Source organism: Bacteroides sp. AF39-16AC (assembly GCF_003602735.1).
Taxonomy (GTDB): domain Bacteria; phylum Bacteroidota; class Bacteroidia; order Bacteroidales; family Bacteroidaceae; genus Bacteroides; species Bacteroides uniformis.
In genome coordinates this window covers 115,344-173,014 of the sequence record NZ_QTLN01000003.1, presented here as the reverse complement: position 1 = coordinate 173,014, position 57,671 = coordinate 115,344, and the positions used below count along the sequence as shown (strand labels likewise).

Genomic DNA, 57,671 nt, shown 5'->3' with positions numbered 1-57,671 from the left:
CGAAGCTGCTATGACAGCCTCGAACTTGCCCGGCTCGGCCACCCAAGCGTGCTGGGTGTCATCGAAGAAGCTAAGAGCCTCCTTATCAATGGTAAATGTGACTTCCTTTGTTTCGCCCGGAGCCAGTTTCACCTTTTGGAAACCTTTCAGTTCCTTGACGGGACGAGGCAGAGAGGACTTCTTGTCACTGATGTACAGTTGGACAACTTCCTGCCCTTCGCGCGCTCCGGTATTCTTTACAGAAACCTTCACGGTCAGCGTACCGTCGGCCTGCATGGTCTTGCTGTCGGCCGTCGGCTTGCCATATTCGAAAGTGGTATAGCTCAAACCGTGGCCGAAGGGGAACAACGGTTTCACCTTCTTCTGCTTATCGGCCCAACGGTAGCCCACGAAGATGCTTTCATTATACTTGATGTCGATGATGTCCTTGCTCCGTTTGCCGGTATATTCGCCCAGGCTGTGAGCCGGACAGTCCTCCAGCTTCACGGGGAAGGTGAAGGGAAGCTTGCCGCTGGGATTGACATCGCCCATGAGGATGGCGGCAAGGGAGCTGCCGGCTTCGGAACCCAGATACCAGTCCTGCACGATGGCAGGCACCTCGTTCACCCACGGCATGGCAATGGCGTTGCCGGAGATGTTGACGACAATCAGATTCTTGTTCGCCCCGGCCAGTGCGGAGATAACGGCATCCTGACCGTAGGACAAGCCCAGACCCTCACGGTCGGAGTCCTCGCAGTCCTGGCCGTTACTCTTGTTCAGGCCACCGATGAAGATGACATAATCGGCATCCCGGGCCTCTTTCACGGCTTCGGCTATCAGCTCTTCGGGAGTACGGTCATCCTTCAGATTCTGTCCGGTCACCACCCCGTTGTATTCACCGCTTGCATCGCCCACGTAGCCACGGGCATAGACCACCTCGGCCTTGCCGGCCACACGCTGCTTGATGCCGTCCAACGGAGAGAGTTCGCGCTGTACCTTCAGGGAAGAACTACCACCGCCTACGGTCATCATCTTGATGGCATTCTCGCCCACTACAAGAATCTTTTTAGCCCGGTTCAAGTCTATCGGGAGCACATTGCCCTTGTTCTGCAACAGTACGATGCCCTCCTCACCGATGCGGCGGGCAGCCTCGTAATGTTCCGGAGAGAGCATGCTTCCCCACGGACGGTCGGGGTTCATCACCGTACGGAAGATAAGGCGCAGAATGCGGCGTACCTTGTCGTCCAGTTCCGTGGTACCTACCTTACCTTCGCGGATGAGGTTCAGATAGGGATTTGCCAGATAATAGTTATCGTATGCGTTGCTGGCACCGTTCGAGAGCCCGTTGGTCCAACTGCCGAATTCCATATCCAGCCCGTTGGTGATGGCTTGCCGGGTATCGTGCGTGCCGCCCCAGTCGGAAATGACTACGCCGTCGAATCCCCATTCGCCCTTCAATATATCGTTCAATGTGTATTGGTTGTGACAAAGATGTTGGCCTTTGTATAGGTTGTAGGCACCCATGATGCTCCACGCTCCGCCTTCCTGCACGGCCATCTTGAAAGCAGGCAGATAGATTTCATAAAGAGCACGGTCGTCCACGATGACGTTGGTGGTGTGGCGGTTCACTTCGTGGTTGTTCAAGGCGAAGTGTTTCACGCAGGCAGCCACGCCGTTCTGCTGCACGCCCCGGATATAGGGCGACACCATCTTTCCGGCCAGATAAGGGTCCTCACCCATATACTCGAAGTTGCGTCCGTTGAGCGGTGTGCGGTAGATATTGACACCAGGGCCCAGCAGGACGGACTTGTTGCGGTAGCGTGCCTCTTCACCGATGCTCTGTCCGTAAAGGAGAGACATTTCGGGGTTCCAGGTTGCCGCCAGACAGGTCAGGGCAGGGAAAGCCACGCAGGAGTCGTTGGTGCATCCGGCTTGTTCCCACTCGTCCCACAACACATCGGGACGTATGCCGTGGGGGCCGTCGTCCGTCCATACATCGGGAATGCCCAGACGGGGCACACCCGCACTGCTGAACTTGCTTTGCGCATGAGTCAACTTCACTTTCTCTTCCAGGGTCAGACGGCTCAAGGCGTCTTCCACTCTTTCTTCAATAGGTTTGCTTGCGTCCAGATAGACGGGCTTCTGCTGGGCCGAAAGAGGCAGCGCGACAGCAGCCAGAACCAAACCGAATAATACTTTTTTCATTGTTGTATAATTAAGTTGTTATATAAGTAAGCAATCATAATCAGTCCGTACCATTGATAATCCCCAACATATAAGGGAATATGACTTAGCCCTACCTACATAGGAACTGAAGTCCTTACACCCGTATAGTGAGTATCCATAACATGGGGATGTTGTTGTCCAAAACATCCCCATGTTTTACCCCAAAACACCCGGATGTTTTATCCCAATACATCCCCATGTTTTGCCCTAAAACATCCGGATGTTTTGGGTGCTCAGTCCTATGGTGTGTACAGCTCAGTCCCTACCTCTTTCATGCTAAGTCCCGGCATCTCATCCTCTGGGACTTGATACGTACTGTTTGCAGCGAGGCAGCACCCGCTACTTCATTCCCAATGACCGGATATAACCCTCCTGAACCACACAATTCTTCAGTTTGCATGCCTCGATAAAGTCCATCATCGCCTTGCGGGACATGGCCTGCGCGGGACGTGCCTCACGGATTTCCTTGTACGTGGCACGCGGTGCTTCGGAGAAATACACGATGTTTGCCCAGTTCTCCGGCGGAGTGATGCCGACGAAAGAAGAACCGTCCATCTTCTTGTAGGGCCAGAAGGTATAGCCGATGTTGTTCTCGCGCATCGTCTGGCAGAAAGCGGCCTGCCATTCGTCCGTATTGTGGCCTATCTCACCCATGTACATGGGCAGGTTCACACTGTCGCGGAAGTTGATAATCGTCTGGATGGCAGCTTGGGTAGGTTCGCCTCCGTAACGGTGGCAAGTGTACATTATCTTGTCGTCGAACTTGGAGTCCTTGAAAGGCTTGAAATTACCGTTCCATTGCGCACCGCCCAGCAGAATGATGTGGTTGCTGTCCACCTCGCGGATGGCGGCTACACCTTTCTTATATACATCTTCCAGCTTGCCGTTGAGTTCCTCCATGTTCTCGAAGTAAGGGGCAATGGGCTCGTTGAAGAGTTCGTAACCGAGGATGACCGGTTCGTTCTTGTAGCGGTCGGCTATCCGGCGCCAAATGTCACAGTAGAGTTGCTGGCTGACTTCGCTGTCGAACAGCCAGGGATAGCCGTAGCTGTCGTCGATATTGTCGCCCGTCTGTCCGCCGGGAGCGTCGTGCATGTCGAGGATGAGGTACAAGTCCGATTCGCGGCACCACTCTACCAGGCTGTCCACGCGGGCAAAGCCGTCTTGGTCGGCAGTCAGCCCCATATAGTCCTCGTCGGTAAACAGCTTGTAGTGGAAAGGCAGGCGGATGGTGTTGGCACCCTGCTCCTTGATGAAGCGGATGTCCTCGCGCGTTACATAATTGTCCTTGAATGCTTTCCAGAAGTCGGCCGTAAAGTCCGGTCCCACCAACTGGCAGAACATCTCATTGATGAAACGGCCGGAATTGGTCTTGTTGAACTTGAACATGTATCCTTCCGGATTCAGCCAGTTGCCCAGGTTGGTACCCATGATGAAGAGTTTGGTACCGTCGGGCTTTATCAAGTCCTGACCCTGAATGGTTACGAATGCATCCGAAGTTACTTCTTTTGTCGCTTGTTTCTCACCGCATCCCGCAAGGCCCAAAGACAGCAAGGCGATGGAAATGCTTGTCGCTAATAAATGTTTCATGGCAATAATTTTGGTTATAGTATTAGTTGCGATATTCGCTTTTGCTTCCCCAAAGTTAGGAAAGATAAGAACACCTCGTACCGGCGAATCGGGAATAGGTGGAAGGAGTGAAGAAGCATGAACAAACAAACAACTAATAATCAGAAATATAATCAGAAGAAGAGAAAGGCAGAAAGTGGATTCAAAAAGCCAGTTTGACGTATTGTCAGCGTATCTGCATCAGCCGCATCTCGAAGTCCTCGCGCGAAATGCGGGCCTTGTTCTTCACCTTGGCACGGTAATTATAGATGGTGTTTACGGAATAACGGAGGAATTCTGCAATCTGCGAACTGTCGTCGATGCCCAGACGAATCAGGGCGAAAATGCGGAGTTCCGTATTCAGCAACTCGCCTTTACGGAGCACGATGCGTTCTTCGGGCTGCAGCAAGTCATTGAATTCATCGACAAAATCGGGGAAAAGGTGCAGGAAGGCAGTATCAAAGTTATCATAGAGTTCCTTCAGTCCGGCGTCCAGCACCTCGCGGGAACGCACCATCTTCAGCAGCTCTTCCATCTGCCCGGCAGAGATTTTCTTGTTGACCATCCGCCGGTAGGTATCCAGCCGGTTGATATAAACGGAGCAGAGATTCATGAAACGGCCCACATACTCCTCCTTGATGTTGTTTGAGAGTTGCAGTTGCTCGTTGGCATGCTCCAGCTTGTTCCGTGCGGCAGAGAGTCGCTGCATCTGCCGGTAGATAAAGCCCACTGCCACCACCAACAGCACAATCAAAGCGCTGATGAGCCAGAGGTACAGCCGGAGCCGGTCATTCTGCTTCTCACGCATGGCCTGATAAGTGAGGTCTATCAGTGAAAGGATGCCGGCAGTCTGGAGGCTGCGGCTACGGGCGTTGTATCGGTTGGTTTCGTCCCACGAGAAACGGATGTAACGGTAGGCATGCTCCATATCCCCTTCCTCATAAAGAAGTTCCGCCAGGTTCCAGAGTGAGGCATGGTCTGTGATGCTCAGGCGAATATCGGTCAGTGCAGACAAAGCCAGATAGCGCTTCTCCTCCTCCCGGTTCCCGAGCCGGCGGTAGAGCAATGAGCGCTGATAGGTCACCAGCGCATATTCGGGAGTATTGGGCTTGGCATGTGCCAGACGCGTATCATTGATGCTCAAGGCTTCGTCCGGATGGCCTGCAGCGGCCTCCCGCGTCTCTCTTCGTTCCAGATAGAGGGGGGATGAAGGCAGAAGTACCTGCATCAAAGAATCGTCATAATGGGTAGCCAAAGCCTGATAATGCTTCTTGAAAGAATCGTCCAGCGTATAGAAACTCAGTTCTGTGTAAAGTTTATGACAGGCATTGTAATAGTCCGGCAGCAGATGGGAGGGAAGGGAGGCTTTGTCCGTCTGCCTCAAGAGTTCGGCGGCTTCCTCGTACATGCCTGCCGAAGCCATCAAGTGGGCAAGCTCCAGCCTTGTTTCGAGTGCTGCATCCTGCCGGCCATAGCGCTCTGCCCAATCCAGATTGACACGAAGATAATGGATGGCCGAATCGCAGATATATGCCTTATACTCCTTATAAATTTCCCCATTCCATCGAAAAAAAGAGATATTGGCGGTATCGGTATCCAACACTTGGCGCTTCAGCCGGGCAATGCGTCCTTCACGCACGGCGACATAGTGCCGGTGCGCCTCGATAGCCTCATCCAAAGAGGACGTCAGCGCAGTAAAAGAGGGCGTGCCGGCAGCCAAAGCCACACTTTGCCATACCACGACGGCAAGAAAACAAAAAATGAACAATCTCCTTTCCATGACCATAAAGTTCATGCAAATATAGCAAGAAATCCTGCAAAGCAGTAGCATCGGAAAGAATAGTTTCCTATATTTGCGTTCAAAACCCCCAAACAAATTATCTATCATGAAAAGCTTAACACTCCAACGGATTGCCGCGGTAGACGTATTCCGCGCACTCACCATGTTCCTCATGCTCTTTGTCAACGACATTCCCGGACTGAAAAACGTGCCCCACTGGCTGATGCATGCCAGGATGGACGAAGACATGATGGGATTCTCCGACACCATCTTCCCTGCTTTCCTTTTCTGCATGGGCATGTCCGTATCCTTTGCCATACAAAACCGGTACAAAAAGGGAGACAACACCCTGCAAGTCGTGGCCCATATCTTCTGGCGGACAGTGGCACTGATTGCCATGGGACTGTTTTCACTGAACAGCGGAGGCATCGAAGGCGGCCTCTCACATCAATGGTTTTCCATCTTGATGGTCATCGGCTTCTTCCTCACCTGGGGGGTATATCCCAAAGCGGAAGGAACGAAAAAGACCCTTTTCACCGCAATGAAAACAGCAGGCGTGCTGCTGCTCGCCTTCCTCGTCATCTACAAGGACATGAACGGGAAACCGTTCCAGATAAGCTGGTGGGGCATCCTCGGACTTATCGGCTGGACGTATGCGGTATGTGCAGGCATCTATCTGTTCACCCGGGAAAGCCTGCGGAAGAATGCCATTGCCTGGTTCGTGGTCGTATTGCTTGCCGTAATCAGCCATTCAGACCTGATACCGGGAGAGTACGGCAGCCGGATTATCCTGCTTCCCTTTATCCCGAGTGACTGGACACTGCATGCCTTCGGTATGTCCGGCGTATTGACCTCCCTGCTCATGCAGCGCTATGCCGACCGGGAACGGCCGGGACGATTCATCGGCATGCTTTGTGCCCTCGGCGTAGGAATGCTTGTCCTTGCCCTCGTCTCACACCCGTTCTGGATTATATCCAAAATACAAGCCACACCGACATGGCTGTTCTATTGCCTCGCCATGTTCTTCCCGCTGTTCGGTTTCTTCTACTGGCTGACGGACGTGAAAGGCAAAACCAACTGGTTCGATATCATCAAACCTGCAGGTACGGCAACGCTGACCTGCTATATTATCCCTTACATCTGGTATGCTGTCCAGCAACTGCTGCATCTGCACTATCCCGAGGCATTGGGAAGCGGTGTACCGGGGCTGCTCAAGTCCCTCATGTTCTCGCTTGTCATTGTGGGGCTGACCGGCCTGCTGGTGAAAGGCAAGATTAAACTGAAAGTATAATGTTGAAAGTTCAGACACCCAACGGTGAAGACAAGGTGCTGCTGCATTCGTGCTGCGCACCTTGCTCCTCTGCCATCATCGAGTGCATGCTGGAGAACGGCATACGCCCCACCGTATTCTACTGCAATCCCAACATCTATCCGCAGGCGGAATATGAGATAAGGAAAGAGGAGGCTATCCGCTTCGTAACCTCCAAAAACCTCGATTTCATCGACGCGGACTACGACTATGCACACTGGCTGCACACTATAAAAGGACTGGAAAACGAGCCGGAACGTGGCAGCCGATGCCTAAAGTGCTTCACACTGCGCCTGACAGAGACAGCCCGCTACGCCTCCGAGCATGGTTTCTCCGTATTCACCACTACCCTCGCCTCTTCGCGCTGGAAAAGCCTGGAGCAAATCAATGAAGCCGGACGCCGTGCCGCCGCGCTCTATCCGGATACCCTCTTCTGGGAACAGAATTGGCGGAAAGGCGGGCTCCAGGAGCGGCGCAACCAACTGCTGAAAGAGTATGACTTCTACAACCAGCAGTATTGCGGCTGTGAATTCAGCATGCAACGGTTGGAAAAGAACGAAACGATATAAAATCGGCCGGATTATGTACGATATCGTACTAAAACTAGGTACGTTTCCCGTAACTTTGTTTCATGTTAACAATAAGAACTAAAGAAAACATGAAGAAACTGACTTTTACATTATTCATCGCCCTAGCAGTGGCATGCCTCTTTTCAGTTCCCTGCAATGCCAAGGGAAAAGCAAAACACGTAGTTTTCATCGGTCTTGACGGCTGGGGTAGCTACAGTGTTCCCAAAGCAGACATCCCCCACATCAAGCAACTGATGGCAGACGGTTCTTATACATTAGAAAAACGGACTGTACTTCCCTCCTCCAGCGCCGTCAACTGGGCAAGCATGTTTATGGGGGCAGGTCCTGAATTGCACGGATATACGCAATGGGGCTCCAAGACTCCCGAGCTTCCGTCACGCGTACTGAACCAGCACGGCATATTTCCTACCATCTTCCAGCTGCTACGTGATGCCCGGCCGGAAGCGGAAATAGGCTGCCTGTATGAATGGGACGGTATCAAATACCTTGTAGACACTCTTGCCTTAAGCCACTATGCGCAAGCGCCCGACTACAACAAACATCCCGAAGCCTTATGCGGTATGGCAGAAAAGTATATCAAGGAGAAACAACCGACCCTTCTTGCCATTTGCTTTGACAACCCCGACCATGTAGGCCATCAAGCCGGACACAATACTCCTGAATATTACGCCAAACTGAAAGAACTCGACGGTTATGTGAGCCGCATCATCCAGGCCGTTACAGAGGCAGGCATGCTGAAAGAAACAATCTTCGTCGTTACTGCCGACCACGGAGGCATTGAAAAAGGACATGGCGGCAAGACCATGCAGGAAATGCAGACTCCCTTCATCATCTCCGGAAAGAACATTAAGAAAGAAGGCGAATTCCACGAAAGCATGATGCAGTATGACGTTGCCTCCACCATTGCCCACATCTTCGGGCTGAAACAGCCACAAGTATGGATAGGACGTCCTATGTTGCAGGTTTTCAAATAAAAAAAGCGGTCAGCGATAAATGAGCGTCGAAAGATAGTCCTCGGCAAACATCTCGTTCGCCACCTCTAACAGAGCTTCCGAAGTGAGCTGTTCAATGCGATGGAACACGGCTTCGGAAGTTTCGCATTTATTATAATGCAGGAAAGTCTTTCCCATACCCAGCGCATTGTTCTCATTATTATCCGAAGCTACACCGATTTGCCCGATAAGCTGCTTCTTGGCGGCCGCAAGCTGCGAGGAAGTCATCCGGACATCACGCAAGCGTTTCAATTCCTTATATACCAGGCGGGTGCAGTAGTCCAAATCTGCAGGGTCGCAACCGAAGTAGATGCAGAAAGTTCCCGTATCGGTATAGGAAGTCAAGTTGGATTCTACGTTATAGACCAGCCCACGACGTTCACGGAGAGAGACGTTCAGGCGGCTATTCATGCCCGGGCCACCCAAGACATTGTTCAGCAGGTAAAGTGCGGTGCGCTTGTCATCGTATGCATTATATCCCCGGCTGCCAATCATGACATGTGCCTGGTGAGTATCCTTATGCACTACAAGATGCTCGGGTACATAGAGGGGAGGCGGAGTACGACCATAATGCACCGGTGTTGCCGGTATATCCGCCAGAAGTTTTTTTGCCATAAGCACAACTTTCTTGAAACTCAGATTACCCAGAACAAAGAAAACCATATTGTTGGGATGGTAGAAGTGGGCAGTGAATGCGGCAGCATCCTCACTGCGAAACTGCTTTAACTGCTCGGGATTGCCAAGAATGTTGCGTCCCAGGGGATGCCCCCTGAATATCAAGTCCTCAAAATCATCGAAGATTAGCTCGGAAGGATTGTCTTCGTAGGACTGTATCTCGTCGATAATCACCTCTGTCTCCTTCTCTATCTCGCGTTGCGGAAAGGTGGAGTGGAATACAATATCCACCAGAAGTTCGAAGGCACGGCCGAAATGCTCGGTCAGGAAAGCAGAGTAAATCACCGTCTCTTCCTTGTTGGTGTAAGCGTTGAGGTCGCCGCCCACATTCTCCATGCGGTTCAGAATGTGCCATGCCTTGCGCTTGGCGGTACCTTTAAATATAAGGTGCTCCACAAAATGCGCCATACCCTGCTCGTTTTCAAGCTCGTCGCGCGTACCCGCATCTACGGCAAAACCACAATAAGCCACTTTGGAGGCTGAGGGTTCGTGAATGATGCGCATGCCATTGGGCAGGATATATTGATTGAAAGTTGGCAGTAAATTTTCTTTTAAGTTCTTCATTCTGACGTTTCAAACTATTTGAGGCGACAAAAATACAATAAAACTTATTGCCGTTTATAGAAAATTGCAGATATTTGCAATTGCTATAATTTTAAGCACATTAATCAAATTAGCACATTAAGTATGATTGCATCCATTCAAGAGCTTTTGCAGAAAGAGGCACAAGCCGTACTGAACATTCCAGTGACGGACGCTTATGAAAGAGCTGTAGAACTCATCGTAGAACAAGTGCACCGCAAAAAAGGGAAACTGGTAACTTCGGGTATGGGCAAGGCCGGACAAATAGCCATGAACATCGCTACTACCTTCTGCTCCACCGGCATTCCTTCCGTTTTTCTGCACCCCAGCGAAGCACAGCATGGTGACCTCGGCATTCTTCAGGAGAACGACTTGCTGCTACTTATCTCCAATTCGGGCAAAACTCGCGAAATCGTGGAGCTGACACAGCTGGCACATAACCTGAACCCGGAGCTGAAGTTTATCGTCATCACCGGAAACCCCGACAGCCCCCTGGCACACGAATCCAATGTATGCCTCAGCACCGGGAAACCGCAAGAAGTATGTGTACTGGGCATGACGCCTACGACTTCGACCACCGCCATGACTGTCATCGGCGACATCTTGGTGGTACAGACCATGAAAGAAACAGGATTCACTATTGAAGACTACTCCAAACGCCATCACGGCGGTTACCTCGGAGAAAAATCAAGATCGTTATGCGTAAAGTAATAGGTATAGGAGAAACCATACTGGACATCATATTCCGTGGCGGACAGCCCACAGCGGCCGTTCCGGGCGGTTCGGTATTCAACGGCATCGTTTCACTGGGACGTATCGGCGTTCCCATCTGCTTTATCAGTGAAACGGGCAACGACCACGTGGGCAATATCATCCTCAACTTCATGCGCGAGAACAATATTCCCACAGACCATGTCAATGTCTTCCCCGACGGGAAATCCCCCGTATCACTCGCTTTCCTGAACAACCGGAGCGATGCGGAATACATCTTCTACAAAGATTATCCCAAACAACGCCTGGACGTGGAATATCCGCAGATTCAAGAGGACGACATCGTTATAATAGGGTCTTATTATGCCTTAAACCCCGTATTGCGCGACAAGGTATTGGAACTGCTGGAACGCGCGCACGACATGCATGCCATCATCTATTACGACCCCAATTTCCGTTCGTCCCATAAAGAGGAGGCCATCAAGCTGGCTCCCACCATCATCGAGAATCTGGAATACGCCAACATTGTACGCGGCTCGCAGGAGGATTTCTTCTATATGTGGGGCTTGCAGGAGGCCGACAAGATATACAAGGACAAAGTGAAGTTCTACTGCCGCAACTTCCTCTGCACGGCCGGCGCGGAGCAGGTTTCATTGCGTACCGGCACAATTTCCAAAGAATACTCCATTCCTCCGTTGGAAGCGGTCAGCACCATCGGTGCGGGCGACAACTTCAATGCAGGCATCATCTTCGGGCTGCTGAAGTACAATGTACGCTACGAGGACCTCGATACCATGGACGAGGCCACTTGGGACAAAATCATCCAATGCGGCATTGAGTTTGCCGCCGAGGTATGCAAGAGTTTCAATAACTCCGTTTCAAAGGAATTTGCAGAAGCACGGAAATACCAACCATAGGCACCCTTACAAAAGGGTGTTCACCACAGATTACACGGCCTGAAAATCCATGCAATCTGTGGTAGGACAGCTTCCGGATTAACAAAATTCTCCTGTTTTTCCTTTCATTTCTGCTTTTTTTTTGCTTTATTTGTCTATTCTTTATACCTTAAGCATTCGCGCTATGAATAGAAAAGGAAACAGACAGCACTCTCCAACCCCTCCTAAGCAGAAATGGCAAAACATCTACCTTGCACTGTGCGTTCTTTTAGGAATGCACGCCTCTTGCGAAACAGAAGAATCTTTCTATCAACCCCGATTCCCGGCAAACAACATCCCGTTGACCCGGCAAGCGTTATTCAAGCCGGAAAACTTCTTTGCCTACACCGACTCTACCCTGAAAGCCGTGATTTCCGCATTACGCAGAGTAGAAGAAGAAAAGCATTTCACCGCTCCTTTCCTGTTGAAATACGGCATTCCTCTCTGGAACTTCACCTACCAATTGACCGAAGAAGAAGAGACCTGCATCTTCGTTCCCCTCTACCGCCTTGACAAGCCACACTGCATCGATGCCATCTGGCTGTTGCACATCAAAGACGGATGGATGAAATTCCTTCCATTGAAGCGTGATGACGAACTCATAAGAGAAAGCGACCAAGTGTTCATATTCGACTTGTTAAGCTATCTGGTATTTGGCGAAGAGAATGCGCAAGGACTCACATTCAAGCCTCATGCCCAGACCCGTTCGGTAATAACCGTCACCCAATGCTGGGATGTATATACCGGACCTAAAGACCAGCTGGAATACAGCTATACCAACTGCGTTAGTCATTCCTATTGGGTAGATGATGCCCTTATAAATAATAGCAACTGGAACAGTGAAGGAGGAGGAAGCGGCGATGTGTGGATTGGAGGAGGAAGTTCAGGAGGTTCCGGCTCTTCATCGGGCACTCCGGCAGGAAATATATTCAAGAAAGAGGCCGACCAAGACTCGCTTTTATGGGTAATCACCGAAAACATGACAGCCCGAATCATGGAAGACTGTTTGGGAGGAGACCTATACAGCCAACTGAAAGAGAAAGTCAAAAACAACAAAATCAATCTGGAATTCGATTTCGGCAAAGGGTATTCCTACAATTGGGAAGAGCATACCTTGCACATCGGATTGGAAGAATTGGAAGCAAACAACCTTCTGCATGAAATGTTCCATGTTTTCCAAACCACACAAGAGCCTATATCATCGTTCAAAAGTTCTATGATGAACAGAGAGATAGAAGCGCACTATGCGCAATACCTGTTCTTACAAAGGAGCGCGGAGTGGACGGACAAAAAACAAGATAAATATGCAAAAAGCCAACGCCTAAGAGCAACAACTTCATTGACTAAATATGTAAATCAGCAAGGTCATGTTACAACTTCATTCTTGGATATCTTTGAAACCTATATATCTAATAATGTCGTTAATGCTTTCCGTCAGGAAGGATACGACAATTATCCATTTAAAGAGTATTCGGATATCACCAATATTTTTCCCAACATAAAATTAACAACTAAAAATTGTGACGAATGAAAAGACTATTGCTTATTACACTGCTTATAGGATACATCTACCCTTGTGTAGCACAGGACAAACCTATCAGAACAGAAGAATCACTTGAAGGAACAGTCATTTATAAAAAGACCACCACTTTCGAGGTAGATGGTTATACGTACCAATGCGACGTAGATGACGGTAGCCAGTTTGTGACTCTTTATAACAAAGAAAACAAACTGACATACGAAAAGATTGTGTATAAAGACACGGGGAAGACATATATTGGCAGCTGGAGTAGCAATGTAATTGAATATGACAGATTCATGAGTCAGCAAGCAGATTTCATAGTAGACCAAGCATTCACCAAAGCCATGGCAGATGAAATTGGGAAAACGGAACTTATGATAACCATGTTGCTCAGTCCAAATACGGGAGAAGTAATGGAAGTGAATTTCAATTTTTTCACCTTTGAGCCATACGCCAAAGTGCCACTACATGTATATAGGGAAATCGAAGTAAAACTGAAAGAACAAATTCATTTTAAACCCATAGAGGAAGGAAAACAACTCAACTACATTATGCTGGCATGGATGCAAAAGCCCCAAGGGAAACTCCCCCCATTACCTCCTCCCGGTTCGCTAATGTAAGCAACATACAAAATTAACAACTAAAAATTGTGACGAATGAAAAGACTATTGCTTATTACACTGCTTATAGGATACATCTACCCTTGTGTAGCACAGGATAAACCTATCAGAACAGAAGAATCGCTTGAAGGAACAGTCATTTATAAAAAAACCACCACTTTCGAGGTAGATGGTTATACGTATCAATGTGACGTAGATGACGGTAGCCAGTTTGTGACTCTTTATAACAAAGAGAACAAGTTGACATACAAAGATATTGTATATAAAGCCACAGGAAAAATATACATCGGTAGCTGGAATGAAAAAAAAGTAATTGAATACAATAGCTCCATGAGTAAACAAGCAGACTTCATTGTGGACGAAGCTTTTACCAAAGCCATGGCAGATGAACTCGGAAAGCGTGAGTTCACAATAACCATGCTACTCAGTCCGGATACGGGGAAAGTAATGGAAGTGAATTTCAATTTCACGACCTTTAGCCCATACGCCAGAGTACCACTGCATGTATATAGGGAAATCGAAGTAAAACTGAAAGAACAAATACACTTTAAACCCGGAGAAGTGGGAAAACAACTCAATTACATCATGCTGTCATGGAGACAAAAGCCCCAAGGGAAACTCCCCCCATTACCACCTCCCGGTTCGCTGATGTAACATTGTAAACCAACCTGCCTATGCACGAAAGAATCTATAGCAGTTTTTTTAAAGTTCAAAAAAGAAATATAAAAGCTTGGCATTGCTGTTACCTTCTGTGGGTAAATTACATATATTTGTGATTAACGACATCAGAGAGGTTACGAATTATGTATAAGAACTTATTGAACTTGCTTGTTTTGGCAGTGCTGCTCCCTTCCTGCAATGGCACTGCCCCTCACATTTCCGTTGTATGCGAAGAAAACAACGTGGGCAACTGCATTGTAAAATGGGAAATGGCCCCTCTCATCAAAGGAAATGTGAAGGTATATGCTTCGACCAATCCCAACCATATCCCCGAAGATGTTCCCGTTGCCGTCGCCAACATCTCCGACCTGAAGATGACTGTCATCACTACCGACCCTACACAACGATACTACTACACACTTGTATTCGCTGACAAATACCGGGTAAAGATTGCCACCCGCAACATCAACATCCCCGGCATACAGAACTTCCGAGACCTGGGAGGCTATTCCTCCTATCCCACCCAAAAGAAAGTGCATTGGGGCATGCTGTACCGCTCTGCCGAAATAGATAAACTGAAACCGTGTTCGCGCAAAGAGCTCAAGAACATAGGCATAAGGACTATCATCGACCTGCGTTCATCTGTCGAAGCGAATAGACAAAGCCCTTTGCAACAGGCATTCAAAGTGATCCATATCCCCATTCCTACCGGCGACATGGAGTATATCCTGAAAGGTGTACAGGAACAGAAAATCAAGAGCGATACTGTCTACCGAATCGTGGAGCAGATGAACCGCGAGCTCATCAGCAACTACACCAAAGAATACCGCCGGATTTTCGATATTCTGCTGGACAAGAACAATTATCCCGTCGTTATCCATTGCTCGTCGGGCAAAGGGCGCACAGGCATCGTATCGGCACTTGTGCTTGCCTCCCTTGGAGTGGACGAAGACATCATCATGGAAGACTACCGCCTCAGCAACGACTACTTCAACATCCCGGCGGCCTCCCGATACGCCTACCAGCTTCCGGCACGCTCGCAAGAGGCCATCACCACCCTCTTCTCGGCACGCGAGGATTTCCTGAATGCCGCCATCGAAGAAATGGAACGAAGGTATGGAGATACCGACACCTACCTGCAAAGAGGCATCGGTCTGACAAAAGAAGAAAGAAAGAGACTGCAAGACATTCTTTTAACGGATAATTGACAATGGATAATGGATAATGAGTAGCCAATAAAAAACGATTTTATCATGTAATTGCATAATTATCAACCATCAATTATCAATTATCCATTGAAAAGCACTATCTTTGCGCCCGAAATATAAAGATAAAGATATACAGAAGATTTAATGAAGACATTTGAAGAGCTCGGTGTGTCGCCGGAGATACGCCGCGCCATCGAAGAAATGGGTTACGAGCAGCCCATGCCGGTACAAGAGGAAGTAATTCCCTACCTTTTAGGAGAAAACAATGATGTAGTAGCACTGGCACAAACAGGAACAGGAAAGACCGCAGCGTTCGGCCTGCCGCTCATACAGAAGATTAACGTCAACAACCGAATTCCCCAATCACTTATTCTCTGCCCCACCCGCGAACTTTGTTTGCAGATAGCAGGCGACTTGAACGATTATTCTAAATATACCGATGGCTTGCGAGTGTTGCCCGTATATGGAGGCTCGTCCATCGAAAGCCAGATACGCGCCCTGAAACGGGGTGTACACATCATCGTAGCCACACCGGGACGACTGCTGGACCTGATGGAACGCAAAACCGTGTCCCTCGCCACCATACAGAACGTGGTTATGGACGAAGCGGACGAAATGCTGAACATGGGATTCACAGACAGCATCAACGCCATTCTCGCCGATGTGCCGCAGGAGCGCAACACCTTGCTGTTCTCCGCTACCATGAGCCCGGAAATCGCACGCATCTCCAAGAAGTACCTGCGCGATGCCAAGGAAATCACCATCGGACGCAAAAATGAAAGCACCAGCAACGTGAAACACGTAGCCTTCTGTGTACATGCCAAAGACAAGTATGCTGCCCTGAAACGTATTGTGGACTACTATCCGCAGATATACGGCATCATCTTCTGCCGTACCCGCAAAGAAACGCAGGAAATAGCTGACAAGTTGATGCAGGAAGGCTATAATGCCGACTCGCTGCACGGCGAACTGAGTCAGGCGCAGCGTGACGCCGTGATGCAGAAGTTCCGCATCCGCAACCTACAACTGCTGGTTGCCACGGACGTTGCCGCACGCGGCCTCGATGTGGACGACCTGACACACGTCATCAACTACGGATTGCCCGATGACACCGAGAGTTATACCCACCGCAGCGGCCGTACGGGACGTGCCGGCAAAACCGGGACTTCCATCGCCATCATCAACCTGCGAGAGAAAGGCAAAATGCGCGAGATTGAGCGCATCATCGGCAAGAAATTCATTGCAGGCGAAATGCCCACCGGCAAACAGATATGCGAAAAGCAACTGCTCAAAGTGATAGACGATCTTGAAAAGGTGAAAGTGAACGAGGAGGAAATCGCCGACTTTATGACCGACATCTACCGCAAGCTGGACTGGCTGAGCAAAGAGGACCTGATTAAACGCATGGTTTCGCATGAATTCAACCGTTTCCTGGATTACTATCGCGGCCGTGACGAGATAGAGACAGCAACCGGTAGTGAGCGTGGTGCAAGAAGTGGCGAGAGGGGCGACCGCAACGACCGTAGAAGCAGCCGCAAAGCAGAACCCGGCTTTACCCGCTTGTTCATCAACCTGGGTAAAATGGACAACTTCTTCCCCAACGAATTAATCAGCCTGCTGAACAACAATACACGTGGACGTGTAGAGCTGGGACGAATTGACCTGATGCAGAAGTTCTCCTTCTTCGAAGTGGAGGAAAAGGAAGCCACCAATGTAGTGAAGGCCCTGAACCGCGCCAGCTGGAACGGCCGTAAAGTATCCGTAGAGGTTGCCGGAGACGAGGGTAAGGAGGCTCCGAGGGGCAAACGTCCGGGTACAGCCGGAAGCTATGGGAAAAAAGAGTTTGACAGCAAGAAGCGCAGCTACAAGGAAGACGGCAAACGGAACGATGCCACCGGCAAACGCAGCGAAAAGGCCGAAAGTCCTGCAAACGACAAGAAGAAAGGCAAGCCCAGCCGCGAAGAGCGGGGTTACACCAAAGCCCGTGGCAAAAAGGATGACTGGAAACAGTTCTTCCAGGGCAACAATGACTTTAAGGATGCAGAGCCCGACTTCAGTGAAGAAGGGTGGGCAAGACGGACACCGAAGAAGAAAAAGTGATATAAACTATAGAAAGATAATAGGGTGATAAAACCGGCAGCATCCGCTACCGTTTTATCACCCTATCCTTTTTCACAACTCTTTATCCTTTATTTCGTACAGCTTTTCGTACTGAATGCAACGAGCATCCAAACCATTTTCTCCTGCTCTTTCAAGTAGCCGGTCATCAAATCTGCCGTCACGTCATCGCCGGCTTCATTTGCCAGTTCAATTACCTTTCTCTCTTCACCAATCAGGTAGCCGTAAGTCTCGAGGATATGGTCCACAGCCTCACTGCCGCAAGAGATGTCGGACACTTCCTTCACGTTGGCAACCTTCAGGTATTCACTGAACTTATTCTCGGGCACGCCACCCAGCATCAAGATGCGCTCTGCAATCTCGTCAATCTTCTCGGCGGTATCGTCATACATACTCTCGAACTTCTCGTGCAGCACAAAGAAGCCGTGTCCCTTGATGTTCCAGTGCATACCGCGCAGATTGGTGTAATGTACCTGGAAGTCGGCCAATAATTGGTGCAATGCTGATGCTACGCCAGCCACTTTCTTTTCATTCAAATGCAAGTAATCTAAAGTTTTCATAATTCTATTGTTTTAAATATTTATACTATTTTTCTTTTGGGTATTGCAAAGATAAGGGGTAAATCAAGGCTTGTCAAACAGATAATTTCTATCTTTGCATAGACGAACTCTATACATAACCTTCAAATGCCTTGTTCATCATGACTTTACAACAATTGGAATACATCCTTGCCGTCAACCAGTTCCGCCACTTTGCCAAAGCAGCCGAATATTGCCGCGTGACACAGCCCACCCTCAGTGCCATGATTCAGAAACTGGAAGAGGAACTGGACACCCGGATTTTTGACCGCAGCCAGCAGCCGGTATGCCCCACTCCCGTCGGTATCCACATCATAGAACAAGCACAGAATATATTGGTTCAAGCCAACCGTATAAAGAATATTATAGAAGAAGAAAAACACTCACTGACCGGCATCTTCAAGCTGGGCATACTTCCCACCGTAGCTCCTTACCTCCTGCCCCGTTTCTTTCCGCAGCTGATGAAGAAATACCCCGACCTCGACATCCGGGTAGTCGAAATGAAAACAAACGACATCAAGAAAGCCCTGCAGACGGGAGAAATAGATGCAGGTATCGTAGCGAGTCTGGCAGGTATGGAAGAGTTGCAGCAGACGCCGTTGTTCTATGAACAGTTCTTTGCCTACGTGTCGCGCGAAGACGCCCTCTTCAACAACGAGGTAATCCGTACTTCCGACCTGAACGGCGAACAGCTTTGGCTGCTCGACGAGGGCCATTGCTTCCGTGACCAGCTGGTGCGCTTCTGCCAGATGAAGTCGGCACGTGCCAGCCAGCTTGCCTATCACTTGGGCAGCATGGAGACCTTTATGCGCATGGTAGAAAGCGGCAAAGGCGTGACCTTCATCCCCGAACTGGCCGTTCTGCAACTGGGCGATGCCCAGAAAGAGCTGGTACGTTCCTTCGCCATCCCCTGCCCCACCCGCCAGGTCGTGCTGCTGACCAATAAGAACTTTATCCGCCACACGCTGCTCGAAGTGCTGGTTAAGGAGATAAAACTTTCCGTACCCAAGGAAATGCTCTCACTGAAAGCAACCCAAGCAGTCGTATAGATTTCATCTATCGCTCCATAAAATCTTTCAATCGGATTTTTTGTTCTATCGGGGAAAAATGCTATATTTTTGCAAACAGAAAAAGCGAAGGTCGGTTGCACCTCAGCATCATCAAGCAAACTGGCTTCTACATTCTGTCTGCACAATCTTCGCATTGGTAAAACAAAAAACTAAACCTATTAAAAGAGAAAAATTATGGAACCGATCATCAACTCACAACTCCCTGAATTCAAGGTTCAGGCTTTCCAAAACGGAAGTTTCAAAACAGTATCCCACGAAGACGTAAAAGGTAAATGGGCCATTTTCTTCTTCTATCCGGCAGACTTTACCTTCGTATGCCCTACCGAGCTGGTAGACATCGCAGAGAAATATGACCAATTCCAAGCAATGGGCGTAGAAGTATATTCTGTAAGCACAGACTCGCACTTTGTGCACAAGGCATGGCACGATGCTTCCGAAAGCATCCGCAAGATTAAGTACCCCATGCTTGCCGACCCCACAGGCGTGCTGAGCCGCGCATTCGGCGTGATGATTGAAGAAGAAGGCATGGCATATCGCGGCACATTCCTCGTAAATCCCGAGGGTAAAATCAAGATTGCCGAGATACAGGACAACAACATCGGACGCAATGCCGACGAGCTGCTGCGCAAGGTAGAAGCTGCACAGTTTGTTGCCACACACGATGGAGAAGTCTGCCCTGCCAAGTGGAAGAAAGGAGCGGAAACTTTGAAGCCGAGCATCGACCTTGTAGGAAAGATTTGATAAGTAATAGGAGGAACGGGCGCTTTCACCATAGAAAGACGTCCGCTTTCCTTTAAGACGTCCGCAGTACTTGTACAGAAGTACTGTAGTACTTTCAAAGGAGTACCGCAGTACTTTCGAAGGAGTATTGGAGTACTTCCTCACAAGTTCTGCAACTACTCTATATCAAACATATTAAAAGACTATTTTCTCACCCCAAACACCCTATTAATCATGTTAGAAACAACTATATTAGACCAGGTGCGGAGCGTATTCCAGCATTTGGAAGCCCGCTACGTCTTTCACATCACCTATCATCCGGGGCACGAGCAGGCACAAGAGCTTATCGGATTCTTGAAGGATGTGGCAAGCTGTTCCGACAAGCTCTCCTGCCGGATGAGTGAGATAGAGAACCCCGTGTTGGAGTTCACATTGCTGAAAGACGATATGGAAACCGGCATCAAGTTCCGCGGCATCCCCGGCGGACACGAGTTCACTTCCCTCCTGCTTGCCGTGCTGAATGCCGATGGAAAGGGGAAAAATCTGCCGGACGAAGCAATTCGTCGCCGCATCCGGGCGTTGCAAGGCGACATCAGCCTGCAAACGTATGTATCGCTTACTTGCACCAACTGTCCGGATGTGGTGCAGGTACTGAACATCATCGCATTGCTGAATCCGCACGTCACCCACGAGATGGTGGACGGGGCGCTTAATCAAGAGGAAGTGGATGCGCTGAAGATACAAGCCGTGCCGTCAGTCTACGCTAATGGCAAGCTGCTTCACGTAGGTCGCGGTTCTTTAGGAGAGCTTTTGCAGAAGCTGGAAGAAGCCTTCGGCAGTGCTCCGCAAGAGGACGAAGCGCCGATAGAGAGAGATTTCGACGTGCTGGTATTGGGCGGCGGACCAGCCGGAGCTTCCGCAGCCATCTACTCTGCACGCAAGGGCCTACGGGTGGCGATTGTTGCCGAGCGCATAGGCGGACAGGTAAAAGAGACGGTAGGCATAGAAAACCTTATCTCCGTGCCGCAGACTACTGGTGCAGAACTTGCCAACGCACTCCGCACACATATAGAGCACTATCCGATAGAGATTTTCGAGGAGCGTAAGATAGAGAAAGTAGAGTTGCAGGGAACGGAGAAAAGTGTCTCCACCGTAGGCGGCGAGATGTTCCATGCACCGGCGGTAATCATTGCCACAGGGGCAAGCTGGCGCAAACTGAATGTGGAGGGCGAAGCGGAATACATAGGACGCGGCGTGGCATTCTGTCCGCATTGCGACGGTCCGTTCTATCAAGGCAAGCATGTGGCGGTTATCGGTGGAGGTAACTCGGGGATTGAAGCTGCCATCGACCTGGCAGGCATCTGCCGGAAGGTAACGGTATTCGAATTTGCCGATACACTGAAAGCCGACCAAGTGCTGCAAGAGAAAGCCCGGAGCCTGCCGAATGTGGAAATCTTCACCTCGTCACAAACCGTCAAAGTCGATGGAAACAGGGAAAAAGTAACTTCTATCCGCATCAAAGACCGCCTTACCGGCGAGGAACGAGACTTCCCGTTAGACGGCATCTTCGTGCAAATCGGTTTGGCAGCCAACAGCGCTCCTTTCCGCGACAAGCTGGAAACGACTCCGGCCGGGGAGATTAAGATTGACGCTTTCTGCCGTACCACACTTCCGGGGGTATATGCGGCAGGGGATGTATCGAATGTTCCCTACAAGCAGATAGCCATTGCCATGGGCGAAGGGGCAAAGGCAGCACTCTCGGCATTCGATGACCGTATCCGTGGAGTGATTTAGAAAATATCACCCATAAAAGTATAGGCAGGGGGCACACGCTAAGGATTGGCAAGCTTCAGTTCCTGAATCAGATTTCCTGCCTTCCCATACTTCTCAATCATAAACAGTATGTAGCGTACATCCACCCCGATGGTGCGCTGCATCTTCGGCTCATAAAGGATGTCGCTGCTCATGGCTTCCCAGTTCCCATCGAAGGCAAGCCCCAGAAGTTCTCCTTTGGCATTGAACATGGCACTGCCGGAATTGCCTCCCGTAATGTCATTATTGGAGATAAAGCAGACATTCATTTCTCCCTTTTCATCGGCATATCTACCGAAATCACCAGAGGAAAGAAGGAATAGCAACTCGGGCTGCACTTCAAAATCCACATCGCCTGCATGGGCTCTGACTTTCTCCAGAATACCTTTCGTGGTGGTATAATAATCATATTCCGCTCCGTCGAAGGGGGCATAACCGCAGACAGTGCCAAAACTCAAACGCATGGTGGAGTTGGCGTCGGGATAGAAGTTACGGGATGCGTACATCCGTCGCACGGCAGAGTTGAACAAACGTTCATTCCGCTCGATTTCACCGGAAGCCTGCTGTACCTGCATATTCATCTCGAATAGCTTCGTGATGAGATCGATGCCCAAATTGATGGCAGGGTCGTTATATATCTGATAGGTGGTGTCCTGCTCCAGGAAACGCTTCAATCCACGGGGGGTGGTCAGCTCCGAGCGGGCATAAAGACTATCCACATAGGTACGCTCGTTACCTCCGTATTCTGTCGCAATCGTCTGGTAGAGCTCGGGCAGATAGGTGGAATCCACTTGGGAGTGGTATTCTTTCAACAGTGCTGTAAACACTTCCTTGTCAATGCCCAAGTCCAGATTGGCATATTTCTCAACGATAGCTTTCAGATTGGCAACCACCGTTTTCTCTTCCCCCTCAAAGTCGAAGTTGAGGATGGACAAAGCAAGCTGCACCAGTTCCGGACCGTTCAGGAAAGATTCGGCAAAGTAAGCTCTGGCACGATAAGCATCACGGCGGCTCTTGTAGTTCAGCTCCAGGTCGGAAAAAAGATGCAGCAGATGTTCCCGCTCCTCCGGTGTCTGCTGTATCCAGCGACGGAGTTCGGTCTCCATGGCACGCTTCTTGTCCAGCACATGCAGTTTCTTGATGGTGCGGTTCACTCCTATGCTGTTCTTCCAATAATTGGAACTTTCGTCGTATTTGGAAGCGTACTTGATGCGGATGCTGTCACGGCTATCCATTTCACGCTTCCAGATGGCCTGCTTCACACCACGGACATCTATCTGAGCCTGGTTGGTGGTGGTCATCATCTCTTCGATGCCAAAAGAGGAAAGATAGCGTTCCGTACTGCCCGGATAGCCCATCGTCATACAGAAGGAACCCTCACGATAGCCGTCCAGGGATATCGGAGCCACGTATTCGGGATGGTAGGGAACATTGTCGGGAGAGTAGTCGGCAGGACGGTTGTCTTTGCCGGCATAGATACGGAATACGGCGAAGTCGCCCGTATGGCGTGGCCATACCCAGTTGTCAGTGTCCCAGCCGAACTTGCCCACTGAAGAAGGGGGTGCAAATACCAGACGCACATCATTGTAGTCGCGATAAACGGAAAGCCAGAATTCATTGCCTCCATAGTAAGCATCCACAATGCCTATCAGCGTGGAGTCTTTACGAGAAACCTCTTCGCCAATGACCAGCATCACCGAATCTACTACACTTGTACGCTCAGATTCGTTCATATCCGGTTTTACTGCTCCAAGTACCCGACGGGTCACGTCTTGCTGGTGCAAGAGGAAGCGGACGTAAAGTTCCGGATTAGGCAGTTCTTCACTAAGATTACGTGCCACAAAGCCGTCTTTCAGATAGTCGTGCTCCACAGACGAGTGTTGCTGTATGCTGCTGAAGCCGCAGTGATGATTGGTAAACACCAGCCCGTCCCCGGACACCACCACTCCGGAACAAAAGCCTCCGAAGCTGACTACCGCATCCTTCAGCGACGGGCGTTTCGTATTGTATAGCTTGTTGACAGACATCTGCAAGCCCAACTCTTTCATGGTCTGGCGTGTCTGCTTGTTCAGATTTCCCAGCATCCACATCCCCTCATCCGCTTGTCCCGGCAGAGAAAAAAGGAAGCAGACAGCTATCAGTATAAATCTTATTTTCATTCCGTCAATTCTTGTATTATTCAGTAATCAGCCTCAATTGCTTGGCACCCGTACGCGCCTTGAGCCACTCCGCAATCTTTTCCTTCTCGTGCGCACCCGGATGCTTGCCGAATTTCAAGACGGCAAGGGTCACAGTATCCACCCGTACAGAATCTACCGCCAGTTCAATCGCATGAGATATTGATACGGTCTTTACCGACGGGTAGAGCACTTTCAGTTCTGGGATAATCTTCTTGCCCAATTCATCGAAGGTTTTGTATCTTTCCAAATTCTGCTCCAGTGTGGCAATTTTCTGTTTCTGTTCCACCAGACGCTGCTCACTGTTCTTGTAGAAGTCTTCCATCACCATGGCACGGATGGAAGAAATATCCACCGCTTCATTGTTCATACCTTGGAGGACTATCAGCTTGGTATTGTCTAGCTTATAGTCTTTCATCTTGCTGCGGGCAATGGCGATGGAAGCTTCGGGCACCTCCTGCCCAATCAGCACGACACGTATTTCGTGGCCCTTGCCCTCGTGATGGATTTTCTTGTCCAGCACCTGCGTATTCTCAAAGGAGAGCTGCTCGTTGACAAAACGGTTGGCAGCACTCTCAAAGAAGGTATCCTGGACGATACCTACCGTCAGATAGACAGCGGGACACATGGTCAGGATAGCAATCAGGACGATATATTTACGTACTTTCTTCTCCCGGTTCTTATCCACAAACTCCTTGCGCTGGAAGTGCATCACGCGCACGCCCAGGAAAGTGGCAAGACTGATAAACACGGAATTGATGAAATAAAGATAGAATGCACCGAGGAAATAAATCAAGTTACCCGTTGCCAGCCCGTAGCCTGCCGTACAGAGAGGCGGCATCAAAGCCGTAGCAATGGCAACACCCGGAATCACATTTCCTTTCTCTTTGGTAGAGAGCGCCGTCACACCTGCCAAGCCACCCATCAAGGCGATGAATACGTCATAAATGGTGGGTGACGTACGTGCCAGCAATTCCGACTGCCCCTCGGCAACGGGACTCACCAGAAAGAAAATGGTAGCAGTGGTCACACTGAACAAGGTAGTTATCAAGAAGCTCTTCAAAGACCGCTTCATCAATTCAAAATCATTCAACCCCACAGAAAGCCCCACGCCCATGATAGGCCCCATCAGCGGCGAGATGAGCATGGCACCGATAATCACGGCTGTGGAGTTTACATTCAATCCCAACGAGGCCATGAATATGGCGAATATCAGAATCCAAAGATTGGCTCCTTTGAATTCCACTCCCTTACGGATGGAATCTACAGTTTCCAGTTCATTGTCCTTGTCTTTACGCAAATCAAGATAGTCTTTCAGAAAAGTCTTGATAGCGAAGGTATTTCTGTTGTCAGAATCCATGATATTTACAATTTGACGATTTACTATTCAGTAGTTTATTTCTTTATCAACCAGCTGATGACGGGTATGCTGCCGAGAGGCATATCACGCCGCACGATATAGGCCACAAAGACCAGCAACAAAACGGTACGGTACACCATACGCAGGTAGATATTTTCTATCGGGACATATTCGGCAGCCAGATAGAGTACTGCCGCAAGCAGCACATAACTACCGATAGCCTTCAGGTCATACTGAATGGGATACTTCTTCTGCCCTACGAAATAGGACAGAAGCATGGCGATGCCATAGCCACAGAATCCTGCCCAGGCACAAGCCATATAACTGTATCGGGGAATCAGAAGTATGTTCATCACTACCAGCACCGTGCAACCTATCAAGGAGAAATAAGCTCCCCAACGCGTTTCGTCAATCAGCTTGTACCAGAAGGAAAGATTGAAATAGATACCCATAAAGATTTCGGCAGCCATCACGATAGGCACTACCCGCAATCCCGGCCAGTAATCAGGGCCGATGATATAGCGCAAAATATCCAGATAGAACATGACAGCCAGGAATGCCAGCAGTGTAAAGATGATGAAAAACTTCATGGCCTGCGCATATACCTGCTTATTGTCTTTGTCCCGGCTCTTTCCGAAGACAAAAGGCTCGTATGCATAGCGGAAAGCTTGTGTAAGCATCGCCATCACCATAGCAATTTTGCTGGCAGCTCCATAAATGCCCAACTGCACGGTAGCTTCCGCCTCATCCGGATAGACAAAAGGAAAAATAATCTTATCGGCCACCTGATTCAAGATACCCGCCAAGCCAAGTACCAGTAACGGCAGACTGTAAGCAAGCATCCGCTTCAACAGTTTTTTATCCAGCACATAAGCAAACCCGCGTAACTCCGGAATCATGCAAAGCATAATGGTAGAGGTGCATATCAGATTGAAAAGGAAGGCATAGCCCACGTCATCCCCTTTCATCCCTACATAATAGACCAGATTCAGTGCTATATTCAGGAAGATAAACAGCAGTTTGAGTGCCGCAAACTTAATGGGACGCTTCTTGTAGCGCAAATAAGCGAAAGGAATGCTTTGAATAGCATCCATCGCCACCACAATCATCATCATGCCCACGTACCAGGGATGCTCACTGTACTCCATCCATCCGGCAATAGGGTCGAGAAACAGCAGCCCCAATGCAAGGAAAGTAAGCGCCCCCATACTCACACTGAGTAATGTCGTGGAGTACACACGCATCGGGTCATCCTCCCCTTTATTGGCAAAGCGGAAGAAACCGGTTTCCATGCCGCACGTCAATAATACCAGCATGAGGGCCACCCACGCATATACATTCGTCACTACGCCATAGCCGCCACTCTGTGCGGACATCGCCATGGTATATACGGGCACCAGCAGGTAATTGAGGAAACGCCCCACAATACTGCTCAGCCCATAAATGGCAGTTTCTTTTGCCAATGATTTTAATCCGGCCACTTCTTTTTAATGATTAATGGTTAGTGATTAATGATTAATGAATCACTCGTCGCCAAACAAGGTACGCTGGCTACTATAGAGACTCCGCCCCAAATGCTTGTAGGCAAGCTCCGTCACTTCACGCCCACGGGGGGTACGTTTCAGGAAACCCTCTTTTATCAAGAACGGTTCATAGACTTCCTCTATCGTGCCGGCATCTTCGCCCAAAGCGGTGGCAATGGTGGTCAGTCCCACCGGGCCGCCTTTGAACTTGTCAATGATGGTGCAGAGTATCTTATTATCTATCTCATCCAGACCGTATTTGTCGATATTCAGGGCTTCGAGGGCAAACTGTGCGATTTCCGTATCGATACTTCCCGAACCTTTCACTTGGGCAAAATCGCGTACACGCCGCAGCAATGCATTGGCAATACGCGGTGTGCCACGGCTGCGGCTCGCAATCTCGGCGGCAGCCCTTACGGAGCAAGGCACATCGAGGATGCCGGACGAACGACGGATAATGCCGCTCAACACATCATCATCGTAATATTCCAGATGCAGGTTGATACCGAAACGGGCACGCAACGGAGCTGTCAACAGACCGCTACGCGTGGTAGCTCCCACCAGCGTGAAAGGATTCAAGTCAATCTGTATGCTTCGGGCAGAAGGACCTTTGTCTATCATGATATCAATGCGGTAGTCCTCCATGGCCGAGTACAGATACTCCTCCACTACGGGGCTCAACCGGTGTATTTCGTCGATGAAAAGTACATCGTTCGGCTCCAGGCTGGTAAGCACTCCCGCCAAATCTCCCGGCTTGTCGAGTACCGGACCGGAAGTTATCTTGAAACCTACGCCCAGTTCGTTGGCTATGATATTGCTGAGTGTCGTTTTTCCCAATCCGGGAGGGCCGTGAAGCAACACATGGTCCAGCGCCTCGCCACGCAGGCGGGCAGCTTTCACAAATATGCGCAGATTGTCCACCACCTTGTCCTGCCCGCTGAAATCCTCAAAATTCAACGGACGGAGAGCGTTCTCGAAATCACGTTCTCGGCTGGTGACGGGCTGCTGGTTGCGTATATCAAAATCTTCTTGTTCCATACTATCTATCATGTTCCAAACACTGCTTTATTTCCTATTGATTTTTCCACATTACCGTAACAATCCCAACTGTCTGTAGGCTTCTCTGACCTCATCCACAAATTGCCTATATGAAGGAAGCAGATGCAACTTTTCCAATTCCAACCTCGCACCAATGGAAGCATATAGTTCACTAATATCCAAATCTTTCCTATGCCTACGTGTCGTAGTCCGATTAGATTTACCTATGGCTTGTATAATGGTAGCCTTAGGATCAAGATAAAGTTCCGGCATACGATTTATACCCAATTCTTCATCCGACATCCTTGTACCCATTTCCTCTTTTAATAGTTCTTTGTCAGCAAGCATCCATGCTTCTACCATCCTCACTGGAACAATAGGAATCAGACTCTTGCAAATCTCCCCTTTCTTATCAGACAAGAACTCTTTGGCCGGATTTATCTTTTCAGCATAGGCTCTTTTAGTATCCTTACTATCAGCATCTGTATGGACACAAAGTATATCCATACCCATCTCTTCCATTCCTCGACGTGAAGCTTTCTCTACATATTCATTAAAACTAAGTCGCACTTTTTCCACAGTCAAGCATTTCACGTATGGTTCTAAATCATTCTCGCATTCAAAAGCCACATCAATAAAAGTCCTTTCCACCACACTCTGCAAGAAACGTACATCCGTAGGGCCTTCCGTGATTAATCCAATAAATAATTGTCTAGCCATATTACCACTCCTTTAGGGTATTTTCTAAGTACTCCTTAATCATTTGCAAAGAAAGCTTTCGTTCTTGCTCAGAGAAATTGATAGTCAATTGCCCTTCTTTAGGAACTTGTATAATTTTCGAAACATCGAGTTTCACCTTATTGCCCGATGGCAAAGAAAGCACTCTTGATTTCATCTCCGCAAAATGGATGGAAACATTCAAATCATCTTCCCATTTCTGAATTTCACCGACAAAAACGGTAGAATGCGTATTCACAATCACTTGTCTTAAAGGTAGATCATGGTCTTCAAAGTTAGTGGTCAAATCCTTCAATAATTTCGCCATTGATTTTATCCTAAATGGGTGAATGCCATTCTCCGGTTCTTCAAAACAAAGCAAACCGGAGTATTTCATATCGTGTTGCAGGATGCAAAGCGTAAGCAATCGCAACGTACCCTCGGACAACACGCGGGAAGAGTATTTCTTTCCGTCCACATTCTTCAGATAAATGATATACTGCTTGTTTTCTGTATCATCTTCTACAAAGACCTGGGTATAGTTGGGAATAAAACTATTTAATTCACGAGATATCTCTACCAATGAATATTTATCTTCCTGCTGAATCCTAAATAATGCTGCAGCCAGGTTTTTCCCAGAAACACCAATGACATCTTCTCCCGTCCTCTTACTTGTGGGTTGACGTAAATCCTCCGGGTTCAACTGTAAGAAACGCCAACTGATCATTTCCTGCTTCACGGCCAGAATATGGCGGAAATCAACAGAATCAATGCTGCTCAATACCGTACGCGTAGCATTTCTCAGGGGAAAACTTCGCTTGTTACCTCCACCACCATCTTGAGGAACAAATACCGTAGGCAATTCATTTTGCTCTTGTGTATAGATATAAGGTTGACCACGTTTCCCTGTAATTACTTTAGGTCTCCAAAATTCTATTTGTTCTTTAGGCAAAAGTTTTATCCATTTGTCTTCTTGATGTTTCAATGTAGCCAAATGTTCATAAACAACTTCTAAATCATCAATACCACTGGAGTTTACAAAGCGATGTATTTTTAGTTCATAACGCAACCTCGTATATTTCAATCTTGCAGTAGCTCCCCAAGCATCAGTCACTTCACGATTTACCAGCACTTCCACACAAAACTCCATTTCATCGGCATAAGCATGTTCATCATACTGAGTGAATAGTTCAAACAAATCACCTCTTTGCCCTTCTCTGAATGCTGTATGTATTTTGTCCACTTCAGCCAAGCGTGACAACAGATTCAATGCATCAAACAAGTTACTCTTCCCAGCAGCATTTGTTCCTGCAACAATGGTCAAAGGGGTAAACTCCATTTCAAAATTATGAAATGACTTAAAACCATTTATTTTAAGATAAGTAATCATAGGGATATTCCTTTTGTTTCCTGCAAAATAACGAATTTATTTTGAGATAGCACTCATCCCCTTTCTTTTTTCACATAAGTAAAAGGCGTATGACATACCTGGTACGCTCCATACAACGGAATATTATGCTGCCCGGAGGCAAATTACAGAAAAAACGATAGAAGTAGCAAGATATATACTTGAAATATATTTGCAGGCTCACACTTTCTTCCTACATTTGTGCAGAATAACCAGCCATTTACTGACAGCAAGCCGAATCTCCCCCCTGCTGAAAGCACAATGCATAGAACACGCTACTTATGAAAGAAGAAATATCCTTTACCCAAGTCCCCTTCGACTACCCCTTATGCCTCAACGGGCAATGCCCCAAGGCTGCCACCTGCCTCCGCCAGCTCGCCATGCAGAGCATGCCTACCGAAAAGGATTACTGGAAAATCATCAGCCCCAAACGCCTTGCCACCGTCAAAGGGGAATGCCCCTTCTACCGCTCCAGTCAGAAGGCGCGTTACGCCAAAGGCTTCATGAACATGCTGAACAGCCTACCCTACAACAAGCGGGGAATCGCCATCGCCAACCTGATAGCCGGCTTCGGCCAACGCACCTACTACCGCGCCCGCAAAGGCGAACGCCTGCTGCTCCCCGAAGAGCAACAATCCGTACTGAACGTCTTCAGACATCTGGATGCCGGCACGACTCCGGAGTTTGATAACTACGTAGAAGGCTACCTTTGGTAATACACTGGCAATCAAAGACTAATTTTGCCAACCCCTTGCCTCACCTTTGGCAAAACTTTGCCATGCCTATGGCAAAAGTTTGCCAACGCGGTGGCAAGGTCTTGCCAATAAGGTGGCAAAAACTTGTCAACTTGTTGGCAAGAAGAGCAAAATACAGTTTCACGATTTTCATTCCCCATCAGCGCTTCATAAACTCCTTGCGCTCCTCCTCCGGAAACTTCTCTATGGCATAGCGCAACATCGTTCGCGGCATCGTCCTGCAATACTTCTCCAAGAATTGTACCAGCAAGTCCTTGTCCCGCTTACCCATCTCCCGGAGCATCCATCCTACCGCCTTTTGCATCAAGTCATGCTTATGATGGAGCAGCCGTTCCGAAAGGGCTAATATATCGATGAAATCACCATTTTTGATAAGAGTATAGGTAGATACCACAGCAATGCGCTGGTCCCAAAGCAGCGGACTATCCGCCAGCCGGTAGAGGTCTTTACGAAGTTTGTCTTTCAGATATTCACCCACAATGCCGGGGGCAGACAAATCGACCAAATCCCAATTATTGATACGGGCTGTCTGCGAAAGGTAAAAGTCATAAATCTCCTTTTTCCCCTTTTCATCGCTCTTTTTGAACCGCTCCACCAACATCAGCAAGGCACAAAGGCGACACTCGTGCCATTCACTCTGAAGCAAGGCTGCCATTACCCCAAAAGGTTCGTGCTTGTGCTGCTTTGCCACCTGCCGGGTGTTGGGTACCACCACTCCCAGAAACTTATCCCCCTCGCCATACTGCCCCTTTCCGGTCTTGAAGAAACGGGGAAGATACTCCCTTTTCACCGGGTCGATATACGCCTCCAATTCCTGCTGAATCTGTGCCGAGATGCACGCCACTTCTTCTGCCGAAAGCACACGTTCGCACAAGACGGTTTCCACTGCTTCATTCTTCTTTTTCATCCTTCTCTCATTTGATTTACACGGATTTGAATTCATCCACCAATGGACAAAAATACAACATTTATATAGAAACTATGGAAAGTTATCTTTAATTTTGCAACCGGTATGTCCAATCCTTAAAACCGTACGACATGTATAAAGCTGTTTTGGGAGCAATCTGCTGCCTTTCTTTCGCACTATCCTTACATGCACAATCTCCACAAGAAAAGGGGTTGCAAAGCATCAGCCGCACTTCGGCCAAGGCTATTGTCGGCTTTCTGGCCGACGATGAGCTGCAAGGACGCGAAGCAGGCATGCACGGTTCACGACTGGCTGCCCGCTATCTGGCATCCTGCCTGAAAGAAGCCGGCATTGCCCCGCTGGAAAAGGACAATTATTACCAGCCCTTCGAGGCTTACAACAAGGAACGCCAACAACGGGGACGGTGGCAAGTGCATCCCGACTCCATCGCCATCCTTAAACAAGGCGTCCACCGCATCCTGCAGATGAGTAATGTATTGGGAACCATCCCGGGAGAACGACCGGATGAATATGTCATCGTAGGTGCCCACTTCGACCATCTGGGTGTGGACGAGACGCTGGCAAACGACCGGATATACAACGGTGCAGACGACAATGCCTCCGGTGTCTCTGCCGTCCTGCAGATAGCCCGTGCATTTCTTGCCACCGGACAGAAGCCTCTGCGCACGGTCATCTTTGCCTTTTGGGATGGGGAAGAAAAGGGATTGCTCGGCTCAAAATACTTTGTACAAAGCTGTCCTTTCATCAGCCAGGTGAAAGGTTATCTCAATTTCGACATGATAGGCCGTAACAATAAGCCCGAGCAGCCTCAACACGTTGTCTACTTCTACACCGCCGCCCACCCCGTATTCGGCGACTGGCTGAAGCAGGACATTGCACGCTACAGCTTGCGCCTGCAACCGGACTACCGCGCCTGGGACCGCCCCACGGGAGGAAGTGACAATGCTTCTTTTGCCCTGTGCAACATCCCCATCATCTGGTACCACACAGACGGACATCCCGATTATCACCAGCCTTCGGACCACACCGATCGGCTGAACTGGGAGAAAATGATAGAAATAACCAAAGCAGCTTTCCTCAACGCCTGGAATCTTGCCAACGAAAACAAATATTAATCCATTAGAAACAAAGTAACGATACATGGTTTTAAATTACATCTGGGTAGCATTCTTCGTCATCGCATTCATCGTGGCCCTCTGCAAACTCATCTTTATGGGTGATGTGGAGATATTCACAGAACTCGTCAACTCCACCTTCTCCTCTTCCAAAACAGCTTTTGAAATATCCCTGGGACTGACGGGAATACTCGCCCTCTGGCTCGGCGTGATGAAAATAGGCGAAAACAGCGGCATGATCAATGCCCTCTCCCGTTGGCTGAGTCCGGTATTCTGCCGTCTCTTTCCCGAAATACCGAAAGGACATCCTGCCATGGGCTCCATTTTCATGAATCTCTCTGCCAACATGCTGGGGCTGGACAATGCCGCTACTCCAATGGGGCTGAAAGCCATGAAGGAACTTCAGGAACTAAACCCGAAAAAGGACACCGCCACCAATCCGATGGTCATGTTCCTTGTCCTCAACACCTCGGGACTGATACTTATCCCCGTCAGCATCATGATGTATCGCTCGCAGATGGGTGCCGCCCAACCCACGGACATCTTTATCCCCACACTGATAACGACTGCCATCTCGACCATTGTCGGTGTCATTGCCGTCAGCATTGCACAACGCATCAACCTGTTGAACAAGCCCATACTTATCCTGATTGGCTGCATCAGTCTTTTCTTTGCCGCACTCATTTATCTGTTCACACAGATTAGCCGTGATGAAATGGGTGTATATTCCACTTTGATTGCCAACATACTGCTGTTCTCCATCATCCTGCTGTTCATCCTCTGGGGGCTATGGAAGAAAATCAATGTATACGATGCCTTTATAGAAGGAGCCAAAGAAGGCTTTACCACTGCCATACGCATTATCCCTTATCTGGTTGCTTTTCTCGTTGGAATCGCCGTTTTCCGCACTTCCGGCGCCATGGATATACTGGTGAACGGTATCGGTTATGTAGTAGGACTATTCGGTGTAGATACCAGTTTTGTAGGTGCCCTGCCCACTGCCTTGATGAAGTCACTGAGCGGCAGCGGTGCCAACGGACTGATGATTGACACCATGAAGCAATATGGTCCCGATTCATTCGTCAGCCGTATGAGCTGCGTGGTACGCGGTGCTTCGGATACTACGTTCTATATCCTTGCTGTGTATTTCGGCAGCGTAGGTATCACCAAAACGAGGAATGCCGTGACGTGTGGGCTGATTGCCGATTTTTCCGGCATCATTGCAGCCATCATCATCAGTTACTTATTCTTCTTTTAAAAGAACTAGCTTAATCGCAAGAACGTAATTTCAATCGTACATCGTAAATCATTAAATCGTAAATAAAATGATTAGTTATCAGACAGACGGCGTGGAAATGCCATCCATCAAGAAGCGTGAAACCACGGAATGGATAAAATCCGTAGCCGCCACTTACGGAAAAAGAGTCGGTGAAATCGCCTACATCTTCTGCTCGGACGAGAAGATACTCGAAGTGAACCGCCAATATCTGCAACACGATTATTACACAGATATCATCACTTTCGACTACTGTGAAGGCAACCGCCTTAGCGGTGACCTCTTCATCAGCCTCGATACCGTACGCACCAATGCGGAACAGTTCGCCGATAACAACTACGAACGTGAACTGTACCGTGTCATCATCCACGGCATCCTCCACCTTTGCGGCATCAATGACAAAGGGCCGGGAGAACGGGAGATTATGGAGGAGGCGGAAAATAAGGCGCTGGCGATGCGGTAAATCCAAAGAATAAAAACTCTGTCTTGATAAAGTGCTGATTTTACCAAGACAGAGTATTTAAGAAAAACAAGTTACTTTGTCAACACAACGACAACTAACGGGTGATATTTGTCTGCTCCTGATTCGATGCGGGCATCCACACCATCTATAGTTACTCTAATAAGTTCAACACTGCCATAACCATCATTGTACTTCCAATGGGAAATAATGGAATGTTCCTCTCCGTCACCAAAGATATAGGGACAAACAAACGTACGCCTCAATACTTCAGGCTTCTTGTCATATTTATATCCCTCCCATAGTGCATCAAAGATTGCCAAAGTAAAAAGTCCGTCCCTGCTTTCCACATAGATACAGTCCGGTCCGGTAAAGTCATCTTTAGAATCGGGTTCTACCAATTTATAGGAGTAATCTTTCTCTCTCAAAGCAGGCTTACCATTTCTTCCAAGACCGGTTTGCATTCCCTCAATCAAATCATTGCCATTTTCATCGACAAATGCTAAATTGTATCCATAATGAATAGGAGGATAAGAATCTTCCTCACTTTTACAACCCATGAAAATCAAAGGGAATAAAGCAGTCAATAACAAAAATCTAAAATTTCTCATAATATATTTTCTGAAGTGAAACATACAAACTTACTCTATCATATTGATAAATCTATCTTCTATAGGACTAACATCATAAGCTGTATACCAACCATTATATCGTCCATATAAAAAACATAAGATACTCTCTATTTATCTAAGCTAACAAGAGCTTGAGGATAAAATTTGTCAAAACCTTCAAGAATCGGACTCTCCACATCATCTATTGTAAGACGGATAAGTTCTGCCTCCCGATAATCAGTATCAAACTTCCAATAAGAAACAATCGTATGTACTTTCTCATCACCGAATATATGCTTACAGGCAAGTTTATGAGTAAGGACTTCCGGCTTCTTATGCCCATACCAGTCTTCCATGCAGACATCAATGCGTAGCGATTGATAGCCACTTACCTTTCCTAATATTAATGATTTGGTATCAAAATAATCATCTTCCGTTGATTTGATAAACTCAAAAGTATAAGTTCCGCGTAATAAAACAGAATCCCTCTCGCTGTTTATTTCAAATGGTACATCTGCAAGCAAATCATTACCCGATTTATCTATGAATGCTAAATAGTATCTATAGAGATGAGGCGGGTAAGAGTCCAATTTATGTTCACAACCGGCAAAGCATATCGCAAACAATAACAATGAATAGATATATACTCTTCTCATAATGCGTCATTTTAAGGGTGAAACATACAGATTTTCTCTGTCGTATTGATAGTTCCTATCATCTGTAGGATTCACATTATTTCCACTAAACCAGCCATTACCAGTGCCATACCCCCCCCAGTTCATATGAAAATATATGCGACCAGAACCAAAAGAAGTAGTAGTGGGATTCATATAATTAGGGAATCCACAACTTGAATAACTTGGATTTGTAGAACGGTTTACAAGATACTCCACAAAATAGCTATAGGAACTTCCATATTCTTCCGCACCATCACAAACCCATGCATGCCCTTTCCAAGTTATTCCGATAAAATTTTTCCTGTCACCTGTCATATATACAGGACGTCCTCTAAAATAGATTTCACTTTCTACATCCCACATGTCATGATCCTTTTTAGATACTGCATACCCCATTGCCTCAAAACCTCTTTTGGCATCACCTAAGGAAGCTCCAGATTCGTCTTTACCATATTCCATATTCACGGCTTTACCAATCATCGCTATTAGAGATTGAGATGCAGAAGTCGGTCTATCATTAGCCATACCGCTCCAGTCAAAGGATTGAGGCCATTCATGATACTTCTCAATCTGAGCCATAGCAATGGCAACACAGCCAGCAGGATATTCATTCGGACATAATGCACTATATCCTCCCTCCTGCCCCCATTTTGTATTCATCAAAGGCCCAACTTTTCTGTTATTACTATTATATCCTACTATTGTAAACTCAAGAGGAGAACCATAAAAATTAGCCTTTTCTACAAGACTTTCATAATCTGATTGTGAGAGAAAAGATCTTGCAGAACTTAAAGGACCAAACGAATATCCCGGACACAAAGTATACAATTCGCCTAACCTTTCACGAAACATTGTCCCATCACTATAATGATCAGAAGTAGCATCACGTGTTGTGGCAGGCAGTATTTCGTAAGCCTCCCACATAGAGCGCATATTTGCCAAAGTCTCGGCATTTTGCATATCGCTTTCCTTAATAGCCCAATTTGTTTCATCCATCCAAATAGAAAAGCCACTCTGCTTAGCTTTTTCTATATTGATAGAGTTAGTATCTGAATATGCCAGAATCGGATAGTAATTCTTGGTAGCACCTACTATAACAAAACCACCGCCTTCATAATTTATTATATACATAGAAGGCGTATTGTCTTCACCGTAAACCGTCTTAATATCTTTTACTGTTTTACCAGAAAAGGCATCTGGCTCAATAGAGCCATTTCCTGTTGTCACCGCATCTTTACCATTAGCAGCTAAAAACAAGCCGGCCACCTCTGTGGCTTGACTAACCGGCACAAAGCTTTCATCATTTACAATGTCTACACAATCAGCATCCACTTCTATAGGAAGGGGTTCCATGCTATTCTCACTGCATGAACAAAATGCTGATACAATCCAAGCATACAATAAATACTTTTTCATACGCATTAATTTTTAAAGTTAACAAAAGAGATTATTATAAATATAAGGCAGGCTACGCCTGCCTTATATTTATTTCTTCACCGAAAAGCGATAGATGCAATGACTGTCATACTTTTCTCCCGGCTTCAGCAACGCCGAAGGCCATTCCGGCTTGTTGGGCGTATCGGGATATTTCTGCGTCTCCAAACAGACGGACGCACGATGACCGTACACGATACCTTTCTTTCCGGTCAGTGTGCCATCCAGAAAGTTACCGGCATAAATCTGAATGCCCGGTTCGTTGGTATAGACATCAAGCACAATACCCGTTGAGGGAGATTCGAGGGTGGCACACGGGCGGGTGACATCGCCCTTCGTATTGAGTACCCAGTTGTGGTCATAGCCCTTGCCGTTCTTCAACTGCTCAAAGTCATTGTCGATACGGGCGCCAACAGCAGTAGGAGTGCGGAAATCCATATCCGTACCTTCTACGGAAACAATCTCACCGGTAGTCATGAAGGTACTGTCCACGGGGGTATAAGCATCTGCATCGATAGTGAGCAGATAATCCGAATTGGACTTGGAGGGGTCACCGTCCAGGTTAAAGTAAGAATGGTTCGTCATATTGACAACAGTGGTACGGTCTGTTTCGGCACTGTAACGAATGTCGATGGCATCGTCATCTGTCAGCGAGAAAGTGACCTTGCAGGTCAGGTTACCCGGGAAGCCCTCCTCTCCGTCTTTCGACAGATAAGTCAGTTCCAAAACCTGATTACTCAACTGGCGGGCATCGAACACTTGATATTGGTATCCCTTGGGACCTCCATGCAGGCAATGACCGTAATTGTTGCGCGGCAGCTGATACTCTACCCCATCCACTGTAATCTTACCCTGGTTGATACGGTTGGCATAACGTCCGATGGTAGCGCCGAAATCCGAAGGGAACTTGATGTAGTCCTGAATGGAATCGAAGCCCAGCACCACATCACGCATAACGCCATCCTTGTCCGGCACCATCACTGATACAATACGTCCACCGAAATTCGTAATACAAACTTCCATACCATTCTTATTCTCCAAAACAAACAAGTCTGTCTGCTTGCCATCCACTTCCGTACGGAAGTTCGCAGGTTCCAGTCCAGAAGCAGTCTTTTCACTCGCCTGTTTGCCCGTGCAAGCCGATGCCAATAGCATCACGCTTGCCAACAAAGTCATCATCTTATTCATAAATACAATATTGGTTACTGTTTAGACTATCATTTTTTCAACAAGAACTGCTCCGCACGTCCCGGAGTGAACAACTCCCACAAAGAAGCAACCGTCCAGCCCGGAGCGAAGATATTGTTGTAATATCCCTTTCCGTTACGTCCGTAATCCCAATTGGTATGCTGCACCACTTCCGGGTAATAGCCTACTTTGGCAATGCCACACATGTGTCCTTCATACGGCAGTAACTGGCGCATGGAAGTGGATATCACCTCGGCAAAGTCAGAGAAGCGCGGCTCGTTGTACTCTTTGGAGAGCCAATGCAGCACATCGGCAAATTCGAAGATAAATACATCGATATGGTTATTCTCTACCGACACATTTCCCCAACCACGGGTTTTCAAGCCGATATCTCCCAGCATCTGACCTTCGGCAAAAGGAACATCCCAAGTATAATACCATGACAAGGCAAAATAAGCGGCTTTCTTTGCCAGACCGGCATAGTGTGCACGCTCTTCTCCTTTGGTAACCAAAGCCAGATAATAAGCAGCCGTAGCAGCATACAAGGAGGCTTCCTTGTCCTCGCAGTTGGCATCCAGCGTAGAAGAGAAATAATCGGCTTTGGATATCAGTTCCTTCTCCAGATAGTCTACCGTACGCTTGGCGCTTGCCAGATAACGCTTGTCCTTGAAATACTTGGACGCCATCACCAAAGGCAATGTTGCCGAAGGCGTGCTACCACCGCTGGCATCCACGATAGAGAAATCATCCTTGAACTTGCGCGGGAAGCTGCCGTCCTCGTTCTGCAACTTGAGGAAGCTGTCCAGCATGCCCTTGATGCGTTTCTCCCATTCGGGGTGTTTACGCTTCTGCTGTTTCTCGTAGTTCAGATAGTTCAGAATGGCATATACGCCTTCGGACTGACGTCGAATGCTATGTCTGGTTTCCTTGAAGTCGCGGTTGTAGTGTACCACTTCGTTGAAGAAACCGGCAGGCGAAAAACCGTTCTGGAGATAAGTGTCAAAGATATGGTTAGCATTGTCCACCAGGTCTTGACGGTTCTGCTGTTTGCCATACTCCAAAGCATTGAAAGCGTTCAGCAACGTACGTCCCACAAAGCCCACTTCGGCAACATCGGTATTGGCACAAGTAGCAGTCTCCAACTCTACACCGGAGTAATAATGAGTGGGGGTATTGCCAACATAGCTTTCCACGAAGAAGTTGCTCATCACCTCCTTCATGCGGTCTACCGTGTAAGGTGTGTCAACCGGTTTCGGACGGTTAGTGTCATAACAATACTCCCAGGTGCGCTGTACGCATTCCGAAAAATCGGCAGCATTCCTTTCGGACACCTCCCAAGTCATGGAGATGCTGTCACCCTTACGAAGCAACTGGAAAGCCTCAACGGCAGGAGCCAGCGTCAATTTGCGGATATATGTCTTCGGTGCTTCCTTATAGGGGAAACCGTATGCCAAGACAGTCATACCATCCACATTGCAGAAACCGGTATATCCGATGGAAGTCTCGCCGGACAAGATTACCTCTCCCTCCTTATGAGTGGTCAAAGCTTCCTTGTCGAACTTGTCAATACGGATAACCGACATGGACGTACCGCTTGCCGGATTGAAAGCTGCCGTCAGCGGAGTGCTCAAACGGTCCTCACGCACCAGCCAACTGTCCGATGTGTGGAAAGAAGGAGCCTCCTTCGGCGAACGCAGGTTGCGGCGATACCAGAAGCCCGGCATGTAGAACTGGCAGTCCGAATGCTTGTAACCGGTCTTTATCTGTTCCCCGTAGTTGAAATACACATTTTCCAGCGCCTTGAGTGTGACGGTAATGCGCTGTTTGCCATCCTTGTCCACCACCTGGCGGATGATGTCCAACGGCAACGTTTCCGAAGCCCGGCAGCTGTACATACCATCCTGCATCTTCTGCAAGGCCAGCGGATATTGCTTGGCATCATTCCCCGGCACTTTCAAGGAAATAGAAGCAGAGATGTCTTCCGGAGCAGCATTTGCCGCTCCGGCACCCGTAATGCCCACCAAAAGCATTACCCCCAAAAACAATCTTTTTAGTCTCATAGTTACATCTGTTTTATTGTTGTTAGAAAAATATCATTCAGACATGAATACATACTTGCCGGAGCCCAATTCGACTACCAGCTTACCGTCAGCCTCCTCCACGGAATGAATCCCCGCCTGACCGGCATCTACCTGTACATGGAAGTCAAGCGGCAGCTTGACCCTAGCGGTTGTATTGGCGGGAATCTCAACGTTCCACTCCAGCTTATTGCCGTCACGTTTCCAGGAACTCCCTATCCTGCCATAAGGCGATACATGCGAAGCATTCACATAATTCAGTTTTTCCGGGAATACCGGTTCCATCAGAATCTGCTTGAACCCGACGGAAGCGGGAGCATTTTTTATACCGGCAAGATCCTCATAGAACCATATCAGCAGGTCTCCCAAAAGCATCACATGGTTTCTTGAATTCATCGCCGGATTTGCCGTGTCACCATTCCATAATTCCCAAATGGTGGTTGCACCCTTCTTAATCATGTAGCCCCATGAGGGATAAGTGTCATTGGTCACTATCTTATAGGCAAGTTCCAGTCCACCGTACTCGGTAAGTCCGCGCATCAGATGCTGGATGCCAAGCACACCGGCACTGACATGTCCCTTACAGTCTTTTTCCGTCTTCTCCACGACATTGGCAAATACTTTATCTTCATATCCGTCGGGAACCAGACCCAGTCTGAGGGAAAGCAGGTTCGCCGTCACCGTATTGTTGTCATACTGTGCAGTCCCGGGATTGAAGAATTTCTTGTTATAAGCGTTCTTGATTTTAATAGCAAGTGCGGCATACTCTTCGGCATCTACCGGAAGTCCGTTCATTTGCGCGAACTTCTCCATCAGTTGCAGAATGCTGTAAAACACCGTTGTACTCAGCACTTCGCCGTTCGTCTTCCGGGCAGGGTCCTCCGAATGAATCAGCTCCGGCGACTCGGGAGGCATGCACCAATCCCCGTATTCATCCTTCACCAGAATATAGTCCTTCATTTTGGTCTCCGTCATGTGGTTTACCCAGCGCTTCATGGACGGATAGCGCTCTTTGATGGAGCTATCATCGCCAAACTGGCGGTAAAGCATGTCGGCTACGTAAAAATAGGCAGCCGGCCAAGTCACGTCATCATGGAAGATGGTCCAGTAACGGGGAGATACCACAGAGATACTTCCATTTTCATTCATGGACTCTTCTATATCCACCAGCCACTTCTTATACATCAAGGCATTGCCGAAAATGAAACTTTCACCATAGGCACCGGTAGTGCGGTCGCCCAGCCATCCAAGACGTTCATCACGCTGGGGGCAGTCGGTAGGCATACCGCGATAGTTTCCACGGATTCCCCAATAGGCATTCTTGTGAAGTCTGTTAATCAACTCCTCGGAAGTCTCGAACGTACCGTTCGTTGCCATTTCATCATACACCACCTTACCGGTGAAATCATCCGCTGCCGGTTCATAGTCCAAACCGGATATTTCCATAAAACGGAAACCATGGTAAACAAACAACGGTTCCCAAACAAACTCACCGTCAGCGGCAGGAGTATAAATATCCGTGACAAGGGCACTGCGCAGGTTGTCAAGATACAGTTCCGTACCATTGTCCTTCAGCACTTCGGCAAAACGCATAGTAATGGGCTTGTCCTTCTTGCCACGCAGTTTCACCTGCTGTATTCCTACCATATTCTGCCCCATATCCACGATATATCTTCCATCACCTACCGATTTAACGGATATTGGCTTTATCTCCTCCATCACCTTCAGACTCGGAGAGAGCTGTGCCACAAGTTTTCCTTTGGGAGCCTCCATCCGTTCGGCCAACTGCCATCCGGAATCATTATAGCCGCTTTCCGTCCATTTACCCAATTCCAAGCGGGCATCATACCACTCACCGTCAAACTCGTTGTTTGCGGTTATAGGACCGCAGTTCGTCACTTTCCAGGAGTCATCGCTGGCTACCGACACCGTCTTACCATTGTCGTACTCTATATTCAACTGCGCCATGAGACGGGGTAAGCCAAAGCCTACCATCCCATTGGCACGCATGGAAAGATAGCGGCCGTTGCCCAGAGCCACGCCTATCGTATTGGTACCGGACTTCAACAAGGGGGTGACATCATAGGTCAGATAAGATACAGAAGCATCGTACCAGGTAGGCAAAGGACCGAATACATCGTTTCCAATCCTCTCGCCATTCATATAGCATACGGAAGAACCTACTCCCGATACATAAAGGACCGCACGCTTCGGCTGTGACGGCAAATCAAACTCCTTCCGCAGATAACGTGCCGGAAGGATGGTCCGCTCACCGTCCAATTTCAAGTTTGTACTGTCGTTCAGTCCAATCCAGCCGGCTTTCCAGTCCGAACTGTCCAGCAAAGCCATCGACCAATATTGGATACTACTTTGCGCCTTGTCACCGGTATTTGTCCATACAGTGACACGCCACCAATATTTCTGTCCCGACTCCAAAGGCGCCCCTGCGTACTTCACCAGCACCGATTGGCCAGACTCCACACGACCGCTGTTCCATACCAGCCCAGAGCCGGTCTGCAAACCCTTGTCCGAGTCCGCCACTTCAATCTGATAAGCAGTCTGCATCACATCCTGCTTGTCGGTTACCAGTTGCCATGAGAAACGGGGAGCCGATACAGCCACTCCTTCGGGATTCTTCCGCATTTCAACAGTGGTTTCCTCCACTTTCAAGGAACCGCCACCCGATACTTGACAGCCCATCATCAATAGGGCCAACAAGGAGATTAAAATAAATTTCTTCATACTCGTCAGAATTTCGGTTTCTCCGCTTCCGTGGATGCAACGGAGCCTTCTACCGTCGGCCATCCGTCTTCCCAGCTAATCTTATCCAACATCAATACACGGCCTTCAGGCTTCTTTGTGCTCACCGCATGATAGAAGAACCAGTCATTGCCGGCATTGTCCGTCACAATCTCCGAATTATGACCGGTACCCACAAAGGAATTGCTTTTCTGAATCAGCACTTCGTGCTTGTTATCCATCATGCTACCGCCATTCTTGTTGACATAGGGGCCGAAAAGATTATCTGAACGGCCTACAATAGTAGTGTAAGTACTCTTCAATCCCTCACAACAACTTCCTATGGAAGCGAAGAAGTAGTAATGCCCGTCCTTCTTGTGAATATAGGTACCTTCGTAAGCGGTTCCTGCCACTTGCTGCAGTGTGGCGCCGTCCTTCAGAGAGAGTCCGTCATCAGACAGTTCAATCGCATAGATTCCTCGAAAACTGCCCCAGAAAAGATATTTCTTCCCTCCATCCTCTATATAGAAAGGGTCGATGGAGTTCTGTACATTGATTTCATTGCTGCGGAACATCTTTCCGTGGTCCGTAAAAGGTCCCTCAGGCTTATCGGCAGTAGCACAACCGATGCCGCAAGTTAACTCGCCTCCCCAAACAGACATAGAATAATAGAGCACGTATTTATCACCTATCTTGTTGATGTCCGGCGCCCACAAACCGCCGTTCGGCTCAAAATCAGGCCGCGTACGGTCCGTAAAGGCAGTACCTACATACTCCCAATCCACCAGGTTCTTGGAACGGTGAATCGGCAGATTGCGTATGTCCTCGGTGGCATACAAATAGTAGTATCCATCATCTCCCTCAATGACAGAAGGGTCTGGCAAACTATAATCTATCACCGGATTGCGATAGACATTCTTCGGCTGTTGTTCTTCCGGTTTATCCTCTTTTGTAGCCGATGACGAGGAACAGGCTATCAGACTGCATAACACTGATAATACAAGAAACTTCTTCATACAATGTATTCTTTTCATTCTTTCATTTTACTTTTCGGGTGATGTACTGCCCAATACCTGCGGACGGATAAGAGAGCCACCGATAGAAACCGTTCCCTGGTCGGAAATGGCAAAATCCTTGATGTACGAAGTGCGCGGCTGCACTTTCGTGGAATCCCAATGTGCATGAAAAATGTATTTCCAACTGCCGTCCTCGCAGCAGAAGGGCGCTCCATGACCGGTACCCATCAAGCCGTCGGCATGTTGCAGAATCGGATTTCCCTCGTATTTCTTCCACGGTCCCATCGGGCTGTTCGAAGTCGCGTAACCCACTCCGTAGTTCTTGCTTTCAAAGTGATTGGCCGAATAAACCAGGTAATAAACGTCCTCTCTCTTCAAGATGGAAGGCCCCTCGGCTACTTTGGCGGGCTTGTCCTGCGAGAGTTCCCAAGGCTCCCCTACTTTGATGCACTCCGTCAGTGTCTCCTGCTTGATGCCGGTCAGGTCATCGTTCATCTCTGCCACCCAGATGACATTGCCATCCGTGAAACGCACGAAATAAAGGTAAGGCGTGCCGTCATCGTCGATGAAGAGAGAGGTATCGATGCTCTTCTCATCCCATATCGGCTGCTTCACCTCCTGACGGAACGGTCCCTGAGGTGCATCTGCCGTTGCCACGCAGATATGCTCTTCGGTGGAGTAGAACAGATAAAACTTCTTCTTCGACTCGATGTAGTAGACTTCCGGCGCCCAGAATCCCCACGTGCCGTAGGAGTCGGCAGCCGACAATGCCTGGCCTTCACGCGTCCAGTTTCTCAAATCATCGGAAGAGAAGCAGGCAAAGCCCTCTCCTTCTACCGTACCTCCGGTGCCGTAAGCATAATACTTGCCTTCGTAAAGCATTACGTAAGGGTCGGCAATCGGCAGATAGTCTGATTCTACAACCGTCTTCTCCTTGCATCCTGCAAAGCAAAGACAAAGCAACAACAGCCATATACAATTCTTCTTCATATCCATCTCTTATTTCACTACTTTGGGGGTCATATAGTCCTTGCTGATTCTCATGCGGTCCACACCATCCACTTTCTCGAAAGAAACGTCAGTGATATACATGGCGCGTGGATGGATATTGCTCTTGTCCTTATGAGCATGGAAAACAAGACGAAGCTTGCCAGCCTTGTCTGTGAAAGTGGCACTGTGTCCCACTCCGACCAGTTCTCCGGGTTTCTGTAACAAAGGATTCTCTTCATATTTGGTCCAGGTACCCATCAAATCGGTAGCCGTGGCGCAACCTATGCCGTAGAAAGGACTTTCATAGCTATTGGCAGAATAGGTCATGTAATAGAGTCCGTTGTGCTTGATGACAAACGGGCCTTCATTCACACGGGGCCATACTTCCTCCCATGCCTGAGAGACATGGATGCAAGGGTGCATGGTCTCCTTCTTGATAGTGACAAGGTCTTTCTCCAATTCGGCCACCCAGATGTTGAGCCCGTCGTTGAAACGGTCGAAGAACAGATAAGGCGTACCGTCATCATCAATGAACAGAGAGTTGTCAATGCATTTCTCATCGGCAATCTGGGGTTCCTTCTTGCTTTGGATGAACGGCCCCGCCGGTGAGTCGGCTGTTGCCACACAGATATGCTCGTCTGCCGAGTAATACATATAGAACTTCCCGTTCACTTCGTAGACCTCCGGAGCCCAGAACCAGCGGTCGGCCCAGACATCCTTCTTCTGGAGCGCCATGCCCTTATACTTCCAAGTCTGCAAATCATCGGAGGTATAGACTTCGATGCCGTCATCCGCATGGGTGCCATAGGCATAGTAAGTGCCATCGTGCAACATGATGAACGGGTCGCCCAAAAGCACCGGCGTTTCAACTCCTTCGACAACAATATCGTCCACATCCTTATAGTCTGAAGAGCAGGACTGGCAGGAAGCCAGCGTGGCCAACAGAAACAGATACATACATATAAAATTCTTTTTCATGATTCTTTCTTAAACAATTGTTATGATGATAAATATTTACTTTCAAGAAGATGTTCCGTTACACCCGTATATTGAACCCTATTCAGTCGTATACTGAATCCTATTCAATCGTATACTGAAATACATTCAGTCGTATACTGAATCACCCCAGTCCATCACACTGATTCACAAGGAAATACAAACACCAGCTTCTATATACATTTTTCATTACATATATACGGAACGGCACATCCCACGATTGCGTCTAATCGCGCCTCTGCCCTACATGATAATACAACGTACCACTATAAACCGGAGAGCCGCCCTCCGAACAGAATCCGATGCGGGATGCAGGGTAGCGTATATCCAAAGCTCCCAGCTCCCTGCCGTCGACAAACAGATACAGCTTGTCTGCACGACGCACGGCACGGAAATTATAGGATTCCTTCCACAATTCATGTACACCTATCTTATAGATATGGCGTTCCAAATCCTCCGCCTCCTTGTTGATGAAGCGGATGCCTTCTGCCTTTACCGGAGTAAAGGTACAATAATTATATGCAGGATGTTCTGCTATCCCCCTATCTTTGTTTTCTATCGGATGCCATTCGCCGCCATTCAGGTATTCTATGTCGAACTTGCCGAACATGTCATCCGCAAATTCGGATTTATTGCCTGCTTCGTGACGATTCAGGTAAAGTGTATCCAACCATGCAGGTGCGGCAAAACGATAACCTTTCTCAATGAAGTCGGTATACTTCACATCCGGATAGAGCGTTTGCAGGCATCCCAACGGGAATTCCTTCTTCCAGGCAGTTTTCCCTTTCTTCACGGCTGTCACCTCAAGCATACGGGTGATGCCATCGAACTGAGCCTTCACATAGTTATCCTTATCCACATAAACCGGATAGCTTCCTGCCTTGTCTTGTCCGGACAAGCCGGACAACTGGAAGCTGAATTCATAATCGTTCAAGAAATCGCCCTTCAACAACTCCTCATTCCCCGAAAGCTGGAAATGCACATCATCGAAGCCGATGGTATAGGTAGCCCCTTCGAACAAGGCAGACTTTGTCTCGTCAAATACTCCGGGAACACCCGCTTCTTCCGCCGGAAGAGCCTCTGCAAAGACATGTTTTCCCGGTGCGGGAATTTCATCCAGCCAAATCTTCAGGCAGCCGTCGTTGCGCTCGATGCGCAGATGGTGGTAAACGCCCCAGCGGAAATCTTCCGGCAGGGCATAGGATTCCTTGTTTTCCTTACCGTCTACAAGCCTGCGCAAATACCAACTCCGGTTCTTGGCATCCAGACCTACGTAGGCACAGTTATCAGCATCCTTCCACCAGGCAATGACACCGGCTTCGCCCTCGGTCTTGACTCCCGTCTCGAACAAATAGGCCACAGACGGCTGTACTTGTTGCAACACACCGAACGAAGCTGTCTCGCCTTTACCCGCAAAGGTAGGCATCGAAGGTTCGGGATGATAACCTGCCGTGCGGGGGCCGGTGATACCATCCACAAACAACGTCTTGTCGAAGAACTGGACGCGGTTGATATATTGTCCCCGATGCTCATTGTTCTTGTTTGCCATATAAATCAGCCACCATTCAAATCCGTTGGGGCCTCTCAGGATATTGGGCTGGCCGGGAGTCATCAGAATATCGTCGGCAATGCCGTCTTTCATATCGAACAGAGAAACGTCGAAGAATTGCGAACGTCCCTTGTTTGTTTCTACGGCAAGCAGATTCGTGCCTTCCTTCAAAGCAGCACGCAGCTTCTTGTCCAGGTTTACGATGCAATAATCACGCCCCTGCTTCTCGTAGACAATTGTTCCGTTCAGATAAATCCGGGTATCTCCGTCGTGAGCGACACGCAGTGCCAGATTGCCGGTTTCGCTACCGGCAGAGAAAGTCTTTCGCAACCATAGGGAGGGCGTATTCCACCAAGTACCCAGATGCCGGGTTGTAGAACCTTTCACTTCACGGGACGAAAAGCCGGTCTCCCCCTTCGCCCAGCCGGAGTCATCGTAGGTCACTTTTGTCCAGTCGCCCTCCGGCTTGCTCTCCGTATAAGCAAACAACGGCTCATACGTGCGGCCATACCGCAATAAATCCACTTGCTTCTCCTCCAGTTGTGTCTGATTGCAGCCTACAACCGGATAGCTATATTTATTACCATTTTGAAAACCTAAAGGAGAGTCTGCCTCAGCAACTCCCAACTGATAATTGCCCCACTCTGTAGAGGTGTGGTTGGCATTATACATCATATAGTAGCGGTCTCTATACTTCATGACCCACGGTCCCTCCGCCACTCTGTTATCCATCGTTTCCCATGTGTCCGGCAATGAGGCGAACTGGCACACCGGTTCGCCGGCAAATTCTGCCGGGTTCTTCATTTTACGTCCCCAGATGGTATTCCCATCGGTAAAGCGTACCATATACATGTATAGTTGCCCGTCATCATCTCTGAAAACTTTGGGGTCGATACGGTTATCCATCCATGTCTTCTTGTTCGGCTCTGTGTAAGCGCCCAGGGCATCTTTGCTCTGCGCATGTACAATGTGAACGGCATGCTTGTCCTTTCCCCAATAATTGACTGACCAGTACAAATGAAAATCTCCATTCAGATAGAACATGTCATTGGCATGAATCTGGTCATCTCCGGCTCCGCTGCCTCTGGTCCAGTCATTGTCCATGGATACGACATGGATAGGTTTCCCCAAATGAACCAGGTCATCGGATACATAGAAATCCCCGTTTGTACGGACCCCGCCAATATAATATTTGCCATTATATTTCATTACGCCGGCATCCGCCACTCCCGGAAGTACCGGATTCTGGATGTTCTGCGCAAACAAGCTGCCGCAGCAAGCAAAAGCGAATGGTAATAGTAGTTTTTTACAGACAAGCATATGGTATAAGATTTAAGAAAGAAAAGGCTATGCCGGAAGCATCCTGAATGAGAACAGGCTTCCAGGCATAGCCTTCTTTAGTTATTAATAGTTAGGATTCTGAGTAAGATGTGCAACACCACCTACCGTGCTGTTCATCACTTCATCTCTCGGAATGGGCAAACGTCTGTGCTTACCGACGATGAAGTTATTGAAGTCCTTGTCACGGGCTTTCAGCTCATCAATTCCAGCCTGAGAATCAAGTAATCCCCAACGCTTCAAGTCAGCCCAACGCCAACCTTCGAAACAGAGTTCCAAAGTACGTTCCATCTGCAGGCGCTTGATAAAGGCATCTTTAGAACTCAGGCAGTCTTTCCACTGACTGTCTTTCAACTTGGCCAGACCGGCACGTTCTCTTACCTTATCCACATAAACAGCAGCATCGGCAGGATTAGTACCCGTTTCAACAAGACATTCTGCGTAGTTCATCAAGATATCTGCATAACGCATGATACGATAGTTGTTACGGGCAAAGTAATCTTCTGCATCACGATAGTAAGCAGTATTGTATTTACGTATGTAGCAGTCTTCCGGGTCAGTTCCCCAACCGTCATTCCAATCGGCATTTTCAAATCCATAATATTTCTTCGGTTGATCGGGGAAGTCTTGTGAGAATCCACGGTACAGAATACTACCATACAAACGCAAGTCATTCTTTCCGTCAATACGTTTCTCTTTCAAGAACTCATCTACCAACCAGCGACGTGCCTTACCATCTCCCCAACCTATACCACTCGGAGCATAGAACTGAGTACGCTGGAAACCGAATGCCATACTGGCATCATTACCCGTACCACCCTTGTTTTGGTCATCGAACTGAATTTCAAAGATACCTTCCTTGTTGTTCTCATCCAAGTCAGTGAAATTATCTTCACGATTGGCGATAAGATCGTACAAAGAGCCCTCTTTATCAATCAGCCATTGCAATTGTTCCTTCGCCTTGTCATACTTATGTTGTTGCATATAGGCCTTGCCCAACAATGCTTTGGCAGCGCCTTTGGTGGCACGTCCCAAATTGGCAGCATCCCAAGATTCAGGAAGATAATCCATAGCAAACAGCAAGTCTTTCTCCACTTGATCCCATATTTCCTGCTCGGAAGCGTCTTCCGGAATATAATTGGCATCTTTAGGTTCCAAAGGCATCGTTCCTTTGTCCCACAACAGATTTACCTGAAAATACCACATTGCACGTAAGAAAGAAGCTTGTGCCAATACCTGGTTCTTTGTAGTCTCGTCCATTTCAATATTAGGCACATGACTCAACACTTGGTTGCAACGGAAAATACCTACGTAGAAATGTTCCCAATGTATATTGTTGCCTTCGTAAAAATTATAATTGTTGTAAAGAAAACGTGTCCAGTCACCCAATTCAATCCAAGGAGAAGAACTCCATCCCTCGTCCGAGGTCAAATCGTAGCGAAAAGAGAGCCAACGCATCCAAGTACCTTCCTTATAAAGAAAACTGTAGCAGGCATTTACACCAGCTGTAGCATCTTCCGGCTTATTCCAATAAGTATCGTTGGTCACTTCATTGGGATTATCAATATCCAATAAACTAGAACTGCATCCAGTGCACAATGTCAAGGCACCTGCGAGCATTAATCCATTATATATCTTTTTCATAATTTACAAACTGATTTATAAGTTAAAAGGTCAAATCCAATCCAAACATCACCGAACGGGTATTGGGATAAGCAAAGCTGTCCGTACCACTGTTCCAAACGGAATTCGCACCCTTGAAGTCAGGATCCAGACCGGAATATCCGGTAATAGTAATCAAGTTGCTACCGGTAGCAAACAGACGGAGTTTCTCAACGCCCAAGTTGGTCAGCCACTTCTGCTTGAAATTATAACCGATAGAGATATTCTTCATACGGAAGTAAGAACCATTCTCCAGGAAACGGTCGGCATCACGCGAGTTGCGGAAGTCACCGTAAATGATACGTGGGGTATTGGAGTTAGGATTCACCTGATAAGGCTCTTCGCCCTTCTCAAAGCGGATATAGTTGGAGTTGTCTGCAAACAGACGTCCTTGCCAACGGGATACGTTGTATATCTTATTGCCAAATTGACCGTTCCACATCATACTGAAATCGAAGTTCTTCCACTCTGCATTCAATACCAACGACATTTGCATCTTGGCCCATGGACTACCACAATAATCACGGTCAATATCAGTAATTTGACCGTCATCATTTAAATCAAGATACTTAACGTCTCCCAATTGCGGACGTTTCCCTTCAATCATGATCGGTGTACCGGCAGGTACTTTATCTTCATTAGGTCCCGGTACATGGTTACCTTTCGTCACATAATTGTCTATTTCCTCTTGTGTCCGGAAGATGCCGTCTGTTTTTCTCAGATAGAATTCGGCCAACGACCTTCCCGGCTCTGTTCTGGCTTGACCGGAATCAATAAAGTTTCTTTCCGACCCATCCCGTCCCAAGCTCAGAACTTCGTTATCCATCGTAGTCACATTCAGTAAAGCGCTGTACTTAAAGCCTGAAATCTGGTCTTTCCAACCAAATGTAAACTCGAAGCCCTTGTTGCGCAAGCTGGCAGCATTTTTCCACGGAGAGCCTCCTTGATTACCGGTAGAAATGGCAATCGGAGTCTCAGCCAATACGTCACTGGTTTTTGAATTATAATATTCCGCACTGACAGTCAGGCGTTGGTTCAGGAAACTGGCATCAAAACCTACATTCACCGTTTCTTTTGTTTCCCAAACAAGACCTGCATTCACCAGTTTCACCTGAGTAGAACCCGGAACAATAGCACCACCGAATACAGTTACAATACTCTGGTTGATAGTTCCGATATAATCCCAATCACCAATGGAAGAATTACCAAGACGACCCCAGTTACCTCTAATTTTCAAGTCATTAATCCAAGGCACATCAAAGAATTCCTCCTTTGAAATTCTCCAGGCACCGGAGAATGAGGGGAAATTGCCCCAGCGGTTTTCCTTAGCCAAGCGAGAAGTACCGTCACGACGGAAAGTGGCAGTCAGATAGTATTTATCATCATAAACGTAGTTTGCACGTCCCAAATAAGAAATCATCGCATTCTCGCTGATGCTGTTTGAATTCTGCTGATTGCTCTGTCCTGCATTCAAAACTGTAAAGTAATCGCCGTTACCCGTCATCGGAAAGTTCAGACGGGAAGCCCACAAACCTTCCCACTCATGGTGCTGGTAAGTAGTACCGACCACGGCATCCACATGATGCTTACCAAAATCCTTATTGAAGTTCAACGTGTGCTCAATCAACATGTTGTAGGTGTTGTCACGTGCCTTCTGGCTTTCCGGATCACGGTGTTCCTGATTCTGAGTCCAGTTACCTTCTCCACGGAACCATGAATTCTCATAAAAGTAAAGGTCAATACCACCATTGAATTTATAGGAAAGGAATTCGAATGGCTTGAATTCCAACCATAAAGAACCATTCAAACGATTCTGGCGGAAATGACGGTATTCCAAATCTTCACGGGCAATCGGGTTCACACCAAAAGTATTGTATTTGGCAGCATCACCATAGCCATATCCACCCGGATTATTCTCATCATAGATAGGAATAGTAGGCATCATACGCAAAAAGTCATTGTAGGTATTGGTCTGGTTCGGGTCTGTGTTTGTGAGTGAATAAGCCAAGTTTTCACCAAAAGAGAACCAGCCCTTTTTACCTTGTGTATTGACACGGAAGCTATAACGGTCGAAAGTATTTCCATAAGAAACGCCGTCATTGTTATAGTAGCCGGCTGATACAAAATAACTACCGGAGTCACCGCCACCGGAGAGTGATACGTTGTAGTCCTGCACCAATGCGGTCTTCAACACTTCATCCTGCCAGTTGGTATCATACTGTGAGTGTTTCTGAGTGCTGTTTACAGTAGCAATGCCATCTTTGATAGCTTCATTATAGGCAATATCATTATACTTGATATATTCTGCCGCATTCATCAAATCAAATTTCGGGCTCCATTCCAATGTTTCCTTTACGCTTACATTCACCTTCATGGGACCTTTCGTACCCTTCTTGGTAGTAACGATAATCACACCATTGGCAGCACGCGAACCGTAGATGGCAGCAGCAGAAGCGTCCTTCAGAATCTGGATGGATTCTGCATCTGCAGGGTTGAAGTCAACTCCCGGATCTGTAATCATACCATCAATTACCCACAACGGAGAGTTATTACTCAAAGAACCGACACCGCGAATTTCAATAGAGGCATCTTCGCCCGCCCTACCGCTACTGCGTACGTTAATACCGGTTGCCAAACCCTGCATCTGGCTGACCAGTGTTCCTGCAGCGCTTTTCTTCATTTCCTTGGTATCAACAACGGCAACCGCTCCAGTCAAGTCGGACTTCTTCACGGTCTGATAACCGATGACAACCACTTCTTCCAGTGCTTTCGAATCATCTTTCATCACCACGCGCAAGGCAGTTCCCTTATAGACAACTTCCTGCGTAAGCATACCGATATAAGAGAAAACGAGTGTACTTCCTTTTTTTCCACTCACTGAGAAATTACCGTCAATATCGGTAATGGCACCCGTGGTAGTACCCTTCACCAATACATTCACGCCCACCAAAGGCTCACTATTTGCATCCGTCACCGTTCCCGTTATGGTCACATCTTGTGAATAAGCGGTAGCTGCAAACACAACAAAGAATAAGAATAAGATTTTCTTGATCATTTTTTATAGAATTAGATTTTAAAACTATGCGGAAACTAACGCCCGCTTTTTAAATACACCGCAGAAAGTGATTAGTCACTTCTGCCAATCATAGAACATTGATTAGGATTTGTTACGTCATAGGCATAGGGGTCATAGTATTATAAATTGTTGGCTTTCGGATGCAAATATATCCGCATAAAGCTAAAATTAATGCAAATATCGCTTCAATCTATGCAATTATAAATCCAATCAAATGCCCCTGAGAGACACCTCAGGGGCATTTGATTGGATTGTTATATTTAGCAAGCATTCCATGCTATCATTTCACGAAGTCTTTGGGCAGAATACCAAATTGTTTTTGGAAGCACTTGGTAAAATAGGAAGGAGTATTGAAGCCGGTCATGTAGCAAACCTCATTGATTTTGCACTCTCCTTCCTTTAAAAGCTGCGCCGCTTTCTTCAACCGCTCCAGGCGGATGTAGTCATTCGGGGTCATATCCAATATGCCCTTTATCTTCCGGTTCAGGCTCGAACGGCTCATGTTCAGCAGGCTTGCCATATCATCCAGACAGAAATCCGGATTCTGCATATTGGCAACTACCACTTCCTTCAATGTCTTAAGGAAAGATTCATCTGCCTTTGTCATTGCCATACTGCCCGTCTGCACAAAAGGAGAATTGACGAAAGAAGCCCGTAGCTTCTCACGGTTGTTCAGCAGATTGGCTACACACACTTTCAGATATTCCACAGAGAAAGGCTTTTCTATATATACGTCAGCCCCCAGCTTCATTCCCTCTATCTTGGCTTGAAGGGTCGTCTTCGCCGTAAGCAGGATAATCGGTATATGGCTATAGTCAAGCTCGGACTTCAGATGCTCGCACAGCTCCAATCCATTCATCTCGGGCATCATAATGTCTGAAATGACAAGATTTACAGTATGTTCCTTCAACACCTTCAAAGCTTCCACCCCATTCACGGCAGTCAGCACACGATATTCCGAAGAGAGCTGTTTCACAACAAATGCCTGCATTTCCAGACTGTCTTCCACCACCAAAAGAGTATACCGGTGCTGTTCCAAGGCAGTACCTGCACCACTTTCCTCAGAGGATTCCCCGCCCGTTACCGGTTCTTTATGCTCCATAGCCACCGTCTGCTCGTGCTTCAGCGGAAGTGACAGCAGGAAACAGTTGTTCTCCATCGAATCTTCCATGCACAACGTACCCTCATGGAGTTCGGCCAATGAACGGGCAAGTGCAAGCCCGATACCGGTGCCGGGTACAGAGCGCAAGGTACCGGTTTTATACTGGATGAACGGCTTGAAAATCTCCTCGCGCATCTCTACCGGAATGACAAGGCCGTCATTGCATACAGAAAGCAGCAGTCTTTCACCTTCCGAATATAGCCTGATGCGTATATAGGTCTCCGAATACTTTATCGCATTGGTCAGCAGATTGCTGATAATCTTGGTAAGCCCTTCCCTATCAACCGAAGCATACAAGCTTTCGGGAGTCTCTATACTCAATGCCAGCCCCCTTTCACGTGCCAAAGGCTTGAAACGCTTATACGTCTTCTGCAAGAGCTCAGACACGTCACATTCCACAAAATTCAATTGGAAGCCTTGTGTCTCCGTCTTCCGGAAGTCCAGCAACTGGTTCACCAAATCAAGCAGTCGGTTGGTGTTCAGTTCCATGGTCTCCAAATCATCCCTGATGTCATCCGAAACAGAACGGGAAGCCAATACATTCTCGAGCGGACTCTTTATCAGTGTAAGCGGTGTACGTATCTCATGCGCCACATTCGTGAAGAAGTCTATCTTCGCAGTATACAACTCCCGTTCCTTTTCCCGCTCAAACTTGTCCATAGCCTGCTGATGCTTCTGCCGGGTCCGTTTTCTGAAATAGATAATTACAGCAGCCAGTGAACATAACGCCAATACCGTATAAACAGCATACGCCCAAGTGGAGAGATAGAAAGGAGGATGAATATGGATGTCGAGCACACGTTCCGTCGCGTTCCACTTGCCATCGCTGTTGGAACCTTTTATACGCAATGTATAGCTTCCATAAGGAAGGTTTGAATAGTTGATGATGGAATTCCGCCCTACCGTATACCAGTCGCGGTCAAAGCCTTCCAGCTTACATTCAAGACCATTCATTTCGGGTGCCTGGTAACTCAGGGCTGCAACCTGAAAAGAGAAAGAATTCTGGTCGGCATCCAGCTCTATCTCATCCGCATAGGTGATGCTCTTCTCCAAAGGAGAATCCGGACTATCCACCGAAAGCCGTTTGTTGAACAGATAAAAATCTGTAATCACTACGGGAGGGAGAAAAGTGTTCTCCACAAAAGTTTCCGGGTCAAAGGCTATGAATCCGTTGATACTTCCCAAATAGATGCGTCCCTTCTTGTCAATGTAACCGGACTGGAAATTAAATTGGTTGCTCAGCAGCCCGTTTGCCGTGGTATAGACATGTTTGCTCTCCGTATCGGGATTGAAGCAGACCAGACCATAATTGGAAGTAATCCATAAGTTACCCCGCTTATCCTCGACCATCTTGTAGATAGTGTTGCTCGGAAATCCTTTCGACATGTCATAACGGGTAAAATTGTCCGTTTCCGGATTGTAGCGGCAAAAGCCCTCACCCAGCGTCATGAACCACAGACGCTTCCTGCTGTCTTCGTAGATACTGATTACCTTATTGTAGGGAAGAGAGGTCGAATCATTCTCATTAGACAGATAATTCCTCCACTGCTGGCTTCTTACATTGTAGCAGAACACTCCATTGGAGAAAGTAGCAAACCACAGATTTCCGTTGAAGTCCTCCAGAATGTTATAAGTAAACATATTCTTCAGCTGAGGAATCCGGGTAAAGTCATCTGTGGAGCGATTGTACTTCAACAGACCGGACGTGGTGCCTATCCACACGTCTCCCGTAGTGGTCCTGCAAATGGTAAAGGCGTCATTGGCGACCATGGAATTCTCACTCTCACCCTTGGCATAATGTTTCACCTGCCTGGTCCGAAGATTCACCCGATTCAGACCACCGGAAAACGTACCTACCCACAAATCATCCCCATCCAGACAAAGGCCATGAACATTCTGATAAATGGCCGAATGCTCAAAAGGCTCTATCTTTCCGTTTTCCGGATTGTAATTGAACAAGCCTTTGTCTTCGGTACCTATCCACAAGGTGCCATCATTACTTTCACAGATTTCCCGTACACGACGGCCGAAATGCCTGAGATTGTCTCTCGGATAGAACTTCTCGAAGTAAGTCCACTGATAAGGACAATAGTTCACTCCACCGAAATAAGACCCTATCCACATGCCGTTCTCCTTGTCGCAGCAGAGCGAATAAATGGCATTGTCCGACAATGCATACGAATCATCCTGGTCGGGAACGGTCAAATGGGTAATCTTGTCATTCGTCAGATTGTAAATATACAAGCCGGACTCTGCGCCCACCCACAGCTCGTTGTCAGATTTGAACTGCAAAGCCCTCACATAGGTGTTCAGCAGCTTCCGCGTCTTGCCGGTAGTCTGGTTTATCTCTGTCAACCCGTTCAGCGAAGCGATATACACACAATTATGGGGTCCGCTGACCTGCCAGTTGATAATATCATTCTTGAAAATCTCATTTCCTTCCGCGTCCTTGAAAGGCTGCAGAGGAGTTTCAAAGTCAGCTTTCGTATAGTAAAGATTATCCGCATACAAGGCCAGCCAACACGTATTCCCATTCAGCCAAAAGCGGGTTACATTGGGCAGTCCCGAATCGTGCAGATGGTTCAGCAGCCTCCCTTCATCCGGTTTATAGCAGAACAACCCCTGGTTTTCTACCGATATCCAGATATTATCGTCCTCGTCACTTCCAATCATGGTGACGAAATCCCTGATGATACTGCCGTT

42 protein-coding genes (2 of these 42 cut by a window edge) are annotated in these 57,671 nt (G+C 47.9%); 17 read left to right on the top strand and 25 right to left on the bottom strand.

Going from position 1 to position 57,671, the window contains the following annotated elements; all coding sequences use genetic code 11:
- The 3 genes from DW039_RS04565 to DW039_RS04555 form a co-directional block, all read right to left on the bottom strand.
- On the bottom strand, positions 1-2,184 hold the 5' portion of the coding sequence (locus DW039_RS04565; protein ID WP_044468250.1) for a glycoside hydrolase family 3 C-terminal domain-containing protein. Its footprint begins 42 nt before the window's first position; only the first 2,184 of its 2,226 coding nucleotides appear in the window; it begins with the start codon at positions 2,182-2,184; the stop codon falls past the left edge of the window.
- Positions 2,185-2,544: 360 nt separating this feature from the next.
- Entirely contained in the window at positions 2,545-3,795 is a 1,251-nt protein-coding gene (locus tag DW039_RS04560) for a glycoside hydrolase family 5 protein (protein WP_009037434.1), read from the bottom strand.
- Between the two features lie 205 nt (positions 3,796-4,000).
- Positions 4,001-5,593: a DUF6377 domain-containing protein gene (locus DW039_RS04555; protein WP_227224156.1), complete on the bottom strand. Its 1,593-nt coding sequence runs from the start codon at positions 5,591-5,593 to the stop codon at positions 4,001-4,003.
- Between the two features lie 106 nt (positions 5,594-5,699).
- On the opposite strand from DW039_RS04555, the gene DW039_RS04550 reads away from it, so the two are divergent.
- The 3 genes from DW039_RS04550 (at position 5,700) to DW039_RS04540 (ending at position 8,466) form a co-directional block, all read left to right on the top strand.
- A complete protein-coding gene (locus DW039_RS04550; RefSeq protein ID WP_057281865.1) occupies positions 5,700-6,884 on the top strand; it encodes a DUF5009 domain-containing protein in 1,185 nt (394 codons plus the stop codon).
- Positions 6,884-7,471, top strand: coding sequence for an epoxyqueuosine reductase QueH (locus tag DW039_RS04545; protein ID WP_008662117.1), 588 nt, complete (start codon positions 6,884-6,886; stop codon positions 7,469-7,471). The genes DW039_RS04550 and DW039_RS04545 overlap by 1 nt, the downstream gene beginning before the upstream one ends.
- 89 nt (positions 7,472-7,560) lie before the next feature.
- Entirely contained in the window at positions 7,561-8,466 is a 906-nt protein-coding gene (locus DW039_RS04540) for an alkaline phosphatase (RefSeq protein WP_044468248.1), read from the top strand.
- Between the two features lie 9 nt (positions 8,467-8,475).
- Here the strand turns inward: DW039_RS04540 and DW039_RS04535 are convergent, their stop codons facing one another.
- Positions 8,476-9,723 carry a pitrilysin family protein gene (locus DW039_RS04535; RefSeq protein ID WP_022401894.1) on the bottom strand — a complete coding sequence of 416 codons (1,248 nt, stop codon included), beginning with the start codon at positions 9,721-9,723 and terminating at the stop codon, positions 8,476-8,478.
- Between the two features lie 123 nt (positions 9,724-9,846).
- Between DW039_RS04535 and DW039_RS04530 the strand changes: the two genes are divergently transcribed.
- The 7 genes from DW039_RS04530 (at position 9,847) to DW039_RS04500 (ending at position 17,497) form a co-directional block, all read left to right on the top strand.
- Positions 9,847-10,452: an SIS domain-containing protein gene (locus DW039_RS04530; RefSeq protein WP_022401895.1), complete on the top strand. Its 606-nt coding sequence runs from the start codon at positions 9,847-9,849 to the stop codon at positions 10,450-10,452.
- The gene (locus tag DW039_RS04525; protein WP_044468247.1) at positions 10,440-11,369 is read left to right on the top strand and encodes a carbohydrate kinase; all 930 of its coding nucleotides are present in this window, start codon (positions 10,440-10,442) and stop codon (positions 11,367-11,369) included. Before DW039_RS04530 ends, DW039_RS04525 begins: the two co-directional genes overlap by 13 nt.
- Positions 11,370-11,532: 163 nt before the next feature.
- A complete protein-coding gene (locus DW039_RS04520) occupies positions 11,533-12,918 on the top strand; it encodes a hypothetical protein (RefSeq protein WP_120381740.1) in 1,386 nt (461 codons plus the stop codon).
- Entirely contained in the window at positions 12,915-13,529 is a 615-nt protein-coding gene (locus DW039_RS04515; protein ID WP_005826095.1) for a DUF5043 domain-containing protein, read from the top strand. The genes DW039_RS04520 and DW039_RS04515 overlap by 4 nt, the downstream gene beginning before the upstream one ends.
- Positions 13,530-13,565: 36 nt before the next feature.
- A complete protein-coding gene (locus tag DW039_RS04510) occupies positions 13,566-14,183 on the top strand; it encodes a DUF5043 domain-containing protein (RefSeq protein ID WP_005826097.1) in 618 nt (205 codons plus the stop codon).
- Positions 14,184-14,332: 149 nt separating this feature from the next.
- Positions 14,333-15,397 carry a tyrosine-protein phosphatase gene (locus DW039_RS04505; protein ID WP_022401897.1) on the top strand — a complete coding sequence of 355 codons (1,065 nt, stop codon included), beginning with the start codon at positions 14,333-14,335 and terminating at the stop codon, positions 15,395-15,397.
- A gap of 144 nt (positions 15,398-15,541) precedes the next feature.
- On the top strand, positions 15,542-17,497 hold the full coding sequence (locus DW039_RS04500; RefSeq protein ID WP_022401898.1) for a DEAD/DEAH box helicase: 1,956 nt from the start codon (positions 15,542-15,544) through the stop codon (positions 17,495-17,497).
- Between the two features lie 89 nt (positions 17,498-17,586).
- Here DW039_RS04500 and DW039_RS04495 read toward each other — a convergent pair whose 3' ends face one another.
- The gene (locus tag DW039_RS04495; protein ID WP_005826103.1) at positions 17,587-18,075 is read right to left on the bottom strand and encodes a Dps family protein; all 489 of its coding nucleotides are present in this window, start codon (positions 18,073-18,075) and stop codon (positions 17,587-17,589) included.
- A gap of 140 nt (positions 18,076-18,215) precedes the next feature.
- Here DW039_RS04495 and DW039_RS04490 point away from each other — a divergent pair, with 140 nt between their 5' ends.
- From DW039_RS04490 to ahpF, 3 genes are all read left to right on the top strand, one after another.
- The gene (locus tag DW039_RS04490; protein WP_022401899.1) at positions 18,216-19,142 is read left to right on the top strand and encodes a hydrogen peroxide-inducible genes activator; all 927 of its coding nucleotides are present in this window, start codon (positions 18,216-18,218) and stop codon (positions 19,140-19,142) included.
- A 195-nt stretch (positions 19,143-19,337) separates the two neighbouring features.
- The gene (gene ahpC, locus DW039_RS04485; protein WP_005826106.1) at positions 19,338-19,904 is read left to right on the top strand and encodes an alkyl hydroperoxide reductase subunit C; all 567 of its coding nucleotides are present in this window, start codon (positions 19,338-19,340) and stop codon (positions 19,902-19,904) included.
- A 213-nt stretch (positions 19,905-20,117) separates the two neighbouring features.
- Positions 20,118-21,677: an alkyl hydroperoxide reductase subunit F gene (ahpF, locus tag DW039_RS04480; RefSeq protein ID WP_119957707.1), complete on the top strand. Its 1,560-nt coding sequence runs from the start codon at positions 20,118-20,120 to the stop codon at positions 21,675-21,677.
- Positions 21,678-21,715: 38 nt separating this feature from the next.
- Here the strand turns inward: ahpF and DW039_RS04475 are convergent, their stop codons facing one another.
- Genes DW039_RS04475 through DW039_RS04450 form a run of 6 tightly spaced genes read right to left on the bottom strand, consistent with a single transcriptional unit; the run spans position 21,716 to position 29,900 of the window.
- Entirely contained in the window at positions 21,716-23,854 is a 2,139-nt protein-coding gene (locus DW039_RS04475) for a S46 family peptidase (protein ID WP_119957708.1), read from the bottom strand.
- 16 nt (positions 23,855-23,870) lie between these two features.
- Complete coding sequence (locus tag DW039_RS04470; RefSeq protein ID WP_005833899.1) at positions 23,871-25,232, bottom strand: TIGR00341 family protein; 1,362 nt, start codon at positions 25,230-25,232, stop codon at positions 23,871-23,873.
- A 35-nt stretch (positions 25,233-25,267) separates the two neighbouring features.
- Positions 25,268-26,713, bottom strand: coding sequence for a lipopolysaccharide biosynthesis protein (locus DW039_RS04465; protein WP_044468456.1), 1,446 nt, complete (start codon positions 26,711-26,713; stop codon positions 25,268-25,270).
- 42 nt (positions 26,714-26,755) lie between these two features.
- A complete protein-coding gene (gene ruvB / locus DW039_RS04460; protein WP_034525480.1) occupies positions 26,756-27,793 on the bottom strand; it encodes a Holliday junction branch migration DNA helicase RuvB in 1,038 nt (345 codons plus the stop codon).
- Between the two features lie 51 nt (positions 27,794-27,844).
- Positions 27,845-28,513, bottom strand: coding sequence for a DUF4276 family protein (locus DW039_RS04455; RefSeq protein WP_016272130.1), 669 nt, complete (start codon positions 28,511-28,513; stop codon positions 27,845-27,847).
- A gap of 1 nt (position 28,514) precedes the next feature.
- Positions 28,515-29,900 (bottom strand): AAA family ATPase, encoded by a 1,386-nt coding sequence (locus DW039_RS04450; RefSeq protein WP_016272131.1) that lies wholly within the window; start codon positions 29,898-29,900, stop codon positions 28,515-28,517.
- Positions 29,901-30,199: 299 nt separating this feature from the next.
- Between DW039_RS04450 and DW039_RS04445 the strand changes: the two genes are divergently transcribed.
- Positions 30,200-30,634, top strand: coding sequence for a DUF6078 family protein (locus DW039_RS04445; protein WP_117866482.1), 435 nt, complete (start codon positions 30,200-30,202; stop codon positions 30,632-30,634).
- Between the two features lie 178 nt (positions 30,635-30,812).
- Here the strand turns inward: DW039_RS04445 and DW039_RS04440 are convergent, their stop codons facing one another.
- Positions 30,813-31,580 carry a DNA alkylation repair protein gene (locus DW039_RS04440; protein WP_120381739.1) on the bottom strand — a complete coding sequence of 256 codons (768 nt, stop codon included), beginning with the start codon at positions 31,578-31,580 and terminating at the stop codon, positions 30,813-30,815.
- A 131-nt stretch (positions 31,581-31,711) separates the two neighbouring features.
- Here DW039_RS04440 and DW039_RS04435 point away from each other — a divergent pair, with 131 nt between their 5' ends.
- The 3 genes from DW039_RS04435 to ybeY all read left to right on the top strand — a co-directional run bounded on the left by DW039_RS04435 (position 31,712) and on the right by ybeY (position 34,455).
- Entirely contained in the window at positions 31,712-32,716 is a 1,005-nt protein-coding gene (locus DW039_RS04435; RefSeq protein ID WP_005826125.1) for a M28 family metallopeptidase, read from the top strand.
- 25 nt (positions 32,717-32,741) lie between these two features.
- Positions 32,742-33,974: a nucleoside recognition domain-containing protein gene (locus tag DW039_RS04430; RefSeq protein ID WP_005833907.1), complete on the top strand. Its 1,233-nt coding sequence runs from the start codon at positions 32,742-32,744 to the stop codon at positions 33,972-33,974.
- 67 nt (positions 33,975-34,041) lie between these two features.
- Entirely contained in the window at positions 34,042-34,455 is a 414-nt protein-coding gene (gene ybeY, locus DW039_RS04425; RefSeq protein WP_005826129.1) for an rRNA maturation RNase YbeY, read from the top strand.
- 71 nt (positions 34,456-34,526) lie between these two features.
- Here ybeY and DW039_RS04420 read toward each other — a convergent pair whose 3' ends face one another.
- The 13 genes from DW039_RS04420 to DW039_RS04360 form a co-directional block, all read right to left on the bottom strand.
- Positions 34,527-35,063, bottom strand: coding sequence for a hypothetical protein (locus DW039_RS04420; protein WP_243635009.1), 537 nt, complete (start codon positions 35,061-35,063; stop codon positions 34,527-34,529).
- Between the two features lie 128 nt (positions 35,064-35,191).
- Positions 35,192-35,719 carry a hypothetical protein gene (locus tag DW039_RS04415; protein ID WP_008662148.1) on the bottom strand — a complete coding sequence of 176 codons (528 nt, stop codon included), beginning with the start codon at positions 35,717-35,719 and terminating at the stop codon, positions 35,192-35,194.
- 6 nt (positions 35,720-35,725) lie between these two features.
- The gene (locus tag DW039_RS04410) at positions 35,726-37,156 is read right to left on the bottom strand and encodes a C10 family peptidase (RefSeq protein WP_243635008.1); all 1,431 of its coding nucleotides are present in this window, start codon (positions 37,154-37,156) and stop codon (positions 35,726-35,728) included.
- 69 nt (positions 37,157-37,225) lie between these two features.
- A complete protein-coding gene (locus tag DW039_RS04405; RefSeq protein WP_117720922.1) occupies positions 37,226-38,362 on the bottom strand; it encodes an aldose epimerase family protein in 1,137 nt (378 codons plus the stop codon).
- Between the two features lie 29 nt (positions 38,363-38,391).
- Positions 38,392-40,422 (bottom strand): hypothetical protein, encoded by a 2,031-nt coding sequence (locus DW039_RS04400; protein WP_120381736.1) that lies wholly within the window; start codon positions 40,420-40,422, stop codon positions 38,392-38,394.
- A gap of 33 nt (positions 40,423-40,455) precedes the next feature.
- Entirely contained in the window at positions 40,456-43,182 is a 2,727-nt protein-coding gene (locus DW039_RS04395) for a family 78 glycoside hydrolase catalytic domain (protein ID WP_120381771.1), read from the bottom strand.
- Positions 43,183-43,187: 5 nt separating this feature from the next.
- Positions 43,188-44,195, bottom strand: coding sequence for a family 43 glycosylhydrolase (locus tag DW039_RS04390; RefSeq protein ID WP_117703766.1), 1,008 nt, complete (start codon positions 44,193-44,195; stop codon positions 43,188-43,190).
- Between the two features lie 27 nt (positions 44,196-44,222).
- Positions 44,223-45,191, bottom strand: a complete 969-nt coding sequence (locus DW039_RS04385; RefSeq protein ID WP_165853100.1) for a glycoside hydrolase family 43 protein — start codon at positions 45,189-45,191, stop codon at positions 44,223-44,225.
- 3 nt (positions 45,192-45,194) lie between these two features.
- Positions 45,195-46,163 carry a glycoside hydrolase family 43 protein gene (locus tag DW039_RS04380; RefSeq protein ID WP_117703746.1) on the bottom strand — a complete coding sequence of 323 codons (969 nt, stop codon included), beginning with the start codon at positions 46,161-46,163 and terminating at the stop codon, positions 45,195-45,197.
- 244 nt (positions 46,164-46,407) lie between these two features.
- On the bottom strand, positions 46,408-49,050 hold the full coding sequence (locus DW039_RS04375; protein WP_117703747.1) for a family 43 glycosylhydrolase: 2,643 nt from the start codon (positions 49,048-49,050) through the stop codon (positions 46,408-46,410).
- Between the two features lie 84 nt (positions 49,051-49,134).
- A complete protein-coding gene (locus DW039_RS04370) occupies positions 49,135-50,712 on the bottom strand; it encodes a RagB/SusD family nutrient uptake outer membrane protein (protein ID WP_035447546.1) in 1,578 nt (525 codons plus the stop codon).
- A gap of 22 nt (positions 50,713-50,734) precedes the next feature.
- Positions 50,735-53,785, bottom strand: coding sequence for a TonB-dependent receptor (locus tag DW039_RS04365; protein ID WP_035447543.1), 3,051 nt, complete (start codon positions 53,783-53,785; stop codon positions 50,735-50,737).
- 301 nt (positions 53,786-54,086) lie between these two features.
- Positions 54,087-57,671: the 3' portion of a hybrid sensor histidine kinase/response regulator transcription factor gene (locus DW039_RS04360; RefSeq protein ID WP_117703748.1), read on the bottom strand. It continues 369 nt past the right edge of the window; the window shows 3,585 of its 3,954 coding nt (coding positions 370-3,954); its start codon lies beyond the right edge, outside the window — the gene reads right to left on this strand; the stop codon is at positions 54,087-54,089.

Excerpts from the sequence above, each read along its gene's own strand:
- DW039_RS04560 (WP_009037434.1), bottom strand. The coding sequence starts at position 3,795 with ATGAAACATTTATTAGCGACAAGCATTTCCATCGCCTTGCTGTCTTTG.
- DW039_RS04555 (WP_227224156.1), bottom strand. The coding sequence starts at position 5,593 with ATGGAAAGGAGATTGTTCATTTTTTGTTTTCTTGCCGTCGTGGTATGG.
- DW039_RS04550 (WP_057281865.1), top strand. The coding sequence starts at position 5,700 with ATGAAAAGCTTAACACTCCAACGGATTGCCGCGGTAGACGTATTCCGC.
- DW039_RS04545 (WP_008662117.1), top strand. The coding sequence starts at position 6,884 with ATGTTGAAAGTTCAGACACCCAACGGTGAAGACAAGGTGCTGCTGCAT.
- DW039_RS04540 (WP_044468248.1), top strand. The coding sequence starts at position 7,561 with ATGAAGAAACTGACTTTTACATTATTCATCGCCCTAGCAGTGGCATGC.
- DW039_RS04535 (WP_022401894.1), bottom strand. The coding sequence starts at position 9,723 with ATGAAGAACTTAAAAGAAAATTTACTGCCAACTTTCAATCAATATATC.
- DW039_RS04530 (WP_022401895.1), top strand. The coding sequence starts at position 9,847 with ATGATTGCATCCATTCAAGAGCTTTTGCAGAAAGAGGCACAAGCCGTA.
- DW039_RS04525 (WP_044468247.1), top strand. The coding sequence starts at position 10,440 with ATGCGTAAAGTAATAGGTATAGGAGAAACCATACTGGACATCATATTC.
- DW039_RS04520 (WP_120381740.1), top strand. The coding sequence starts at position 11,533 with ATGAATAGAAAAGGAAACAGACAGCACTCTCCAACCCCTCCTAAGCAG.
- DW039_RS04515 (WP_005826095.1), top strand. The coding sequence starts at position 12,915 with ATGAAAAGACTATTGCTTATTACACTGCTTATAGGATACATCTACCCT.
- DW039_RS04510 (WP_005826097.1), top strand. The coding sequence starts at position 13,566 with ATGAAAAGACTATTGCTTATTACACTGCTTATAGGATACATCTACCCT.
- DW039_RS04505 (WP_022401897.1), top strand. The coding sequence starts at position 14,333 with ATGTATAAGAACTTATTGAACTTGCTTGTTTTGGCAGTGCTGCTCCCT.
- DW039_RS04500 (WP_022401898.1), top strand. The coding sequence starts at position 15,542 with ATGAAGACATTTGAAGAGCTCGGTGTGTCGCCGGAGATACGCCGCGCC.
- DW039_RS04495 (WP_005826103.1), bottom strand. The coding sequence starts at position 18,075 with ATGAAAACTTTAGATTACTTGCATTTGAATGAAAAGAAAGTGGCTGGC.
- DW039_RS04490 (WP_022401899.1), top strand. The coding sequence starts at position 18,216 with ATGACTTTACAACAATTGGAATACATCCTTGCCGTCAACCAGTTCCGC.
- ahpC (WP_005826106.1), top strand. The coding sequence starts at position 19,338 with ATGGAACCGATCATCAACTCACAACTCCCTGAATTCAAGGTTCAGGCT.
- ahpF (WP_119957707.1), top strand. The coding sequence starts at position 20,118 with ATGTTAGAAACAACTATATTAGACCAGGTGCGGAGCGTATTCCAGCAT.
- DW039_RS04475 (WP_119957708.1), bottom strand. The coding sequence starts at position 23,854 with ATGAAAATAAGATTTATACTGATAGCTGTCTGCTTCCTTTTTTCTCTG.
- DW039_RS04470 (WP_005833899.1), bottom strand. The coding sequence starts at position 25,232 with ATGGATTCTGACAACAGAAATACCTTCGCTATCAAGACTTTTCTGAAA.
- ruvB (WP_034525480.1), bottom strand. The coding sequence starts at position 27,793 with ATGGAACAAGAAGATTTTGATATACGCAACCAGCAGCCCGTCACCAGC.
- DW039_RS04455 (WP_016272130.1), bottom strand. The coding sequence starts at position 28,513 with ATGGCTAGACAATTATTTATTGGATTAATCACGGAAGGCCCTACGGAT.
- DW039_RS04450 (WP_016272131.1), bottom strand. The coding sequence starts at position 29,900 with ATGATTACTTATCTTAAAATAAATGGTTTTAAGTCATTTCATAATTTT.
- DW039_RS04445 (WP_117866482.1), top strand. The coding sequence starts at position 30,200 with ATGAAAGAAGAAATATCCTTTACCCAAGTCCCCTTCGACTACCCCTTA.
- DW039_RS04440 (WP_120381739.1), bottom strand. The coding sequence starts at position 31,580 with ATGAAAAAGAAGAATGAAGCAGTGGAAACCGTCTTGTGCGAACGTGTG.
- DW039_RS04435 (WP_005826125.1), top strand. The coding sequence starts at position 31,712 with ATGTATAAAGCTGTTTTGGGAGCAATCTGCTGCCTTTCTTTCGCACTA.
- DW039_RS04430 (WP_005833907.1), top strand. The coding sequence starts at position 32,742 with ATGGTTTTAAATTACATCTGGGTAGCATTCTTCGTCATCGCATTCATC.
- ybeY (WP_005826129.1), top strand. The coding sequence starts at position 34,042 with ATGATTAGTTATCAGACAGACGGCGTGGAAATGCCATCCATCAAGAAG.
- DW039_RS04420 (WP_243635009.1), bottom strand. The coding sequence starts at position 35,063 with ATGAGAAATTTTAGATTTTTGTTATTGACTGCTTTATTCCCTTTGATT.
- DW039_RS04415 (WP_008662148.1), bottom strand. The coding sequence starts at position 35,719 with ATGAGAAGAGTATATATCTATTCATTGTTATTGTTTGCGATATGCTTT.
- DW039_RS04410 (WP_243635008.1), bottom strand. The coding sequence starts at position 37,156 with ATGAAAAAGTATTTATTGTATGCTTGGATTGTATCAGCATTTTGTTCA.
- DW039_RS04405 (WP_117720922.1), bottom strand. The coding sequence starts at position 38,362 with ATGAATAAGATGATGACTTTGTTGGCAAGCGTGATGCTATTGGCATCG.
- DW039_RS04400 (WP_120381736.1), bottom strand. The coding sequence starts at position 40,422 with ATGAGACTAAAAAGATTGTTTTTGGGGGTAATGCTTTTGGTGGGCATT.
- DW039_RS04395 (WP_120381771.1), bottom strand. The coding sequence starts at position 43,182 with ATGAAGAAATTTATTTTAATCTCCTTGTTGGCCCTATTGATGATGGGC.
- DW039_RS04390 (WP_117703766.1), bottom strand. The coding sequence starts at position 44,195 with ATGAAGAAGTTTCTTGTATTATCAGTGTTATGCAGTCTGATAGCCTGT.
- DW039_RS04385 (WP_165853100.1), bottom strand. The coding sequence starts at position 45,191 with ATGGATATGAAGAAGAATTGTATATGGCTGTTGTTGCTTTGTCTTTGC.
- DW039_RS04380 (WP_117703746.1), bottom strand. The coding sequence starts at position 46,163 with ATGAAAAAGAATTTTATATGTATGTATCTGTTTCTGTTGGCCACGCTG.
- DW039_RS04375 (WP_117703747.1), bottom strand. The coding sequence starts at position 49,050 with ATGCTTGTCTGTAAAAAACTACTATTACCATTCGCTTTTGCTTGCTGC.
- DW039_RS04370 (WP_035447546.1), bottom strand. The coding sequence starts at position 50,712 with ATGAAAAAGATATATAATGGATTAATGCTCGCAGGTGCCTTGACATTG.
- DW039_RS04365 (WP_035447543.1), bottom strand. The coding sequence starts at position 53,785 with ATGATCAAGAAAATCTTATTCTTATTCTTTGTTGTGTTTGCAGCTACC.